Annotated in this window: 50 protein-coding genes and 1 other RNA gene (2 of these 51 only partly in view); 12 read left to right on the top strand and 39 right to left on the bottom strand. The window is 50.7% G+C overall.

What is annotated here, in order from left to right; translation table 11 throughout:
* The 6 genes from DBZ16_RS08510 to DBZ16_RS08480 form a co-directional block, all read right to left on the bottom strand.
* On the bottom strand, nt 1–1,162 hold the 5' portion of the coding sequence (locus tag DBZ16_RS08510; RefSeq protein WP_167390277.1) for a DUF3360 family protein. It extends 305 nt beyond the left edge of the window; the window shows 1,162 of its 1,467 coding nt (coding positions 1–1,162); the start codon lies at nt 1,160–1,162; the stop codon falls past the left edge of the window.
* A gap of 259 nt (nt 1,163–1,421) precedes the next feature.
* Entirely contained in the window at nt 1,422–2,756 is a 1,335-nt protein-coding gene (gene brnQ, locus DBZ16_RS08505; protein ID WP_107813666.1) for a branched-chain amino acid transport system II carrier protein, read from the bottom strand.
* A gap of 232 nt (nt 2,757–2,988) precedes the next feature.
* On the bottom strand, nt 2,989–3,879 hold the full coding sequence (locus DBZ16_RS08500; protein ID WP_107813665.1) for a segregation and condensation protein A: 891 nt from the start codon (nt 3,877–3,879) through the stop codon (nt 2,989–2,991).
* 260 nt (nt 3,880–4,139) lie between these two features.
* Complete coding sequence (locus DBZ16_RS08490; RefSeq protein ID WP_107813664.1) at nt 4,140–4,598, bottom strand: hypothetical protein; 459 nt, start codon at nt 4,596–4,598, stop codon at nt 4,140–4,142.
* A gap of 50 nt (nt 4,599–4,648) precedes the next feature.
* Nucleotides 4,649–5,119: a hypothetical protein gene (locus DBZ16_RS08485; protein ID WP_107813663.1), complete on the bottom strand. Its 471-nt coding sequence runs from the start codon at nt 5,117–5,119 to the stop codon at nt 4,649–4,651.
* Between the two features lies 1 nt (nt 5,120).
* Nucleotides 5,121–5,897: a tRNA threonylcarbamoyladenosine dehydratase gene (locus DBZ16_RS08480; protein WP_107813662.1), complete on the bottom strand. Its 777-nt coding sequence runs from the start codon at nt 5,895–5,897 to the stop codon at nt 5,121–5,123.
* 193 nt (nt 5,898–6,090) lie between these two features.
* On the opposite strand from DBZ16_RS08480, the gene DBZ16_RS08475 reads away from it, so the two are divergent.
* Nucleotides 6,091–6,555 (top strand): universal stress protein, encoded by a 465-nt coding sequence (locus tag DBZ16_RS08475; protein WP_107813661.1) that lies wholly within the window; start codon nt 6,091–6,093, stop codon nt 6,553–6,555.
* Between the two features lie 9 nt (nt 6,556–6,564).
* Here DBZ16_RS08475 and DBZ16_RS16520 read toward each other — a convergent pair whose 3' ends face one another.
* Entirely contained in the window at nt 6,565–6,690 is a 126-nt protein-coding gene (locus DBZ16_RS16520; protein ID WP_276308304.1) for a hypothetical protein, read from the bottom strand.
* Nucleotides 6,691–6,890: 200 nt separating this feature from the next.
* Nucleotides 6,891–10,724, bottom strand: a complete 3,834-nt coding sequence (locus DBZ16_RS08470; protein WP_107813660.1) for a DUF3683 domain-containing protein — start codon at nt 10,722–10,724, stop codon at nt 6,891–6,893.
* A 333-nt stretch (nt 10,725–11,057) separates the two neighbouring features.
* Between DBZ16_RS08470 and ffs the strand changes: the two genes are divergently transcribed.
* An RNA gene (gene ffs / locus DBZ16_RS08465) (signal recognition particle sRNA small type) lies at nt 11,058–11,154 on the top strand.
* 112 nt (nt 11,155–11,266) lie between these two features.
* Here ffs and DBZ16_RS08460 read toward each other — a convergent pair.
* From DBZ16_RS08460 to folB, 9 genes are all read right to left on the bottom strand, one after another.
* Nucleotides 11,267–12,592, bottom strand: coding sequence for a sugar porter family MFS transporter (locus DBZ16_RS08460; RefSeq protein ID WP_107813659.1), 1,326 nt, complete (start codon nt 12,590–12,592; stop codon nt 11,267–11,269).
* A gap of 401 nt (nt 12,593–12,993) precedes the next feature.
* Complete coding sequence (locus tag DBZ16_RS08455) at nt 12,994–13,875, bottom strand: DMT family transporter (RefSeq protein ID WP_107813658.1); 882 nt, start codon at nt 13,873–13,875, stop codon at nt 12,994–12,996.
* A gap of 361 nt (nt 13,876–14,236) precedes the next feature.
* Nucleotides 14,237–14,926, bottom strand: a complete 690-nt coding sequence (locus tag DBZ16_RS08450) for a M48 family metallopeptidase (RefSeq protein WP_107813657.1) — start codon at nt 14,924–14,926, stop codon at nt 14,237–14,239.
* Nucleotide 14,927: 1 nt separating this feature from the next.
* Complete coding sequence (locus DBZ16_RS08445) at nt 14,928–18,017, bottom strand: type I restriction endonuclease subunit R (RefSeq protein ID WP_107813656.1); 3,090 nt, start codon at nt 18,015–18,017, stop codon at nt 14,928–14,930.
* 17 nt (nt 18,018–18,034) lie between these two features.
* Nucleotides 18,035–19,333 carry a restriction endonuclease subunit S gene (locus DBZ16_RS08440; RefSeq protein ID WP_159070315.1) on the bottom strand — a complete coding sequence of 433 codons (1,299 nt, stop codon included), beginning with the start codon at nt 19,331–19,333 and terminating at the stop codon, nt 18,035–18,037.
* 1 nt (nt 19,334) lies between these two features.
* The gene (locus tag DBZ16_RS08435; RefSeq protein ID WP_107813654.1) at nt 19,335–21,551 is read right to left on the bottom strand and encodes an N-6 DNA methylase; all 2,217 of its coding nucleotides are present in this window, start codon (nt 21,549–21,551) and stop codon (nt 19,335–19,337) included.
* Nucleotides 21,552–21,578: 27 nt separating this feature from the next.
* On the bottom strand, nt 21,579–21,824 hold the full coding sequence (locus tag DBZ16_RS15855) for a type I restriction-modification system subunit M N-terminal domain-containing protein (protein ID WP_107813653.1): 246 nt from the start codon (nt 21,822–21,824) through the stop codon (nt 21,579–21,581).
* A gap of 306 nt (nt 21,825–22,130) precedes the next feature.
* Nucleotides 22,131–22,664, bottom strand: coding sequence for an NUDIX hydrolase (locus DBZ16_RS08425; protein ID WP_107813652.1), 534 nt, complete (start codon nt 22,662–22,664; stop codon nt 22,131–22,133).
* Nucleotides 22,665–22,844: 180 nt separating this feature from the next.
* Nucleotides 22,845–23,195, bottom strand: a complete 351-nt coding sequence (gene folB / locus DBZ16_RS08420; RefSeq protein ID WP_167390276.1) for a dihydroneopterin aldolase — start codon at nt 23,193–23,195, stop codon at nt 22,845–22,847.
* A gap of 56 nt (nt 23,196–23,251) precedes the next feature.
* Here folB and plsY point away from each other — a divergent pair, with 56 nt between their 5' ends.
* The 7 genes from plsY (at nt 23,252) to DBZ16_RS08380 (ending at nt 31,228) form a co-directional block, all read left to right on the top strand.
* Nucleotides 23,252–23,863, top strand: coding sequence for a glycerol-3-phosphate 1-O-acyltransferase PlsY (gene plsY / locus DBZ16_RS08415; RefSeq protein ID WP_107813650.1), 612 nt, complete (start codon nt 23,252–23,254; stop codon nt 23,861–23,863).
* A 162-nt stretch (nt 23,864–24,025) separates the two neighbouring features.
* Nucleotides 24,026–25,477: a patatin-like phospholipase family protein gene (locus DBZ16_RS08410; protein WP_107813649.1), complete on the top strand. Its 1,452-nt coding sequence runs from the start codon at nt 24,026–24,028 to the stop codon at nt 25,475–25,477.
* Nucleotides 25,478–25,551: 74 nt separating this feature from the next.
* On the top strand, nt 25,552–26,295 hold the full coding sequence (locus DBZ16_RS08405) for an epoxyqueuosine reductase QueH (protein ID WP_107813648.1): 744 nt from the start codon (nt 25,552–25,554) through the stop codon (nt 26,293–26,295).
* Nucleotides 26,296–26,441: 146 nt separating this feature from the next.
* Complete coding sequence (gene pncB / locus DBZ16_RS08400; protein ID WP_070514765.1) at nt 26,442–27,665, top strand: nicotinate phosphoribosyltransferase; 1,224 nt, start codon at nt 26,442–26,444, stop codon at nt 27,663–27,665.
* Between the two features lie 410 nt (nt 27,666–28,075).
* A complete protein-coding gene (locus DBZ16_RS08390) occupies nt 28,076–29,317 on the top strand; it encodes an NAD(P)/FAD-dependent oxidoreductase (protein WP_107813647.1) in 1,242 nt (413 codons plus the stop codon).
* Between the two features lie 166 nt (nt 29,318–29,483).
* The gene (locus DBZ16_RS08385; RefSeq protein ID WP_107813646.1) at nt 29,484–30,014 is read left to right on the top strand and encodes a hypothetical protein; all 531 of its coding nucleotides are present in this window, start codon (nt 29,484–29,486) and stop codon (nt 30,012–30,014) included.
* Nucleotides 30,014–31,228: a beta-ketoacyl-ACP synthase gene (locus DBZ16_RS08380; protein WP_107813645.1), complete on the top strand. Its 1,215-nt coding sequence runs from the start codon at nt 30,014–30,016 to the stop codon at nt 31,226–31,228. Before DBZ16_RS08385 ends, DBZ16_RS08380 begins: the two co-directional genes overlap by 1 nt.
* Nucleotides 31,229–31,445: 217 nt before the next feature.
* Here DBZ16_RS08380 and DBZ16_RS08375 read toward each other — a convergent pair whose 3' ends face one another.
* The 11 genes from DBZ16_RS08375 to rluD form a co-directional block, all read right to left on the bottom strand.
* Nucleotides 31,446–31,814, bottom strand: a complete 369-nt coding sequence (locus DBZ16_RS08375; protein WP_107813644.1) for a hypothetical protein — start codon at nt 31,812–31,814, stop codon at nt 31,446–31,448.
* 105 nt (nt 31,815–31,919) lie between these two features.
* A complete protein-coding gene (locus DBZ16_RS08370; protein ID WP_107813643.1) occupies nt 31,920–33,536 on the bottom strand; it encodes an FAD-dependent oxidoreductase in 1,617 nt (538 codons plus the stop codon).
* A gap of 85 nt (nt 33,537–33,621) precedes the next feature.
* Nucleotides 33,622–35,472, bottom strand: a complete 1,851-nt coding sequence (locus DBZ16_RS08365) for a hypothetical protein (protein WP_107813642.1) — start codon at nt 35,470–35,472, stop codon at nt 33,622–33,624.
* Nucleotides 35,473–35,729: 257 nt separating this feature from the next.
* The gene (speD, locus tag DBZ16_RS08355) at nt 35,730–36,110 is read right to left on the bottom strand and encodes an adenosylmethionine decarboxylase (protein ID WP_107813641.1); all 381 of its coding nucleotides are present in this window, start codon (nt 36,108–36,110) and stop codon (nt 35,730–35,732) included.
* Nucleotides 36,107–36,253, bottom strand: a complete 147-nt coding sequence (locus tag DBZ16_RS15415; protein ID WP_003742187.1) for a hypothetical protein — start codon at nt 36,251–36,253, stop codon at nt 36,107–36,109. Before DBZ16_RS15415 ends, speD begins: the two co-directional genes overlap by 4 nt.
* A 2-nt stretch (nt 36,254–36,255) precedes the next feature.
* On the bottom strand, nt 36,256–37,782 hold the full coding sequence (locus DBZ16_RS08350; RefSeq protein WP_107813640.1) for a DUF4178 domain-containing protein: 1,527 nt from the start codon (nt 37,780–37,782) through the stop codon (nt 36,256–36,258).
* A gap of 385 nt (nt 37,783–38,167) precedes the next feature.
* A complete protein-coding gene (gene pgeF / locus DBZ16_RS08340) occupies nt 38,168–38,938 on the bottom strand; it encodes a peptidoglycan editing factor PgeF (protein ID WP_107813639.1) in 771 nt (256 codons plus the stop codon).
* A gap of 52 nt (nt 38,939–38,990) precedes the next feature.
* Nucleotides 38,991–39,281 (bottom strand): hypothetical protein, encoded by a 291-nt coding sequence (locus tag DBZ16_RS08335; protein ID WP_107813638.1) that lies wholly within the window; start codon nt 39,279–39,281, stop codon nt 38,991–38,993.
* Between the two features lie 131 nt (nt 39,282–39,412).
* Complete coding sequence (locus tag DBZ16_RS08330; protein WP_240600306.1) at nt 39,413–39,751, bottom strand: hypothetical protein; 339 nt, start codon at nt 39,749–39,751, stop codon at nt 39,413–39,415.
* 73 nt (nt 39,752–39,824) lie between these two features.
* On the bottom strand, nt 39,825–40,406 hold the full coding sequence (locus DBZ16_RS08325; protein WP_107813637.1) for a hypothetical protein: 582 nt from the start codon (nt 40,404–40,406) through the stop codon (nt 39,825–39,827).
* Nucleotide 40,407: 1 nt separating this feature from the next.
* Entirely contained in the window at nt 40,408–41,532 is a 1,125-nt protein-coding gene (gene rluD / locus DBZ16_RS08320; RefSeq protein ID WP_107813636.1) for a 23S rRNA pseudouridine(1911/1915/1917) synthase RluD, read from the bottom strand.
* Between rluD and DBZ16_RS08315 the strand changes: the two genes are divergently transcribed.
* Nucleotides 41,531–42,337, top strand: coding sequence for an outer membrane protein assembly factor BamD (locus tag DBZ16_RS08315; protein ID WP_003742974.1), 807 nt, complete (start codon nt 41,531–41,533; stop codon nt 42,335–42,337). The genes rluD and DBZ16_RS08315 overlap by 2 nt on opposite strands.
* Before the next feature lie 208 nt (nt 42,338–42,545).
* Complete coding sequence (locus DBZ16_RS08310; RefSeq protein ID WP_107813635.1) at nt 42,546–42,848, top strand: hypothetical protein; 303 nt, start codon at nt 42,546–42,548, stop codon at nt 42,846–42,848.
* A 92-nt stretch (nt 42,849–42,940) separates the two neighbouring features.
* Here the strand turns inward: DBZ16_RS08310 and DBZ16_RS08305 are convergent, their stop codons facing one another.
* Entirely contained in the window at nt 42,941–45,178 is a 2,238-nt protein-coding gene (locus DBZ16_RS08305; RefSeq protein WP_430914361.1) for a TonB-dependent hemoglobin/transferrin/lactoferrin family receptor, read from the bottom strand.
* Nucleotides 45,179–45,411: 233 nt separating this feature from the next.
* The gene (locus DBZ16_RS08300) at nt 45,412–46,407 is read right to left on the bottom strand and encodes a Slam-dependent surface lipoprotein (protein ID WP_107813633.1); all 996 of its coding nucleotides are present in this window, start codon (nt 46,405–46,407) and stop codon (nt 45,412–45,414) included.
* Nucleotides 46,408–46,971: 564 nt separating this feature from the next.
* Between DBZ16_RS08300 and DBZ16_RS08295 the strand changes: the two genes are divergently transcribed.
* A complete protein-coding gene (locus DBZ16_RS08295; protein ID WP_107813632.1) occupies nt 46,972–48,513 on the top strand; it encodes a surface lipoprotein assembly modifier in 1,542 nt (513 codons plus the stop codon).
* A gap of 46 nt (nt 48,514–48,559) precedes the next feature.
* Here the strand turns inward: DBZ16_RS08295 and DBZ16_RS08290 are convergent, their stop codons facing one another.
* The 9 genes from DBZ16_RS08290 to DBZ16_RS08250 form a co-directional block, all read right to left on the bottom strand.
* Nucleotides 48,560–48,829 (bottom strand): hypothetical protein, encoded by a 270-nt coding sequence (locus DBZ16_RS08290; RefSeq protein ID WP_019270317.1) that lies wholly within the window; start codon nt 48,827–48,829, stop codon nt 48,560–48,562.
* A complete protein-coding gene (locus tag DBZ16_RS08285) occupies nt 48,822–49,220 on the bottom strand; it encodes a phage holin family protein (protein ID WP_107813631.1) in 399 nt (132 codons plus the stop codon). The genes DBZ16_RS08290 and DBZ16_RS08285 overlap by 8 nt, the downstream gene beginning before the upstream one ends.
* Before the next feature lie 139 nt (nt 49,221–49,359).
* The gene (locus DBZ16_RS08280) at nt 49,360–49,794 is read right to left on the bottom strand and encodes a DUF883 family protein (RefSeq protein WP_107813630.1); all 435 of its coding nucleotides are present in this window, start codon (nt 49,792–49,794) and stop codon (nt 49,360–49,362) included.
* A 234-nt stretch (nt 49,795–50,028) separates the two neighbouring features.
* The gene (locus tag DBZ16_RS08275; RefSeq protein ID WP_107813629.1) at nt 50,029–52,548 is read right to left on the bottom strand and encodes a TonB-dependent siderophore receptor; all 2,520 of its coding nucleotides are present in this window, start codon (nt 52,546–52,548) and stop codon (nt 50,029–50,031) included.
* Between the two features lie 464 nt (nt 52,549–53,012).
* Nucleotides 53,013–53,903: a succinate--CoA ligase subunit alpha gene (gene sucD / locus DBZ16_RS08270; RefSeq protein WP_107813628.1), complete on the bottom strand. Its 891-nt coding sequence runs from the start codon at nt 53,901–53,903 to the stop codon at nt 53,013–53,015.
* A gap of 10 nt (nt 53,904–53,913) precedes the next feature.
* Nucleotides 53,914–55,080 carry an ADP-forming succinate--CoA ligase subunit beta gene (gene sucC, locus DBZ16_RS08265; protein WP_107813627.1) on the bottom strand — a complete coding sequence of 389 codons (1,167 nt, stop codon included), beginning with the start codon at nt 55,078–55,080 and terminating at the stop codon, nt 53,914–53,916.
* 98 nt (nt 55,081–55,178) lie between these two features.
* Entirely contained in the window at nt 55,179–55,466 is a 288-nt protein-coding gene (locus DBZ16_RS08260; RefSeq protein WP_003755543.1) for a hypothetical protein, read from the bottom strand.
* A gap of 314 nt (nt 55,467–55,780) precedes the next feature.
* Nucleotides 55,781–57,214 carry a dihydrolipoyl dehydrogenase gene (gene lpdA, locus DBZ16_RS08255; protein WP_107813626.1) on the bottom strand — a complete coding sequence of 478 codons (1,434 nt, stop codon included), beginning with the start codon at nt 57,212–57,214 and terminating at the stop codon, nt 55,781–55,783.
* A 195-nt stretch (nt 57,215–57,409) separates the two neighbouring features.
* Nucleotides 57,410–57,671, bottom strand: the 3' portion of a protein-coding gene (locus DBZ16_RS08250) for a hypothetical protein (RefSeq protein ID WP_009312043.1). 8 nt of this gene lie beyond the right edge of the window; 262 of the gene's 270 nt are visible here — the last part of the coding sequence; the start codon falls outside the window, past its right edge; it ends in the stop codon at nt 57,410–57,412.

Raw genomic sequence — 57,671 nt, 5'->3', positions numbered from 1 at the left:
CAATCAGCGCAACGCTCAATACAGGCTGCCAAATCGCTAAATCCATGGGATAGCCCCAAACGGAGGCGATGATGCAGAACAAGGCAGTCAGTATCGCGCCTGCGGGAATCGGTCGTTTGGCAATGGAAGCGGGAACGATGTAAGTTCCCCATGAAGAGGTAAAGTTCGCGCCGCCTAATACTGAGCCTGCGACTTGGCGGACGGAACAGGTGAACATGGTATCGTCGATGTTCATCAAGGCTTTTTCGGATCGCTCGGGATAGCTGATTTTTTGGAATACTTGATGCCCTAAGAAATCAGGCGACCACATGGCGACGGCGAGTACGGCAAAGGGGAACACGACCAAAAAGCTGTCCATCGTCGGCAAACCCATCATCCAGCCGGTATTTTCACCCCACCAGTAGGCAGGACTCATGGGCGGCAGGCCGGGAGCGGTTTGGAAGGAAAACGGCGCACCCAAAAGATAGGCGGTAAAACCTGCCAGCACGCAACCCAATGGAACGGCAAGCCAACGCTTGCGCCAATGTTCCAGCAGCGCATAGAGCAGAATGGTGCCGATGATCACGATAAAGGCAATATAGCTTTTGTCGAAACTGCCCGCCCATTCAAAGAGCTTCTTGACCTGTCCGGTCGTGCCGACGAAGCCCAGATACAGCAGCAGTCCGCCGCATACGCCGTTGCTCGTCAGTTTCGCCATCAGGCTGCCGCCCTTGGTAATCCCCAGCAAGAATCCGAATACGCCAATCAACAAGCCGAAAGCCAGCGGATGTCCGCCCGCGGCAACGACGACGGGAATCAGCGGAATCAATGGCCCGTGCGTACCGGGTAAGTTGGAAGTGGGGAGAAAAAGACCGGAGAGCAGAATGATAAAGATTGAAGCAATCAGCAGCTCGTAACGGACGTTTTGAGGCAGAAAGGTGTCGGGCAGCCCCAACGGCACGGCAAACGCCGCCGCCACTGCGCTGACCATTACTACCTTACCAATCGTTCCCGCCACAGCAGGAATCAGGTCTTCAGGTTCGAAGCGGTAATCGCGAAACGGCAGATTGAGCCGCCAGCGTTTGGGCTGCATGATTTGCAGCTCGTGTTCCAAATACGCCTCACGGCTTTCAAAGTCCGACGACGGCTTGTGCATGCCGGAATATGATGTGTCGTGGTTCATAATTTCTCCTTTGGTTGACTTGTTTTTGGTTTTGTCGGCAATCGCCGTCCGACTTTTTATATCCGCTCCGAAAGCGGCTATACACGGCAAAGCCGGTAGTCGGGATCGGGCTGTATTGTCAACAATTTAGTGTTTGGATACTAACATACAAATTATCCGGCACAAGTAAAAATTTTCGTTTTGGTATGAATAAGTTGGAAAAACAACAAAAAAGAGGTCGTCTGAAATTTCAGACGACCTCTTTTTTGATTGATAAGCCTTATGCTTTTTTCTTGAGTGCTACGTTTAGGACGCATCCTAAAACAAAACCAACGGTTGCGGGCAGCAGCCAGCCCAGTCCGACGTCGTAGAGCGGCAGTGCGCCGTTGATGTCGGCGGCGACTTCTTCGCTGAAACCGAATGCGGCTTTATAGGCATCGAGCAAACCGACTGCCAGCGTTGCCATCATGGTGCAGAAATAGACGATGCGGCTGCCGCCGAACAGTTTGTGCAGGAAGACCAGCAGGATGATGACGATGGTCAGCGGGTACAGCAGCATCAGCATCGGGATGGAGAAAGTCAGGATGGAAGACAGTCCTTTGTTCGCCAACGCCATAGACACGAGGGTATTGATGACGACGAACATTTTGTAGGAAATGCCGGGACACAGACGGTTGAAATATTCGGAACATGATGTAATCAGTCCGACGGCGGTACTCAAGCAGGCGAGCAGGACGATGATGCCTAAGAGGATGTTGCCGGGTACGCCGAAGTAGAAATTCGCGGTTTTCGACAACACTTCCGCTCCGTTTTCCTGAAGTCCCAAGCCTGCCACGCTGGTCGCGCCCATATAGCCGATGAAGAGGTACAGCAATGCCAGACAAGATGCAGCGACGATGCCTGAAACGGCGGTCGTCCGCAGCAGCTCGGAGCGGTTGTCCACGCCCATCGCGCGCACGGCGTCAATGACGATAATGGAGAACACCAGCGAAGCGAGTGCGTCCATTGTGCTGTAGCCCTCCAAAATGCCTTTTATGAACGGACGAAGGGCAAAATCGCCTTGCGCCGCTGCGGGAACACCCATCGGATTCAGCGCGGCATAGCCGACCAAAACGGCAATCGTCAAAAGCAATACGGGCGTCAGAATTTTACCGATACGATCCACCAGTTTGCCCGGCGACATCGACAGCCAATACGCCACGCCGAAAAACGCCACGCTGAACGCCGCCAGCCCGACTGTTTTCTGGCTTTCATTTAAAAACGGCGCAACGGCAATCTCAAACGACACCGTCGCCGTACGCGGCATGGCAAACAAAGGCCCGATAGACAGATACAGCGCGACGGCAAACGCCACGCCGTACCAAGGCGCAACCCTTGAAGCCAGCGCCTGCACATCGCGCGAGCCTGAATAGCCGGTGGCAATCACACCCAACAGCGGCAAGCCCGCGCCGGTCAACAGGAAACCCGTCATCGCAGAGAACCAGCTTTCCCCCGCCTGTTGTCCGAGATAGGCGGGGAAAATCAGATTGCCCGCACCGAAAAACAAAGCGAACAACATCAAACCGACCGCCCACAGCGAGGCTTTACGGTTGAGTGGGGAAACATTACTGCTCATAAAACGTACCTATTGGGTTATAAAAGACTATTGATTCAAATTATAGTGGATTAACTTTAAACCAGTACGGCGTTACCTCGCCTTGCCGTACTATCTGTACTGTCTGCGGCTTCGTCGCCTTGTCCTGATTTAAATTTAATCCACTATAGTATGGGCTTGCCAAGCGTGATTCCTGTGCGGTCGATTGCCGCAGATGGGACATTCTGTTTTGCTTCACGTTCAAACTTGAAGCTTATAAAGCCGTTTCGCCTTCAAAGTCGTCGGAGGGGTCGTCTGAAACAGCCTCTTCCGCTTCCGGACGTTCTAAATTTTCCTGTTTCAGGCTGATTTCGATTTCGCCGTAGCTGTCCGGCTGGACGATGCGGACCAAACCTTCTTTGGCAAGCTCCAACAGCGCGATGAAATTGACGACCACATACGCCGCGCCCTGCTCCGGCTTGAACAAATCGCTGAATTTGCATATCCCGCTCTCGTTCAGACGACGTAAAACCGCCGTCATCTGCGCGCGCACGGAAATGGTTTCCTGAATCACTTCATGGCTGCGCGTATGTTTCGCCCGTGACAAAATGCCCAGCCACGCCTGCGTCAAATCGGCGACATACACCTCCGGCAGCTTCGCCTCAACTGCGATTTCCAACGGCAGATACGCCCAAGCAAAATCCCGTCCTGCGCGCGGCAACGCATCCAAACCCTGCGCCGCCAGCTTCATCTGTTCGTAAGCCAAAAGACGGCGCACCAGCTCGGCACGCGGATCCGCCTCCTCATCCTCGACCTCTTCGGGACGCGGCAGCAGCAGGCGCGATTTGATTTCAATCAGCATCGCCGCCATCAAGAGATATTCCGCCGCCAAATCAAACTGATACGCTTCCATTTGGGCGATATAGTGCAGATATTGCTCGGTAATCTTCACCATCGGAATATCGAGAACGTCGATATTCTGTTTGCGGATCAGGTAAAGCAGCAAATCCAACGGCCCTTGGAAACTGCTTAAGACAACCTTCAAAGCATCGGGCGGAATAAACAAATCCTGCGGCAAATCGGTAACGGGCTGACCGAATACCCACGCGACCGTGTGTTCAGACGACGTTGCCGCAGCGGGAGAGATAAGGTGTTCTGAAGGCATGATTAGAGGAGCTTTTTCTTATTAGGTTCGATGGGTGGTTAATCAATATAGTGAATTAACTTTAAACCAGTACGGCGTTGCCTCGCCTTAGCTCAAAGAGAACGATTCTCTAAGGTGCTGAAGCACCAAGTGAATCGGTTCCGTACTATCTGTACTGTCTGCGGCTTCGTCGCCTTGTCCTGATTTAAATTTAATCCGCTATAACGGGGTCGTCTGAAAACACAGCGGGGTTCGCCAAAACGAGTGCGGCAAAACAAAAATCAGCCTTTTTTGCGTTGGCTTTTCAAAGAAGCGATGGCGATAGCAAGCGTTTGCGCCAACGCCATGCCCAGCAGCGGCAAAACGGCGAAAAACGAACCGGTCAGCACCGTAACGGCATCGCGGGAAAACACAAAGCCATCGCGTGCCAGCATCGCGATTATCCAAGCCGACAATAGCAGCCATTCGCAGCCGACCAAAAACCAAATCATCCCGACTGAGCAGCGTTTGCGCCACTTCATGATGGCAGCGTGCAAAAGGCTGAATATCGGAACGGACAGGAAAGGATAAAGGAAATTGGTAAACGACCGCGGATAGCCGTCCTGAAAACACAAATAATCGCCTGACTGCATGTCGCATCCCATTGCGCCAAACATCGGATCGACGGCATACATCAACACGCCGAACCACACCGCATAAATCAGACTGGCAATAAAATAGGCTTTAAAAAATCGGTTCATAAGCAAAAAGGTCGTCTGAAAAAATAAATTTCAAAAGGCTTAAACCCACATCAAATTTTCTGATTGGCATTTGCAGAAAAGACCAACACACTCAGGGCTTGAACTGCTGCCATGCCATAAACAGGCAATCCGAAAAAAAGAAGTCCTCCTATTGACGTCCAACTATACAGACTACTCCACTCCCACAGTAAAAAAACAAACCAAACAATCAACCATTCGATAATAGGCAAGGCAAGAGTCGTCGAAGTTGTACAGCGTTTGGCCCACTTCATAATGCCGGCATTGAGTAGGGACAATAACATCACAGATAAAAACGGAAAGAAGAAAAACTTCAAAGACACTTTCTCAAAAGCCGACATTTCATGAGCTCTTGAACAATACTCTGCATACTGTTCATTGTCAGCGTCAATATCAAAACATTCGAATCCTGAAAACAGCAAACCGACACCGTACATCAGCAAACCGAAGGCAACCGCATAAATCAGGCTACTGATAAAATAGGCTTTAAAAAATCGGTTCATCTCACTTCCGTCCCGCAATATGTTCTACCGCCGCCTGTGCGCAATACAGACCGAACGAAGCCGTCACCAGCATACTCGCCCCATAGCCCGCGCAGGACAACCCTTGCGGCGCGGTATCGGTCGAACACGCTTCGCCCGATTGCGGCGGCGTAATGTTTTCAGTCGAGAACACGCACGGTACGCGCATTTTTTCTTTGGTATCGCGGCTGAAGCCGTAGCGTTTGCGCAAGGTGTAGCGCAGGTTGGCAAGCAGCGGGTCGTGAGTCACGCGGCTCAAATCGGCGGTCTGAATCAACGCCGGATTTTTCTGTCCGCCCGCGCCGCCGCTTAGGATAAACGGCTGTTTGTGTTGCACAAAATAAGCCGCCATCGCTGCCTTGACGCGTACTTGGTCTATCGCGTCAATCACAAAGTCGAAAGGTCGTCTGAAAAGCGTTTCCAGATTGTCTTCCGTCACAAAATCCTCGATTTCCTCCACTTCGCATTGCGGATTGATTTGGGCAATGCGTTCGCGCAACGCCGTTACCTTCGCCTTGCCGAAATCATCGGTCAAAGCGTGCAATTGGCGGTTGACATTGGACTCGGCGACGTTGTCCAAATCAATCAAGGTCAAACGACCGATGCCCGTCCGCGCCAAAGCCTCCACTGCCCAAGAGCCTACCCCGCCCACGCCGACCACGCAGACGTGCGCGCGCGAAAACCGCTCCAGTGCTTCATCTCCGTAGAGTCTGGCAATACCGCCGAAACGGCGCGAAGGAAGAAAAACGGTGTCGTTCATACCCAACCTTGTGATATGTCAATAAATGAATGAAAATCAACGGAAAACGCTGCGGAGGAATCCGGCGCATATTATACTGGAAAGCAGCCGGACTGTTGCAGCAGCCCGAAAGAGTCTATAATCGTTTCATATCGGACCCTTCCCAACCGCATCCAACAAAGTGCCGCCTGCGGCGCAAAAAGGAGAATGAACTATGTACAAACATCTGGTTGTAGCCGTTGACGGCAGCGAAACTTCCCTCAACGCCCTGAAACACGCCGCCGAGTTGGCAAGCGTCAACAAAGCCCGCCTGACTTTGGTACACGTCGCCAATCCCGCCGAATACATGGCGCTCGCCCCCGAATTCCTGCAACACGAAAGCTACGAAGCCGCCGCCGTCGCCCAAGGCAACGAGGTCTTGGACTTCGCCGAAAAAAGCGCCCGTGAAAACGGCGTGGAAAACATCGTCAAACACCTGCTAGTCGCCAACAAAGGTGCACGCGAAATGGCGCAGGATTTGGTCGATTATGCCGATGAAAACGGTGCCGACCTGCTGGTACTCGGCACACACGGCCGCACCGGTCTGATGCATCTCCTGATGGGCAGCTTCGCCGAAACCGTGATGCGCCAAAGCCACCTGCCGCTTCTGATTATCCGCAGCAAAGCGGAAGAAGCATAAGGGTCTGCCCTATTGAAAAAGGTCGTCTGAAACTGCTTCGACAAACGCGGTTTCGATAATGTCCTTATCCGTCAAATAAAAGGTCGTCTGAAAATCCTGATTTAAGGTTTTCAGACGACCTTTTTTCATAGTCAAAAAGTGTTGAAGAAGGGATAGGATTTTATCTGCTTAAAACGTAGAGGTCGTCTGAAAATCGGGAATGGATTGTTTCGAAACATGGATTGAAGGCAGAACCAAAACATGACCGCTTCCCCTATCCTTCCCAATCGTATCCGCCGATTTCTTGAATGATAGTTTCAGACGACCTTCGGGGTCGTCTGAAAACCATACAAACCTTACAGCAACACTTTCTCCACGCCGCCATTGTTGGCTTTTTTCACAAACTCGTCCAGCCAGTTTTCGCCGAGAATATGTTTCGCCATTTCGATGACGATATAGTCGGCGGGCATGTGGTTGTCGTCGGCGTAGCGGCTCAGACCTTGCAGGCAGGCGGGGCAGGAGGTGAGCATTTTGACGGGTTCGCCCTGCGGCAGCTCTTTGAGGTTTTTCTCGATTTCTTCCTGTTTGCGGAATTTGACTTGGGTGGCGATGTCGGGCCGTTTGACGGCAAACATGCCGGATTCGCCGCAGCAGCGGTCGCTTAAGACGACTTTCTGCCCCATGAGGCTGCTTGCCATTTGGGTGGCGTTCATGGTTTTGATGGGCGTGTGGCAGGGGTCGTGGTAGAGGTATTGCTGACCTTTCACGCCGTTCAGTTGCACGCCTTTTTCGAGCAGGTATTCGTGGATGTCGATGATGCGGCAGCTGGGGAAGATTTCTTCAAAGCGGTATTTTTCGAGCTGGTCGTAGCAGGTGCCGCAACTGACGACAACGGTTTTGATGTCGAGGTAGTTGAGGGTGTTCGCCATGCGGTGGAAGGCGACGCGGTTGTTGGTGCTCATTTGCTCGGCTTTTGCTTTGTTGCCGCCCGCGTCCTGCGGATAGCCGCAACACATATAACCTGGCGGCAGGACGGTTTGTACGCCGACGTGCCAGAGCATGGCTTGGACGGCGAGTCCGATTTGGCTGAACAGGCGCTCAGAACCGCAGCCGGGGAAGTAGAACACGGCTTCGGCATCTTCAGGCGCGGCGGGATTGCGGATGATGGGGATGCTTTTGTCGTCTTCGATGCCGAGCATGGAGCGTGGTGTTTTGGCGGGTACGCTTTTGGGCAAAGGACGGTTGATGAAGTGGATGATTTGTTCTTTGACCGGTGCGGTGCCGACGGTGGCTTTGGGTTCGGCTTTTTGTTTTTTGGTGCCGACGGGCAGCAGTTTGCCGATTTTGTAAGCGAAGTTCTGCGCGGGGAAACCGGTTTGTATCATGGCGGCGCGCAGGGCTTTGATGGTTTTCGGGCCGGTAGCGTTCAGGAATGCCATACCCATCGATGCGGCGGGGGCGAAGCGTTTGTGGCCGGAGTCGGCAAGGTAGTTGCGGATGGCTACGGTTACGTCGCCGAAGTCGATGTTGACGGGGCAGGGTTTGACGCAGCGGTGGCACACGGTGCAGTGGTCGCCGATGTCCATGAGTTCTTCGAAATGTTTGATGGAAACGCCGCGGCGGGTTTGTTCTTCGTATAAAAAGGCTTCGGTCAACAGCCCCACGCCGAGGATTTTGTTGCGCGGGCTGTACAGCAGGTTGGCACGCGGGACGTGGGTGGAGCAGACGGGTTTGCATTTGCCGCAGCGCAGGCAGTCTTTGACGGAATCGGCGATGGTGCCGAGGTCTGATTTTTCCATAATCAGCGATTCCGCGCCCAAAAGCTCGAAAGACGGCGTGTAGGCGTTGCGCAGGTCCGAGCCTTTCATCAGTTTGTGACGGTTGAAGGTATGCTTTGGATCGACTTGGTTTTTGTAGTCCCAAAACGGCTGCAAATCTTCATCGGTCAGAAATTCGAGCTTGGTGATGCCGATGCCGTGTTCGCCGGAAATCACACCGCCTAGCGAGCGGGCGATTTTCATGATGCGTTCGACCGAGCGGTAGGCGGTCTGAAGCATTTGGGCGTCGTCTGAATTGACGGGGATGTTGGTGTGGACGTTGCCGTCGCCGGCGTGCATGTGCAGGGCGACGAAGACGCGACCGCGTACGGTTTTGGCGTGGATTTTGCCCAAGCCTTCGATGATTTTGGTGTCGGTTTTGCCGCTGAAGATTTCGGCGAGTGGTTTCATTACGTCGTCTTTGACGGAAACGCGCAGGCGGAAGTCGCGGAATGCGGTGAAACAGCTCTCGTCGTCTTTGGCTTCGGGCGCGGCATGGACGGCTGCGCCGTAGCGGGCTTTGTAGTCGGCAAGCGGCGTGTCCAGATGGGCGAGCAACCAGTCCCAACGCTCTTTAACGGCGGAAACGTGGGCAAGGGCGTGTTTGCCGCGTTCGCCCAAAAGTTCGGCAGTCGGCAGGTCCGTGCCCATTTTGTCGATAGGGAGCTTGCCCGAAAGATATTGCTCCAATGCGGCGCACAGAGTGAGTTTGTTTTGGATGGAAAGCTCGATGTTGATGCGTTCGATACCGTCCGAATACTCGCCCAGCCGCTCCAGCGGAATCACTACGTCTTCGTTGATTTTAAAGGCGTTGGTGTGTTTGGCGATGGCGGCGGTGCGGCTGCGGTCGAGCCAGAAGGTTTTGCGCGCTTCGGGCGACACGGCGATAAAGCCTTCGCCGTCGCGGGCGCGGGCAAGTTCGCAGATGTGTTCGGCGGCTGCCTCTACGGCGGCTTCGTCGTCTGAAACCACGTCCGCCAGCAAGACCATTTTCGGTCGCCCCTTGCCTGCCGCTTTGGTGGCGTAGCCGACGGCGCGGACATAACGCCAGTCCAAATGTTCCAAACCCGCCAGCCGCACGCTGTCGTGGGCGAGCAGGAAATCGCGGATTTCGACGATGGACGGCGTAGCGGTGGCGACCGTACCGAAAAACTCCATACACACGGTGCGCGTGTGTTTCGGCATTATATGCAACACGAAGGCGACGCTGGTGATGATGCCGTCCGTGCCTTCTTTCTGCACGCCGGGCAGGCCGCTCAAGAATTTGTCGGTAACGTCTTTGCCCAAACCGACTTTGCGGAATTTGTGGCCGGGGATTTCCAAGCGTTCGGTTTTAACGATATTGCGGCCGTCTGAATCCAGCGTGTGAACGTCGAACACGGCAGTTTCTTCGTCGTGGATTTTGCCGAAATTGTGGCGCACGCGCTCGATGCGCAGCCATTCGCCCTGCGGGTTGACCATCTGCCAGTAGGCGAGGTTGTCCAACGCCGTCCCCCACAACACGGCTTTTTTGCCGCCCGCGTTCATCGCCACATTGCCGCCCACGCAGGACGCGTCGGCGGAAGTCGGATCGACGGCGAACACCAAACCCGCCTGATGCGCGGTTTCTTCCACCCGTCGCGTTACCACACCCGCGCCGCAATGGATAATCGGATGTTTGCCGTCCAAACCTGCCAGTTCGACAAATTCGACGCCGCGATGCTTGTCCAGCTTTTCCGTATTGATGACCGCGCTCATGGCATCCAAAGGCACGGCGCCGCCGGTATAACCCGTGCCGCCGCCGCGCGGGATAATGACCAAATCCAGCTCAATTAAGGCGCGCACCAAGGGCGCGATTTCCGCTTCCGTATCGGGATTGACGACGACAAACGGATATTCGACGCGCCAGTCGGTCGCATCGGTAACGTGCGTTACCCGCGCCAGCCCGTCGAACATGATATTGTGCGGCTTGGTGATTTTGCTCAAACGCTCCAAAATCTGCCGCCGCTTTTGGCGCGTTTCGTCAAAACTGCCGTCAAAACGCTCGACCGCCTTTTCCGCCGCCGCCACCAATACATCGACTTGCGGATTGTCGTCGCGGCGTTTGCGGATTTCGTTCAACCGGTGGCGCATTTCCCGCACCAGCGCGGCGCGGCGTTTCGGATGCTCCAGCAAATCATCGACCAGATACGGATTGCGCACGACCACCCAAATATCGCCCAACACTTCAAACAACATCCGCGCCGAACGCCCCGTCCTGCGCTGTCCGCGCAAGTCCTGCAGAATCTGCCACGCCTCATCGCCCAACAGGCGGATGACGATTTCGCGGTCGGTGTAGGAAGTATAGTTGTAGGGAATTTCCCGAATACGCTGCGGGGCGGTAGTCGTGGTCATGGTGGCGGTGTGTCCGTATGATTATTGGTACGGCGAAACTGCGGAAAGCTGCGGCATGATTTCGCCGTATTTTTATGAAAAGGTCGTCTGAAAGTGCATCTTCAACGAAATTAAAATGATTTTTAAAACAATCAGACAACTCGTGGGAAAAGCGATAATGTAGTTTAAATTCCGATGTTTTTCAACGGAAAAGGCGAAAAATGTTTCAATAGGAATAATTTTCAAAAAGGCAGATATTGTTGACAATTTTAGGGTAAAAAGACTTTTCAGACGACCTTTGACGCCGCCGCGCTTGAGTTTTCCTGTAAAACAGTTATAATGCCACTCTCTTACGGCGGGTCTCCCCGCATGGTAATTCGGAACACCGGGTCAGGGGCGGAAGCCAGCAGCCCACTCCGATGCGTCAGTGCCGGGGGTCTGGCTCGCCACCCTATTAAAAAACACCGAAGATGGATTGGTCTTCGGTGTTTTTGCTTTTGTAGAATCCGGGATGGGAAAAGGTCGTCTGAACATTTTCAGACGACCTTTTCGTTCATGTCGATTTAAACATCTTCTTTAATCAGCGATTTGGACAATTCCTCCAAAGGCACGCCTTTGGTTTCCGGCATCATCGTCATCACGAAGACGAGCTGCAACACCATCATCGCCGTAAAGCAGACGAATACCCAACCCGCCCCGATGCTGCCGAACAGGAACGGAATGGCGGCGGGAATAGCGGCGGCAAGCACCCAGTGGGTCGAGCTGCCCAACGCCTGACCTTGCGCACGCAGGTGGCTGGGGAAAATTTCGGAGATAAACACCCAAATCACCGTACCCTGACCGATGGCGTGTGCGGCGATAAAGAGGAAGAAAAAGAGCGGAACCGCCATGCCCTTCCAGCCGAGAAAGAAGGCAAGCGATACCAAACCGAGCGAAATGATGTAGCCGAACGAGCCGATATACATCAGTTGGCGGCGTCCGAATTTATCGATTAACGCCAAGCCGACAAACGTGAAAATCAGGTTGACCAAGCCCACGCCCACGCTGCCGCCCAATGCCGCGCTTTTTCCCAAACCGGCGATTTCAAAAATACGCGGTGCGTAGTAGAGGAAGGCGTTGATGCCCGACATTTGGTTGAAAAACGCAATCAGGAATGCCAGCAAAACAGGCAGGCGGTATTTTTTCAACCACAGACTCTCTTTTTTACCACTGTCTTCGCGGGTGGAGGCGACCAATTCCTCAATATCCGCATCAGGATTGACCAGGGCAAGCACTTTGCGCGCTTCGTCGATACGCCCTTTCATGACCAACCAACGCGGCGAAAGCGGAATGCTCAACACCATGACCGTATAAATCAAGGCAGGGACGACTTGCACGCCCAGTATCCAACGCCAAGTGTTCTCGCCCAAATTCAGACCGGAGAAAATATAGTTGGAAAGATAGGCAATCAGGATACCGAAGACGATGTTGAATTGATACATCGCCACCAAGCGTCCGCGTTTTTCGGCGGGTGCGATTTCGGTAACGTAGGCAGGCGCGGCAATGGTCGATGCGCCGATACCCAAGCCGCCGATGAAGCGGAAGAAGGCGAAGGAATAAGGGTCGTTGACCAAGGCAGAACCGAGCGCACCGACGACATACAATGCGCCGATGACGACCAGCGTTTTTTTACGTCCGAATTTGTCGGTCGGTATGCTGCCAAAGAGCGCACCAATGACCGTACCCCAAAGCGCGGATGACATAACGACCAAGCCGTGGAACCAATCCGGGCTTTTCCACAATTCCTGCAATGCCTGATCCGCGCCGGAAATCACGACGGTATCGAAGCCGAACAGGAAACCCGCCAGCGCGACCGTAATGGACCATCTGAGAAGTTTTGACTGATTCATGAAGCGTCCTCACTTGATTGACAGTTAAGAAAACCCTACCCGCCGCGCTCCGTACAAACGGAAAGCGGGGCGGCAAAACTTCTGTTTTCAGCCGGTTTTAGTAACGTGCTATCAGGCAAGACGCGCTTGAGATTTTGGTTGGAAGAATAGAAAGGCGCGGCTGATGTTATTGTTGTGAAGCATTTTTTTATTGATAAGAGGTCGGGTCATTATGTTTTAAAACATTTTCACTGACAAGCTGCGATCCGCGTCATATTTGATTCTCCACAAAGTTTGCGCTGAAAAGGCAAAAGGTCGTCTGAAAAGGCGGAACTTGGCTTCAATAGGCTTACGATGCGTGTTGTCCAGCCGGATTCCGTTTTCAGACGACCTTTCCGCCCAATGCTTAATGAAGATAATGCTTAAGCGGTTTTCTCGCTGGCACGCCCTAAGTAAATGGCAATCAGGGTCAACACGGCGCCGCTCCATTGGAGGGCGTTGATCGGTTTATCCAACCAAAAATAGTCTATCAGCAAGGCGGCGACAGGCTCGGAGAGCAGCAGCAGTCCGGTCAGCGAGAATGACAATAAGGGAATGGCGTAGGCTATCATACCCCATGCGAAACACTGCATCACCGCGCCGTAAATCAATACCAGCCCGATATCGCGCATGGTGGCGGGATAGAGGGCGTGGCTGTCAAACAATATGGACGGGATGATGAGGGATAACGCGCCGCCAAAGCTCAAAATCATCATCATCGGGAACAGGGAGGTTTTCTCGATTTGGTGGGTTTTGTGGATACACACCATAGACAATGCGAGCATCCCGCCCGAAGTGATGCCGCTGATAAAGCCCCAGACGGCGTTGCCGTTGTGTCCGAACTCAGGACTGCCGATAAGTGCGACGCCGCTGATGGCGAGAATGAGGCTGAACATTTGCGGTTTGCTCAAGCGTTCGCCGAAAAAGAAGAAACCGATGGCGGAGAGGAAAAATATCTGCAAGCTGTTGAGCAAGGTGGAAATACCGGGACCGACGGCGTGTATGCTTTCGTGCCACAGCGACAGGTCAAATGCCAGAAACACGCCGGAGAGCATGGCGGTGTAGATGGCTTTTCTGCTTTTGGGCAGCTTTTGCCCAAAGAGGCGCGACAGCAGCCAGAAAATCACCGCCGCTATCGCCAGCCGCCAAAATGCGATGGCGTAAGAGCCGACTTCGACAAACTTGACAATCAAGCTGCCTAATCCGAAAACGACGCAGCCGACGACCAGCAAAGGGGCGGCATGCGAATGATGCGGCTTATTCATAACGTTCTCTATTCTCTTTGTTTTATATGGCGGATTTGAAATCTGCCGATTAAGCGTTCAAATCGCTCATGTTCCACGACTTCTCCTATTAAAAATAGTATTGAACATAAAATTTTAGTAACTCATGTTATTTCAAAGGTCTCTAGTTCTGTCAAAAAGCTGAGCAAATGGTCGTCTGAATTTAAAGTTTCAGACGACCTTTGTTTTTAAGTTATTTACCTTTTATGTCAACCAACCCATAGGCTACCAAATAACTTTCCCGAAACGCTTTTGGTGTTACTTAGAAAATGTGGGCAAATTTTGCCGATAGTTAACAAATAAACGTAGGGGGGATTAATACGATCTTTTGGCATCTTTTGCATTACACCCCCAACTTCAAAGCTTTAAGCCGTTGTTTAATGTTTCGCCAGTTTGGGAGAAAGTTATCTATATGTGCCATAAAACGGGCGTTATGGTGGCGTTCAAGCAAGTGGGTCAGTTCGTGAACGACAACGTATTCTAAGCATTCGGGCGGTTTTTTTGCGAGTTCCAGATTCAACCAAATGCTAGCGGTGTCGGTATTACAACTACCCCAAAGGGTTTTCATTTTTTTCACGCCGAAACGTTTGGCGGTTACCCCCATTTTTGGCTGCCACTTTGCCAAAAGTTTGGCAATTTCCCGTTTTAACTCGTTGCGGTAAAAGGTTTCAATTACGGCAGTTTGGTTTTTAAAGTTAGTGTTGGGACGAACAAACAACTTGATTTTGCGATGCTCAACTTCAAGGCGGTGTCTACCTGTAGTTGGTAGCACTTCCAATAAATACCGCTTACCCCAAAGATAATGGCTTTCACCCGACACTATTTCACGCGTGGTTTCCCGGGCTTGGTTTTCAAATATACTCTGCTGTTTTTTAATCCACAGCAAACGGCTTGCTACCGCCATCTTCACCGCATCATCACTCATTTTAAGTGGTGCGGACACCCGAACTACACCGCTTGGTGGCAACACGCTAATATGCAGATTCTTAATTGCTTTTCTGCGTACTTCCACACTTAGATTGCCGATTTGCATATTAAGCTCCGTATTCCGCCTGTTTGATAATCAGTTCAAACACTTCATCAATATCCAGCCCTTTTTCATCGGTGAGCGGCTTGAGTTGAGCTTTCAGGCGTTTTTGCTTCATTTTGTTGGTGAGATAACCGTCCTGTTTGTTTGTTTGAATAGCGTGATCCAGGCTCAGCACCCAATCAGTATCCTGGCTAAAATTGTCAAAAATTGCCTGTTTGCCCGGTGTGTTGATTTCTTTCGGGTAATTGCTGCCCTGCGGTCGTTTTACCTGCTCGGCAAGGCGTGCCATTTCTTCTAGATACTTCTTATAGTCAACGACTTCCTGTTTACGCTGTTCGATCAATTCGTCCAGCAACACTGACATTTTCTCAAAATATTTAGGATTGGTCGGGTTTTCATCCACAATGGTTTTGCGGATATTATTCTCGATAGTTTCCGCCATACTTTTTTTATCTTTAAGTTCTTCGGGCAAATCTTCCACTATATCCGCGCCACGGCTGACCAGCAAATCCAACAACCCCACATTGTCAAAAGTATCCAGCCGTTCGCTGTCTTCGGCACGCACATATTGGTTGATTAAATAACGCATATCCGCATCAACTGTTTTAAAATCCACATAATCGCCGCTGGCAATTTTCAATTCGTCCCGCAAGTCAGTGATATTTTTTACCCGCTTGTGCCATTCTTCAGCTTGGATTTTATTGTAACCGGCTTCGACCAATTCATTAGCAATCGCCCCATAGGCGCGAATTAATTTTGCTGCTGCCCGATAAAACGCCAAACGTTTGCTTTGGTATTCAGTTTGCAGGTTGGTTTTATCGTCTGCGCCGCAAAAATAGGCTTTGTACTCGGGGAAGGTTTTCGGAGCTAGCACGTTTTCCGTCATCATCTGCACCGCTTCCCAAGCCGTTTCCAAATCTTCTTTTGCCGTACTTAAGCGATCTTTAATCAGCCCCTCCACATCAGATGGCTCATAGCCTTCAAAGGCTTCTTGGGTGAAATCTTTAAACGCCTTTTCTAAGGACTTGAACAAATCCCGATAATCCACCACATAGCCGTAAGTTTTCGATTCACCGTCCAAACGGTTCACCCGACAAATAGCTTGGAAAAGGTTATGGTCTGCCATTTTTTTGTCGATATAGAGATAAGTCGCCGAAGGCGCATCAAAACCTGTTAAAAGTTTGTCCACCACAATCAGCAGCTTCATTTGTGCAGGCTGCTCGATAAAGCGTTTTTTTACATCAGTTTCAAACTGTTCCACCAATGCTGCTGCTTTTTCTTCGCCCTCCCGATAATAATCGGCAATCATCTTGCGATAGATACTGTATTTAAACAGCTCTTCATTTTGCGCTTGAGCGGAAACCGCATTTTTGGCAGCCTGAGCATCGGGCTTGAAGCTGGTTACAATCGCTACCTTGTTTTTCAAACCGCTTTGGGCAAACAACTCATAACATTGGCACGCCTCATAGACGCTGGCGCAAACCAAAATCGCATTGCCGCTGCCGTCTGAAAGTCGTGGCTTGATTTCCATATCCAGCAAAATGTCATCCACGATTTTTTCCGAGCGGTTTTTAGACGACAACAATTTCTGCATTGTCCCCCAGCGTTGTTTGAGTTGGTTTTTGGCGATATCGGTCATACCGCGCGTTTTTACATCAAACCAATCATCGACCCGTTTGCGGGAAGATAGCGACTGCTCAATATCTCGCGCTTCGTAAAGCAGGTCTAACACCACACCGTCCTTAACCGCTTCGTTAAATTTATAGGTGTGGATAAAACCGCCGAATACTTCCACAGACTGTTTTTTGTCCGTTTTCAGAAGTGGCGTGCCTGTAAAGCCGACAAATATTGCATCGGGTAATAGGGATTTCATCGCTTCGTGCAATTTGCCCGATTGGGTACGGTGGCATTCATCCACGAACACTACAATCTTACCCTTCGGCGCAAAACCGCCTTTCGCCGTACGAATATTGTTTAAAAAATCGTTCAATTCCGCATCGTTTTCTACCTCTGTCTCTTCACGGCTGCCGAATTTATGCACTAGCGAACAAATCAACGAATGCTTATTTTCATTTAATACGTTGAGCAAATCCTTACCACTTTTGGTGCGGTAGATTTCATTTTGCGTGTTTTCAAATACCTTTTTAATCTGCTCGTCCAGCTCCGTACGATCGGTAATAATCAGCACCCGATGATTATCACCCCGTTCCAAAATCCACTGTGCCAACCACACCATTGTCAGGCTTTTGCCGCTGCCTTGCGTATGCCAAATAATACCGCCTTGCCGCTGATTTAATCTCGCCTGAGCCGCCTTAATGCCAAAATACTGATTCGGACGACAGGTTTTTTTTGCTCCATTATCAAACACCATAAAATCGTGCAATATTTCCAAAAAGCGGCTTTTTTCGCACACATGGCTCAAATCAGCGTCCAAATCGCCCAAATTGTCGGGCGCTCCGTCTTCTTTCCACTTCAGATAATACTTTTCGGGCGTTTCAATCACGCCGTAGCGCAAGCCTTCGCTGTCGTTCCCTGCAAACAAAAGCTGCACGGTAGTAAAAAATGTTTCGCAAAATTCCCGCTGCTGATTGGCGATATTTTGGCGTATCCCTTCAGAAACCGACACCGAAGAGCGTTTCAACTCCAACACCGCCACCGCAATACCATTAACATACAACACCACGTCCGGGCGTTTGTCATATTGTGAACCTGGGATGCTCACTTCTTCAGCAACTGAGAAATCATTATTCTGCGGATTTTCCCAATCCACCAACCACACCGTCTGCGTCTGTTCGCCCACGCCCATCTTTACCTTTGCCCCATAACGCAAAAGCTGATAAATATTACCGTTGGCATCATAAAGCCGTCTGCCGCCGCCCAGATGATTCAAATCTTGCAAAGATTTGACCGCACTTTGGGCGAGCGCGTCCGAAACGCCCCGCTTGGCAAGCCACGCCAACAAATCCGCCTCACGGATATTTTTATTCGCCAAGCCTTGCAGGTTGCCCAAATAGCGGTAGCCCAGTTTTTCACAAAACAACGCCACCACGCGGTTTTGAGTGGTGCGTTCCGATTGTCCGATGTCGATGGTCATAGTTTCTTCCTTAAATTTTATTCTAGCGGCAGGCGGATTTTGCCTGTGAGCAACGCCTGCATCATACCCTGTTTAAGCGACTGCGTTTTTTTCAGACGACCTTCTAACGCCTCAATTTCTGCATCCATATCGCTTAACAGTTGGGCGATGGCGGTTTGTTCGGTGGTAGATTTTGGGATAGCTATTTTAAACAACTTTAATCTTGAGCTACTCAATGCAGGTAAAGCAGTGATTTCCACCATGTCACCTAACTTTATTTGTAAAAAACAAAAATATAAAAACTCTGCTGATAAATTACTACATGGAATAAATGCCATCATATTGTTATCAATAAAACTTTTATATTTATTGATACGCTTCCTTTCTAAAAATATAGCTGCCCCTATTTTTGCAAAAATAATCGCATTCTCTGGAATGATTTTCCCTGCGATATTTTTTCTTTCATCTTCATCAATATAGTTGTTTGATAAAGACATAAATTTTTCATTCCCTATATTATTTAAATCGGAAACTTTAAAAACAGGATATTCTCCATCTTTTTTGCCTTGCAAATAGAGCGGGAATCCCACTCCCGACTGGAAATAACCAATTTCCCCCAATTCCACCACTTCCCAATCTTCAGGCAGCAAGCCCTGTTCGGTTTGGCGCGTGGTTTTGGGCGAACCGTCGGGGCGTTGGGCGAAGGCAGACAGGCGGATTTTGCCGCCGAGCAGGTTTTGCATCGCCGAGAGCTTGATTGCCTTCTTTTTGGCGATAAGCGTTTGCAGGCTGCTTATCAGCGCATCGGTATCGCTTAATGCGGTGGCAATTGCGGTTTGTTCGGAGAGTGGAGGCAAACATACGATTTTATTTTTTATCAAATCAGTATTTAAATTCATCTGTGAACCAGTTTGCCCTTGATTTCCCCATTTACTTTCGTATTCTTGTAAAACATAGAACATAAATTCAATATCAAATTGCGGATTTCTAAACACGACAAAACCATCGTGAATACAAATATCTTTTCTATTGATAATAGGTTTTCCAACTGTTGCACAAATACTCATGATTAAGTTATCTTTTGCAACATAACGGCTATTTTTAATTCCTTCTTCTGATAAGTTTTGAATCGTGTTGTATAGATATTTTTCTGATTTTGTAACATCAGAAATTCTTAACCAGCCGACATTAGAGCTTTGGGAAAACCAAATAGGTGAGTCGATTGGTCTTGGCGATGCTCCCCGTTGAATTTCCGCAACACTCCCCAATTCCACAACATCCCAATCCTGTGGAATCTCCCCCAACTCGCTCGCCTTATAGCCTGTTTGTGTTGCCATCTCAGACTCCAAAGCCCATATTTTTGAGGTGAGCATCCACTTTGCGTTGCCATATTTCTACTTCTTGGGCAAGCTCTGCCATCGGGCTGCGGTAGCGGTTTTCCAGTGTGTTCAGGCGGCTAATCAGCTGCTGAATGCTGTTTTCCAAGCGGTTTTCAATGTGGCTTTGTAGCGTAGCAAGCCATTTGTCGTGAACGACAAGCTGCTTGATTTCCTCTTCGGAAAGTTGGCCAAATTGTTTGAAAATAGCAAGGTTTAGGGCTTCGCTTAGAGTTTTGACTGCATCTTTGGCGGTTTTTTCCTGCGTCATCAGTGTTTGGGCTGTTTGTAAAATAGCCCGCTCGCCTTCTTCTATGTCATTTTCTTCCAATGCTGTTTTCAGCAGTTTGGCAGAAAGTTTGCCTTTCGCATCTAATACATCATTAAGTACGCTCTCTTCGCCGCTGTGTTCTTCCAAATGGTTTTCCAATTCTTGGCTTAGGCGTTCCAGCTCGCTTTGTTTTTCTTCCAACTTAGCCAGGTCGTCTGAAAAATAGCGATGGGCAATCAGCTCAGGGGCTATTACTTCACTGCGGTATTTTTTACTGATGCGTTTGGTTTTGGCTTTGCTTTTTTTGTCGGTTTCGGTTTCCTCAAAGACGACGGTCAAGTTGGCGGCTTCATCGCTTTCTTTGGTGATTTCTGCCAAATCTTTGACCGCTGGCCAACCGTCTTGGGCAATTAAATAAACATCGTCTTGCAGGGTTTCCGCCCAGTAGTCCATCAATATTTGGTAGAAATCATATTCTTCAATCAAGCTGCTTGGTTTGAACGCGCCCAGCAGGCTTTCACTCCATTGCTGGATAAGCTCGCTTGGTCTGCTGCTTGGTTGGATGGCAGCAAGGTCGTTTTGAGTGTGCCACGCGGCAAATTTTGCCAAGTGTTCGGCTTTGAAGGCGGCGTAATCGGGATGCGCCAAAATATGGGCTTTGATTTGGCTGCTTTCAATTTTGGCAATGAAGCGTCCGTCGTGTTCGGCAAACAACTCGTTTTTCAGACGACCTAAAACTTGCCAATAGGCTTCCAGCGCGTCCATATCGTGCGCAGGTATGCCGCCATAAAGATGGGCGGCGAGATCTTGCAGATCTTCGACTTCTCCGCTATCTATATAGCGAGGCAGGTTAAGGTTGTAATCTTGGGCAGCGATTTCGCTTAAATGCACCATACGGCTGTAATGGGCGATTTCTTCCTGTTTTGTGAAAGTGTCGATGATTTTATGAATGTCTTGTTCGCGTAGACGATTTTTGTTGCCGTCTTTGATAAAGCCGCGCGATGCGTCAATCATAAACACGCTGCCGCCACTAATGACTTGCCGCGAGCCATCTTCGGCAAACTGAGCAATTTGGGCGTGTTCTTTGTCGATCACGATAATGCAGGCAGGAATGCCTGTTCCGTAAAACAGGTTGGCAGGCAGCCCGATAATGCCCTTTATAAGGCCAAGATTGAGTAATTCCGTGCGGATACGCGCTTCGGCATTGCCGCGAAACAGCACGCCGTGCGGAAGAATAATCGCACCTTTGCCGCTTGGTTTCAGGCTTTTGAGTAGATGCAGCAAAAAGGCGTAATCGCCGTTTTTTTCAGGCGGGATACCGTAACTGAACCGCTCAAAAGGATCATCGGACGGCGTGATGCCGCTTGTCCAGTTTTTGCTGGAAAAAGGCGGATTGGCAACGGCAAAATCGAAGGCCTTAAGCCCACCTCTTTCATCACGGAAAGAAGGATCAGACAAGGTATTCCCGGTATTGATTTCGGCGGTTTCGTTGTTATGCAAAATCATATTCATACGGGCAAGGGATGCGGTCGCCACATCTTTTTCTTGACCGTATAGGCTGATTTGGTTGTTGGCTTGGGCGGCGGCTTTGAGCAGCAGCGAACCCGAGCCGCAGGTCGGGTCGTACACGCTGGTGCTGGACGGGCAATCTGCGCTGATTCCAATAATTTTCGCCATAATGCGCGAGACTTCGGCAGGCGTGTAAAACTGCCCTTTAGATTTACCCGATTCGGTCGCAAAATGGCGCATCAGGTATTCGTAGGCATCACCCAATAAATCGTCATCTTCGGCTTGGTTAGAGGAAAGGTTAAGCTTTTCAAAAATGCCGACCAGTTTGCTCAAACGGTCGATCATCTCCTTGCCTTTGCCCAGTTTGTCTTCGTCGTTGAAGTCGGCAACGTCGATCACGCCTTTTAAGTCGTTGGCTTCGGAAATTTAGGCGATGATCTTATTCAAGCGGTCGCCAATGTCAGCGGTATTTTTGAGATTAACGATGTCGTCAAAAGTCGCCCCGGCGGGTAGCTCAATCATGCCGCCGCCGTGTTTGTGTTTGTCGGAAACATATTTTAAAAACAATAGGGTAAGGACATAGTCTTTATAAAGACTCGCATCCATACCGCCGCGCAATTCGTCGCAGCCAGCCCAAAGTGATGCGTAAAGCTGATTTTTTTTGATTGCCATAAGATTTTGTTTGATAAATAAAAATTAATAGAATCTTAACATAAAAGAGGACTGATTTTTAAGTTTTCTAAATTGAGACCTTTGCCCCCTAAATTTCTACCAAGTCATTTAGGGGATTTTTTGGGGTGCAAAGGTCTCAGATTGAAGTCATTAACCTAAAACTTCTTAAAAACAATTCGTTATATTTTATTTTTTGGATTTGAAATCCGTCGGTTTTATGGGTATTGCTGTGCAGCCGGTTTGCAGAAAGGTCGTCTGAAAACGTGCAACCTGCTTTTCAGACGACCTTTTTACCTTCTGTTCACATCAATCCTGCATCAGCCAATATTGCAGCCCAATTAAGGTTTTGCCGTCTTTGATTTCGTTGTGTTCCAAAGCGGTGCGGACTTCTTCCTTGCTCATCAGGACGGTTTCGGTGATTTCGTCTTCGTCGTTGCTCAAGGTGCTGCCGAGGCGCACGCCTTCTGCTTGGTAGAGGTACATTTTTTCGTCGCAGAAGCCGATGGCGGTGTAGAAGCTGCTGATGAGTTTGACGCTGTCAGCGGTGTACGGGGTTTCTTCCGCCAATTCGCGTAAGGCGCATTCGGCTGGGTCTTCGCCTGCATCGAGTTTGCCGGCGGGCAGCTCGATCGTGGCGATGCCGGCGGCGTAACGCCATTGGCGCACGAGTACGACTTTACCCTCATCTGTAACCGCCAAAACGCAGGCGGCACCGGGATGGCGGATGACGATGCGCTGGCTTTCATTGCCGTTGGGCAGGCGGACTTTGTCGCGGTTGATGCTGACGAATGAACCTTGATAAATTGATTCGCTGCTGAGTTTGGTTTCTTTCAAATCCATTTGCGTGCTTTCTTTGTAAAGTGTGGTACGGGGTCGTCTGAAAATCGGGAATGGGTTTTAACTTCGTTGGAACCGCGTTTTCAGACGACCTTTTGAGTCATGAAAAGGCTCGTCTGAAAACGAGTGAAGCGAGTTTCGCTAAAACGTTCGAAGCGAGTTCCATTAAAATGATTTGTGTCTTTAAACCTTGCTGCGTTCGATTTCAATACCGACTTCTTTGACATCGGGCAGGATGCCGGGCTTGATGATTCTGACGCGTACACTCAACGCGCCGAAATTGTCGAGAATCAGCTTGGCGATGTGTTCTGCCAATGATTCGAGCAAGAGGAAGCTTTGTTCGGCAAGGCTTGCCCTGACGGCTTCGCAGACTTCGCCGTAGTGGACGGTATTGTCGATGTGGTCGTCTTGACCGCTTTGTTCGGGGATGCCGATGTCCAAGTCCAAAATCAGGGTTTGGGGGCGTTCGCGTTCCCAGTCGTACACGCCGATCAGGGTGTCCGCCTTCATGCCGCGTAAAAAGATTTTGTCCATTTGCCTGCCTGTTTTTTTGATAAAATGAGCGTCCCATTTTAAGTAAAGCATCTGAAATGTTCAATGTATCTGCCATTATCGCGGCTTATTTAATCGGTTCGCTGTCGTTTGCCGTCATTGTTTCCAAATATTACGGCATGGACGATCCGCGCACTTACGGCTCGGGCAACCCCGGCGCGACCAATGTTTTGCGCAGCGGCAAGAAAAAGGCAGCGGCGCTGACTTTGCTGGGCGATGCGCTCAAAGGTTTGGTGGCAGTGGTTTTGGCACGCTGTCTGCAAGATGCTTTGAATCTGTCGGACATCGCCATAGCGGCGGTTGCCGTTGCCGCGTTGGTCGGACATATGTGGCCGATATTTTTCGGCTTCAAAGGCGGCAAGGGCGTGGCGACTGCTTTGGGCGTACTGCTGGCGCTTTCTCCCGCAACGGCTTTGGTTTGCGCGGCGATTTGGCTGGTGATGGCGTTCGGCTTTAAAGTGTCCTCGCTTGCAGCACTCGTCGCCACCGTGGCCGCGCCGCTCGTTGCCTTCTGGCTGATGCCCTACTCTTCTTGGGCTTGGGCGACCGTCGTCATCGCCGTGCTGGTGTTGTACCGCCATAAAAGCAATATCCAAAACCTGCTTCAAGGCAAAGAAGGCAAAATCGGAGACAAGGCGGACAAGCCGTAAACCTGATTTTATTTTTCAGACGACCTGTCCGATTGCGGAATGAACCAAGGTCGTCTGAAAACCTTCCAATCTACGCTGCGGCATCGCCTTAACCTGCCGCGCGGTATCGAAAACCGATTTAATCCATTATAATCAAGCTCTTTGGTTTCTTATCCGACTTCCATGTTGAAACGCCCGTTCAAAACCATCCTGACTGCCTTTACCTTAGCCGCGCTGTCTGCCTGCTCGCTGGTCAAGTATCAGCCTGTCGCCACCATCAATAAAATTGATATGAACCAAGGCTATCGTTTTGAAACCAGCCAGTTTCGGCGCGAAGAAGACGACACTTTCATCATCCTAATGCTCTCCGGCGGCGGCACGCGCGCGGCGGCATTGGGCTACGGCGTGTTGGAGCAGCTTCAGCAGCAAAAAGTCACCATCGGCGGCAAAAGCAAATCGCTGATGTCCAATGTCGATTTGGTGGTCGGCGTATCCGGCGGCTCCGTCCTCGCCGCCTACTTCGCGCTCAAAGGCGAAGAAACCATCCCCATGTTTTACAAGCGTTTCCTTCACCAAAACTTCCAACGCCAAGTCGTCAAACAAGCTTTTTCCATGACCAACCTGCCCCGCCTCGCCTCGCCCGAATACGGACGCGGCGACCTCTTGCAGGAGCAGTTTGAAAACCACCTTTTCGGCAAAACCACCTTCCGCGATTTGGAAAGGTACGGCAAAGGCCCGTTCGCCGTCATTTCCGCCACCGACATGGGCGCTGGCGAACGCCTGAATTTCACGCAAGAATACTTCGACCCCATGTGTATCGACTTGGGCGGATTGCGCCTTGCCCGCGCCGTTGCCGCTTCCAGCTCCGTGCCTATGGTGTTCGCTCCGATTACCCTCAACAACAACGGCGGCAACTGCAGCTACACCCTGCCGCCGCAGCTGCAAATGACCGGTCTTGAGTCCCAAAAGCAGCAAAACGCCACCTATCAAGAATTTAAAAACAGGTTCAACAAATACAGCGACAGCAAAACCCGCCCTTACATCCACCTGATAGACGGCGGCCTGACCGACAACCTCGGCATGCGCAGCCTCTTGGACATGACCGAAATCTATCCCGACAAAGTGTTGGAACAACAAATCCGCAGCCGCAACCTGCGCCACATCGTCGTCATCAGCGTCAACGCCCAAAACCAAATCAGCAGCAATATGGACAAAACCGCAGCCGTACCCGGATTCCGCGACGTCGTTACCGCCATCATCAACATCCCCATCGACCAATACACCCAAGAATCCCTGCGCCGCTTCCGCGCCTTTGTCGATCAACGTAACGAAGCCAACCAACAAAGCGGCGACGGAATCAGCTTCTCCTTCGTCAGCCTCAACCTCAAAGACCTGCCTCCGTCCGCATTGCGCGACAAAGTGTTGAACATCCCCACCAGCTTCTACCTCCCGCCCGAAGACGTGGACAACCTGCGAACCGCCGCAGCCGAGCTGATGAAACAGTCACAAGACTACCAAAAACTGCTGCAAGAATTTGCCGCACACCCCAACCCCGAAACCATATTCGCCGAGCCGCCGCCACCCGACCCCAAAGACGGCAAAGCAGCCAAAAAACAAAACAAACCTATCCAATAACCACACCACCACCCTTTCAGACGACCCATAAAACCCAAAGGTCGTCTGAAACACCGAAACGGAACACCCCAATCATGAACGACAAAACCAGCCCCATCGTTACCGACATCAACCGCCCCGTCCTCGTCCCTCCCGGCGGCAACAAAAAAGTCCTCTTGCATTCCTGCTGCGCCCCGTGCAGCGGCGAAGTCATGGAAGCCATGCTCGCCAGCGGCATCGACTACACCATCTACTTCTACAACCCCAACATCCACCCGCTCAAAGAATACATGTTGCGCAAAGAAGAGAACATGCGCTTCGCCGACAAATTCGGCATCCCCTTCATCGACAAAGACGACGACTACGAAAACGACCGCAAAGAATGGTTCGCCAAAGCCAAAGGCATGGAATTCGAACCCGAACGCGGCATCCGCTGCACCATGTGTTTCGACATGCGTTTCGAAAAAGCCGCCCAATACGCCCACGAAAACGGCTTCCCCGTCTTCACCAGCTCGCTGGGCATTTCCCGCTGGAAAAACATGGCGCAAATCAACGACTGCGGTCACCGCGCCGCCGCACCCTACGACGACGTCGTGTATTGGGATTTCAACTGGCGCAAAGGCGGCGGCAGCGCGCGCATGATCGAAATCAGTAAACGCGAACACTTCTACCAACAAGAATACTGCGGCTGCGCCTACTCCCTACGCGACTCCAACGCCCACCGCAAATCGCAAGGCCGCATCCCCATCAAACTCGGCGTACTGTATTACGGCGACGAGTCCACACAATACGAACCCTCGCCTGACGGACAGGCAGCCAAAATCGTCGTGGATAAATAATTGATGTCGGTTTTATATGAAGGAAAAGGTCGTCTGAAAGATTTCAGACGACCTTTTCAACACTTCTCCAACCAAAAAAAGTAACACCCGGCCGTCTAACCGTGTTCTAATAATGCTTTACATTTACGCTGAACGAGAGAAAAGCCATGACCGCACCTCAAACGCCCGTTATCCGCTCCCTGCTCGACACCGACCTGTACAAGTTCACCATGCTTCAGGTGATACTGCACCAATTCCCCCAAACCCACAGCCTTTATGAGTTCCGCTGTCGCAACAAAGACATGGTTTACCCGCTTGCCGACATCCAAAGCGACTTGGAACGAGAACTCGACGCGCTCTGCCAACTGCGCTTTACCCACGACGAACTCGACTACCTGCGCAGCCTGCGCTTCATCAAAAGCGACTTTGTCGACTATCTCGAACTCTTCCAGCTTCAACGCCGCTTCGTCAAAGTCAGCCCCGACAATGAAGGTCGTCTGAATATCCGCATCGAAGGCCCCATGATTCAGGCGATGTTCTTTGAAATCTTCATCCTCGCCATCGTCAACGAACTCTACTTCCGCCGTCTCGAAACCCCCGCCGTCATCGAAGAAGGCGAACGCCGCCTCCAAGCCAAAGCGCAACGCCTCAAAGAAATCTCCGCCGCGCAAAACCCCGACGATCCGCCGTTCCTCATCTCCGACTTCGGCACCCGCCGCCGCTACACCCTCGACTGGCAGGAACACGTCATCCGCACCCTGCTTGAAGCCGCCCCCGACATCGTGCGAGGTACCAGCAACGTTTATCTCGCCAAAAAAATCGGCATCACCCCCATCGGCACGATGGCGCACGAGTTCCTCCAAGCCTTCCAAGCCCTCGACGTGCGCCTGCGCAACTTCCAAAAAGCCGCCCTCGAAAGCTGGGTACACGAATACCGCGGCGACCTCGGCATCGCACTGACCGACGTCGTCGGCATGGACGCATTCCTGCGCGACTTCGACCTCTACTTCGCCAAACTCTTCGACGGTCTGCGCCACGACAGCGGCGACCCCTATGTATGGGGCGACAAAGCGCATGCGCACTATAAAAAACTCAAAATCGACAGCCGCACCAAAATGCTGACCTTCTCCGACGGTCTGGATATCGAGCGCTCATGGGCGTTGCACCAATATTTCAAAGACCGTTTCAAAACCAGCTTCGGTATCGGCACCAACCTCACCAACGACATGGGGCATACCCCGCTGAACATCGTCCTGAAACTCGTCGAGTGCAACGGTCAGTCCGTCGCCAAACTCTCCGACTCTCCGGGCAAAACGATGACCACCAACAACACCTTCCTCGCCTACCTGCGTCAGGTGTTTGACGTTCCCGAGCCGAAGGCAGAGGAGTGATTAATTGAAAAACGGCAAGAGGTCGTCTGAAAACCTTGATTCGAGGTTTTCAGACGACCTTTTTTATAGTGGATTAACTTTAAATCAGGACAAGGCAACGAAGCCGCAGACAGTACAGATAGTACGGAACCGATTCACTTGGTGCTTCAGCACCTTAGAGAATCGTTCTCTTTGAGCTAAGGCGAGGCAACGCCGTACTGGTTTAAAGTTAATCCACTATATCAGACAAATTGACAACAAAACCATCCATCCCAAGCCGCAATCCGCCCTATCCCGATATAGGGCTGTTGTCGTTTATGCAACCATTTCATTTGAGTCATAATGTTGCATTTAAAATTCATTTCAGATATGTCTATTAAGGAGTAAAATAGCCACCGTTTTATTTTGTTATGTTTTGAAAGTATATTTAAATGTCCGCACCTCAATTCGACGTCGCCGTCATCGGCGCAGGTCCTGCAGGCTCGGTAGCATCCGCCCTGCTTCACAAAAAAGGTTATAAAGTCTGCGTGTTGGAAAAACAGCACTTCCCGCGCTTCGTCATCGGCGAAAGCCTGCTGCCGCACTGCATGGAAATGCTGGAAGAAGCCGGTTTTACCGACGCCGTACACGCCGAACCCAGCTTTCAGTTTAAAAACGGCGCGGCGTTTTCATGGGGCAGCCGTTATACCGAATTTGATTTCACTGAAAAATTTTCAGACGGCCCCGGCACGGTTTACCAAGTACGCCGCGGTATTTTCGACAAAATCCTGATCGACGAAGCCGCCAAACAAGGCGTAGAAGTGCGTTTCGGACACGGCGTGACCGCGTTCGACAACAGCGGCGATCTTGCCCGTTTGAGCGTGGAAGCCGACACGGGCGAAAGCTACGAGCTGACCGCGAAATTCGTATTGGACGCCAGCGGCTACGGCCGCGTGCTGCCGCGCCTGCTGGACTTGGAAACACCGTCGCACCTGCCGCCGCGCCAAGCGCATTTCACCCACATCGACGACAACATCACCAACCCGAAATTCGACCGCAGCAAAATCCTGATTATCACCCACCCGCAACACCGCGACGTGTGGATTTGGCTGATTCCCTTCGGCGACAACCGCTGCTCCATCGGCGTGGTCGGCACGCCAGACGTACTCGCGGGCGAATCGGAAACGGTGTTGAAAAAATTTGTCTATGAATGCCCGATGCTGAAAGAAATTCTGGACAAAGCCGTCTGGGAAAACGACTTTCCGTTCCGCTCCATCCAAGGCTATTCCGCCAACGTCAAATCGCTGCACGGCAAGCATTTCGCGCTGTTGGGCAATGCCGCCGAATTCCTCGACCCCGTGTTCTCATCAGGCGTAACCATTGCGCTGCACTCCGCCAAACTCGCCGCCGACCTGTTGGCAAAACAGCTTGAAGGCGGTGCGGTAGACTGGGATGCCGAATTTGCCAAACCGCTGATGATCGGTGTGAACGCGTTCCGCACTTACGTCGACGGCTGGTACGATTTCCGCTTCCAAAACGTCGTGTACGCACCCAACCGCAGCCCTGAAATCAGCCGCATGATTTCTTCCATTTTGGCAGGCTACGCATGGGATACTGAAAATCCGTTCGTAGCAAAATCCGAACAACGCCTGTCCACGCTGGCGGCTTTGGTCGGCGACCTGAAAATCGAATAAGGGGTCAACCGACGCCTTTTTACAACCGCTTCCGCCCCAGTGCGCCAATCGTTGTCCACTGGGGCAAGCTGTTTTACATTTTCAGACGACTCCTGAAAAGGTCGTCTGAAATACTGTCCGACATCGGTTACAATACTTCCTTCCTCCGCACCGACAAAGGAACCCCATGCGATTTCCAAGCCTAGCCCTTGCCGCTCTGACCCTCAGCGCCTGCGCCCTTTCCCCTTCCCTGCCCCATCCGCAAACCATGCCGACGCTTGAGCAATCGGGTTTGTGGTTCAAGCTTGAGCAGACCGACGCTTCGGGCAATGCCGCCCAAACCAGCCTGCTGGCGGTCGAGCAGTTGCCGGAGGGCATCCGCTTCGTGCAGACCGATGCGCTGGGCGCGCCCGTATCGCGGCAGTTTGTCGGCACGAAAGGCTGGAAAAACGACGGCTTCATCATGCCCAATTCCGCTTCGCGCCGCCTGTTTGCCGCGCTGCTGCCGCTGCTTGCCGCCGACCGCGCCGCCGAGCTGTATCCCGAAGTGGAACAAAAAACATCCGAACACAACACATTCTGCCCCGACGGCAACGGCGCGGTATTCCGTTATAAAGAACAAGATTTATGGTGCGTCGCACAAGATAACGGACGTTTCGTGATTGCCTTCCCCGACAAAACACGTTGGACCGTCAGCCCGATTAAAGAAGAAGAATGATGAAAACCCCCGTTTATCTCAGCCATCCCGCCGTCACCAGCGCGCTCGGCAGCGGCCTGCAAACCCATATCGACGCGCTGCTGGCGCCGTCTGAAACTTCGCCGCTGACGTTTTCCGACCAATGGGTCAAAGGCAAAAACTTCGCATTCGGCGCGGTAAGCGAAACGCTGCGCCCACTGCCCGACAACCTGCCCCCCGCATACCGCAGCCGCAACAACCAACTATTGTGGCACGCGTTGGAACAGATTGAAGATGACATCCATGCCGCCGTCCGCCGTTACGGCGCAGCGCGGACAGCCGTCATCATGGGTACGTCCACCAGCGGCGCAGATGAAAATATGCCCTTGTTCCAACACGTTGCCGACGGCGGCAGTTGGACGGACAAACCATTCAACCAGCTTCAACACGAAATGGCGTCGCCTTCGGAATTTGTTGCACACGTTTACGGCATTCACGGCCTGTGCTACGTCGTTTCCACTGCCTGCACATCGGGCGCGCGCGCCTTAATCAGCGCGGCTCGGCTGTTGCGTGCGGGTTTGTGCGACGCGGTTATTTGCGGCGGCGTCGATACCCTGTCGCCCTTGACCATCAACGGTTTCGCCTCGTTGGAAGTGCTTTCAGACGACCTCGCCAACCCGTTTTCCGCCAACCGCAACGGCATCAATATCGGCGAAGCCGCCGCCGCCTTCGTCATGACCCGCGACGCCGATTTCGGCGGCACGATGCAACTGTTGGGCTACGGTGCAAGCAGCGACGCTTATCATATGTCCTCGCCCCGCCCCGACGGTTTGGGCGCGGCGCAGTCTTTTGAAGCAGCATTGAAAAATGCCGGTTTGCAACCTCAAGACATCGGCTGGATCAATCTGCACGGCACCGGCACGAAACACAACGACAGCATGGAAAGCCGCGCCGTCGTCGACGTATTCGGCAGCCAAACCTTCTGCACTTCGACCAAGCCGCAGACCGGACACACGCTCGGTGCCGCCGGTGCCATCGAAGCCGCATTCGCTTGGGGTGTTGCCGACCGCGGCTGCAACCCTGAAGGCAAACTGCCGCCGCAACAGTGGGACGGCATCCCCGATCCCGAACTGCCCGCCATCGCCCTGACCGACATCAACAGCGCATGGTCGTCTGAAAAACGCATCGTCGCCAGCTCGTCTTTCGCCTTCGGCGGCAGCAACGCGGTATTGATTATCGGCGAATCAGCCGAATAAACCGCTTCCGGCTCTGCCTCAACGATATAGTGGATTAACTATAAACCAGTACGGCGTTGCCTCGCCTTGCCGTACTATCTGTACTGTCTGCGGCTTCGTCGCCTTGTCCTGATTTTTGTTAATCCACTATAAAAAGGTCGTCTGAAAACAGTTTCAGACGACCTTTTTCATTACCGCAAACAAACCCGCTCAAATATGGTGCGGCTTGATGTTTATCCTAATTGGCTGCGTTGACGCACAAAGAATCAATCTTGCCCGCGCGCGGGAAGCGGATGGTGTAGCGTCCTTTTTGGTCGATTTCGGCAAAGCTGAAGCGGTCTTCAGGCGTATCGCCGTCCACGCCCACTTCCAAAGCAACCCGTTTGCCTTTCGGGTCTTTCACGACCACATTAGGGCTGACGGGCGCGAATGAAAGGATCAAACCATTGTCTTCTGTGGCTTTAAAGCTGTACACCTCGCCGCGTTTGACCTTCAGCGGTTGGTCGATACAGCCGGTTTCATTCAGCGGCAAACTTTTTTCCGCATAAGCAAAGGCGGTGCTGCCCAAGCCCAAAGCAAGCATCAGGGAAAAACTCAGAGATTTCATACGGTTTCCTTTGAGATTTAAATATTCAAACGAAGCGGGATTATAGCACCGATTATTTGGCATCCGCGCTAGGCGAGACGAAAAATAATCCAATCAACATAAAAATCAACCATCCCTCCGTTCCAACACCTTCCTAGCCGCTTCCACGCCCCAATACAAAGCCTCCTCGAATACCGAATAGCCGCTCAAATCGCTGTGGGCAAACAGCAAGCCTGACGCGCGGTTTCTGATTTTTAACAAAGATGCATCGTTCAGATAACCGGCTTTCGGTACACTCATACCGTGTCCGCGCACCGTAACATCAACGTGGGAAACGTGTTGCCAGAAGCTCTCTCCGTAGGCGGCAATCAAGTCTTTGGCTGCCAAGTCGCGCAGTTCTTCGTCGGTGGCTTCGAGCAGTTGGCGGCGGACGGTTTGCGGGGTGTCGTGGTTGAGCGCGGCATAGGCGGTGAAGATGGTGCGTTCGGGGCGGGCGACACGGATGAGCTGGTTGGTAGCGATAACGTAGCCGAGTCCTTGGCTGCCGTAAATGACGTTATCCCACGCGGTTTCGCTGTTATTTTTTTCTTTCGGGAAGCTGTGCAATTCGAAATTGGCGACCAACCACGGGGCGTATTCGGGAATGTCCAAACCGTATTGCGCGGGATTTTCGATGATGCGGGCGGCGACCATCAGCGGCATGGCGGAAATAACGTGTTGCGCGGTCAGGGCGACGGTTTCGCCGCTTGAATTGTCGCGCAGCCAAACTTCGATACGGTCGTCTGAAAGCGGCTTGATTTTGACGGCGGATGCGTTGACGGAAGCGGGTTTGTCTAGGCGGATGGGGTTTTCAGACGACCATTGCCAACCTTCCTGCAAACCGGCATGGCGGCGCAGGTTTTCGGAAAGGTGCGCCAAACCTTCGGGCCAGGTCAGGACGGTTTCCGCGCTGTTGCGGGCGGCAAAGTAATGCAGTCCGGCAAAGGCGGATACTTGCACTATGCCCTGCCCGTAATCGTCGCGGCAGCAGTAATCGAGATACCACAAGAGTTCGGGCGAGGTGTAGCCCTCTTGCGCAAGCCATTGTTTGAACGTCAATTTATCAAGTTTGCGCCACATTTCGTCTGCCGATGACAGTGCTATCGGAATAGCGAAAATCTTTTTGCCGTCGCTGCCGTAAGCCTGTTTCAGACGACCGATTAAATCAAAAAAGCGTTTGGAATCCGCATCTTCTTTCGGCAACAGGTGTTCCTGCCATTTATCCTGATACAAAAGGCGCGACTCGGGCGCGTAAACCAAATCGGTTTCCCTGAAGCTGCCGTCCGATTGCAAGATACCAAAATCCGCCAGCATCTCGCGCACATACGCGCTCTCTTTCGACGGTAGGGCAAGATAATGCGCGCCGCTCGGCGCTTGCAGGCCGCCTGAAGCAGCGTAGGCGGCATTGTTGCCGTTGCGCTCGAACCCTTCCGCCAGCAATACATCACGATGACCGTGTTTCGCCAAATACCACAACGCCCCCAAACCCGCCGCGCCGCCTCCGAGTATCAACGTATTGCATTCATAACGGCGGCTCGGCGTACTGAGCAATTTCCCATCGCGCAACAAATGCCCCAACGGCAGCCCGACACGGTTGACGGAAACCGGCGGTTTGCGGTTGAGGCGTTGGTAAGTCAGCCAAGAGAAAGAGGACGCAGCGGCAAGCGCGGCGGTGTAACTGAAGAATTGACGGCGTGTCGGCATGGGGTTGAATGTTGGTTTAGGGTTCTGACTGGTCGTCTGAAAACGTAAAGACGGTTTCAGACGACCTTTTGATGAAATGTTTCCATCAATTTTGTTTGACTGCGGATGCTTGTTGGAAACGTTTTTTATTAAGCAGCGTTTCAGTAAAGTAGTCGAAACGTGACTCTTCAACTGGAAGACCAGAGCTAAACGCTAGACATCCCGGCGCCCGCCTAGCATACGAAGAACCATTATCCTCTTCTGAAACATATGATTTTTCGATGATTCCACTGATATTTTTGAGACATTGCCTATATGCCGCTTCTCGCTTGGTATTATCATTACTCAGTTCAAGGTATTGTTTTCTCTCTTTTTCATGCAATACCGAAGAGTAGGCTACGTAAACTAATAAAAACCCATCTTCATCTTTATTTTCATATTTATCTTTTGAAGCGGAAAGCTCTTCTAACGTCTGATTCTGAAATTTTTTTGAGAGAGCGCGGGAATATACTTTACATTGACTATCTGCTAACCAATCTATTTTTCCTTCATCGCGACAGCTGGCAGGAATTTCGGCAATCAGTTTATCAATGCTGTTTTTCGCCAATTCATCCACGAGAGGCTGGATTTTGTCAGTAAACACCTGGTTCAATGCTATGACCATTATCTGATGCTGCTTTTGTTTCTGCTTCTGTTCCTCTTTCGTACCCGAGAAAATGTCTGCCATATTCACCGGATAGTCTTTTTCTACGGTGCTTATGAAATTTTGCCAAGGTGTTTGGGCGTATTTCTGAGCCAAGATTGTTTTGGCTTGTGCGACCTCAGGCGTTTTTTCCAACTGCTTCCATTCTTTTTCGCTGTTTGCTTCCGTTTCCCGGGTTTGTTTGCCGAAATTTATCCAAACCGCGCTGTCAATAACCTTATTTAAATCAGTAGGCAGCTCCAACCTTTCCATGACTTGATTCGTAATGACGCATTCTGGATAAAGTTCTAAATAAAAGGAAGGTGTGAAATGTTCCGTGTTATTTATCTGGGACTCTGTTGCTGCTATTTTATCGCCGATTTTTTTAGTACATTGCATATATTCGGTATTGAGTTTGCGATAGTCCAGCATTAATGCTTTATCCATTTTTTCTAAACTCTCCTCCACCGCAGAACGGTAGGCAGCTGACTGAACAGTAGCAGGCAGATGCTTGGCGTCGTTATATTGTTTTTCCATACCCGCCAATTCGGATAATGTTTTTTCTGAGAATTTGTCCTTTAAAACATGATAATAGGCTTTACACGAAGGAATAAGGTCCCAAGCTCCCTTATGACAGCTTTGTGGAATTTCTTGGACCAATGTTTCAATGTTTTTTGTTTTCAATTCATTCAAGAACGGCTCTGCCTTATCAATAAAAATGCGGTCGATGGCTTCTCTTTTGACCCGATCTTCCAATCGGTTTTTTCTATTGCGTGCTTGAACGGATTCTTTACGCAAAGCCTCGGGGTAGAATGTGTTCCAATCTTCATTGGCGTATTTCTTTTCCCATTCGGTTTTGAGCCGGATGAGCTGCTTTTCAAATTTTTGATTCAGCTCTTCTTTTTTCTTATTTTCCTCCTGCCATTTGCGCAGCGGTTTTGCAGCATTGTTTGCCGTCCATGCGGCGAAACAGGGGGATAATTCGGTGTTGCCGGGATTGAGCATCAAAATATCGTCGGGATACTCCGCAATCATTTGTCGTTCATCGGCGTTTTCCATATCAACGCCCACTTTTTTAAACACGCCGTCTTTCAAACATTGTTCGTTTTTAGCTTTGGCTTCGTCGAGATGCTCGAAATAATAGATGTAGTCTTTGGCGAACGGGTTGATGGGTGTTGATGATGAAGAACTGGTGGATGCCGAACTTGGGTTGCTGATACACGCGCCTAAAGAGAGCGCGGATAAAGAGAGGATGATGGAAGTACGTAAGTGCATTTTGGTTCCTTGATGTTTTTAGTGAGAATATTTTTTGGGGTTTTAAAATGAGGTCGTCTGAAAACAGACTGAGCCTCTTTCAGACGACCTTTACAGGTTTTATAGTGGATTAACTTTAAACCAGTACGGCGTTGCCTCGCCTTAGCTCAAAGAGAACGATTCTCTAAGGTGCTGAAGCACCAAGTGAATCGGTTCCGTACTATTTGTACTGTCTGCGGCTTCGTCGCCTTGTCCTGATTTAAATTTAATCCACTATATTATTCTATTGGCGGTCGCGTATCGTCCAATATTCCTTCGCCACGTTGCGCAACTGTCCAAACGACCCGCTCTGCCGCCAATTCCCTGCACAACACTTCCTTCACTTTTTCCAACTTCATGCCGCCGCAGATAAATGCGTCTATGGCGGCGAAGTGGTGTTCCGGCCATGTGTGGATGCTGATGTGGGATTCGGCGAGGAGTAGGATGCCGGTAATGCCGCCAGCCCCGCCGAAGGTGTGGAAACGCTCGGCAAGGACGGTGGCTTCTGCGGCTTGGGCGGCGGCTTTAAGGGCGGTTTTCAGACGACCCTCGTCTTTCAAGACAGCTTCATCACAGCCATATAAATCTAAAAGACCATGGTTGCCGGGGATATGGGTCATTTATGACCTCCGGAGAAACCTCCGCCGCCGTAATAGCCGCCGGAGTGCATACGCGAGCCGTCGGAGTCGGAAGAACCGTAGCTGATGATCATGGAGATAATGATGATGATGGTGCTGAAAATGATGTAAGTAGCTCTCGACATGATTAATCCTCATCCTCGTCTTCTTTGCCCATGTTCCACAACAACCATGTTCCTATAAAGATGACGGTAAATGTGGCAGAGTTGCCGTTGGTCAGCAGCGCGGGAAGGTTGACGACGACCAAGATGGCGGTCATGACAAGCCTCAATTGGTTGTCGACACCGTCCGCGCTCATTTTCGCCGTGTATCTGGGCGCTTCAGCCTGCAAACTGAAGGCACTGGCAACTTTGCCGTAGGTCGTGCGCGTGCTTTTACTCCATGCCAACTCGTGTTCGGTCAGCTCGGCACAAAGTTTGCTGTTGCTGCCGACCTGGTAGTCGGTGTAATACGCCAAATCACCTGAACGGATATGCCAGTAAAACGCGCCGGCAGCGACTTCGACTTTGCCGCCGTAGGAATAAAGTTCATTACAACCTTGCGGCTTGCGGGCATTGTTTAAACGCGGCCAGTTGTTTTGCGTTTCGGATTGGCTCCACTCACCGTCGGACGATTCGACCAACCACGCAAAGCCTTTCTGCGGATTGTAAAGCAGGTATTCGACCCACCAACCGACCGGCGTCAGCATGCGCCGTTTGCCTTCAAACATATATTCGTAAGTCGCATCGGGATCCAGCTCGGAATACCTGACCGCACCCATCACAAAATAATCATTGTTATTCAGACGACCTTGTTTGCCGATAGGCAGGGTAAACAGTTTATTCTGCGACACACGCATGGCGTTGGCAGTAATCAGCCGCGCTTTTTGTTTGCCGACTTCCAATTCACTGCCGCAACTCGGGCAAATCAGAAAATCGGTGACACCGCTCAACCAATGGACGGATGATCCGCAATTCGGACAATTTTCCGAATGATGGCTGCCTTTCAGACGACCTGCGGTTTCACGGATTTGGTCGTCGGTACGGGTATTCTGCAGTTTCAGTTCATTTAGGCCGACCATACTGCCGTAATAGATTTCGGGAGGATCATCGCCGTAATCTATCGTCAGGAAAAGGCCGGCGTGTCGCCAGTCTATGACTTTACTTGTCGTGTCTTCAGTCAGCTTAAACGGCAATTCGCCCTGCGCCGCCGATTTTCTGAGGCTGATTTCACGTTTATCCGACGGAACAAAGTTTTTATTTTGGAAATTGAAATTGCAACCGCCCGGCACGACATCGTGAAACTCCGGCACAACTTCAGGCGATTCAACCAAGCGCGTCATGGAATACAGGTCGCCGGATTCAGACAGCCAACCGGTTTGCCCGTCGTCAAACAGCGCGTACCACTCGTTCCACACGCCGTCGTCGTATTGCACCTGAAGCCGTCCGACCAAAGTAAAGGGGCGGGTAACAAATGTACCCGTCGTACCGATTTGAAGCGGGCTGAAATCTTCCAGCAATGCGGAATCGCGTCCGGAATCGACGATACTGTCATCCTGCCGCACCAGCATACTATTGCAGTAGCCGCACACCAGCGTCACGGCTGAGGCGGAATGCGCTTCGACGGGTGCGCCGCAGCTTGGGCAGTCGGTTTTAAAGAATGGGGTGTTTGACATGAATTTTCTTTTTCGGAATTTCAGACGACCTAGGGCAAACTGATACGGGCTTCAGCCGGTTTAAAAAACACGGGCAAATAAACATCTTGCCGCATTTTCCAAAACGCAAACGGCGTCCGCGCTATCCGTATGCCGATGCAGACCGCAGCAAACAAGCAGTCGGCAGCAATATGATTGTATAGTAAAACAAAACGGCTTGGGTACGGAATCAGGCAAGCGCAGCCCTGTCCTACCGAATTTAACCCATCTATACGAAAAGGTCGTCTGAAAACCGTTCCTGAAATTGAGGAAACCGATATTTTCAGACGACCTTAACGATATTGGAACCGATACGCTTAACAACGACTTTTTTCAGTCAAATATCGGATACACGGCTTACCGCGCATTATTCCGCCAACCAAATCAGGCTGACCATACGGCCGGTTTGTCCGTCGCGGCGGTAAGAGAAGAAAGTGTCGCGTTCCAAGACGGTGCAGTGTGTACCGCCGTAAATCATGTCCACACCTTCGCAGCGCAGAACCAAACGCGCCAGCGCGTAGATGTCGGCAAGATATTTACCGCCGCCGATGTCTTCGAATGCGTCCGCCGCTTCGGGCATGGGCGCACAAAATGCGTCGAACACGTCTTGTCCGACTTCGAACGCGTCTGCGCCGATAGCCGGACCGAGATATGCCATGATTTCGACGGGCGCAACATTCATCGCGGCAATGGTGTTTTGCAATACGCCGCCCGCCAAACCGCGCCAGCCGGCGTGTGCGGCAGCGACGACCGTACCGGCTTTATCGCAGAACAAGACAGGCAGGCAGTCGGCAGTCATCGCGGCGCAGGCGGCTTTGCCCGTGTTGTCCACCGAAGCGTCTGCGTCGGGCGTGTTGCCCAATGCGTCGGCAGCGTTGACGACGATGGTGCTGTGGATTTGATTGAGGTAGGCGACGGGCAGCCCGACCTGTTCCTGCACAATTTCACGGTTGCGGCGCACGGCATCAGGATCATCGCCGACATGCGAACCGAGGTTCAAACTTTGATACACGCCTTGGCTCACGCCGCCGTTGCGGGTGGTAATCAGGGTTTTCACGTTGGCGGGTGCAGGCCAATCGGCAGTCAGGAAATTTTTGCCTTGCGGGGCAAGGTTTAGGGTTTCTGTGATGGTTTTCATGTTTTTATCTGAGTAAGGAAAGGTTTGAAAAAATGTGTCTATCGGCTTCGTATTAACGCATCTCTACGACTTCCAATAATTCTGTGTTTTCCAATCGGTAATAAAGGTCATAACCCCGACCATGCTTATCTTCTCCTTGATTAGGCAGGAAACTGATACAGGCAAATTCTTTATTCTCGGAAATATTGAACCAAATGGTATAGTTCCTCAAATCCCATTGATTCTGCAAATAACGATCAAATTCTTCTTTAGCCGCAGCCATTACCAATAACAAACTTCCATCTAATTCAAATAAATAATTAGATTTAAAAGCATCTCTCCAAACTTTTTCCTGATAACTCATGCCAGCACCCAAATCCTCTACCTTTAATTAACCATTCAATATAGCAAATAAGCTTTTTTAACCATATCGCCTGAATATTCCCATCTGCCTTAGAAAGTAATCAAGGTTATTAAAAATAATAAAGTTGCGTATTAACGCATCCCCACTACTTCCAATAATTCCGTATCTTCCAGTCGATAATAAAATTGATAACCCCGACCATATTTATACAGTCCTCCACAAGGAATTTCAAAAAATATCCCGCCTACCATTTCATCTATTTTGGGAATAAAACTGATACTGACAAATTCTCTATTTTCGGAAATTCTTAACCAAATAATATAGTTTTTCAGATCCCATTTACCTTGTGAATAACCATCAAATTCTTTTTTTGCAGCAGCAATTGCCAATAAAAAATTCCCGTCAATTTCAGATAAATCGTCTAATCCAAAAGCATCTCTCCAAATTGTTTCCTTATGATTCATCATCATCCCCTAAGCTACTCGTTTTAAATCGACTTCTCGATATATTAAATATGATATTCGTATGAGAAGTCTGATCAGACTAGTTGTGCAAACCGTTTTCATCCAAGGGCAGATTCATCTGCTTGGCAATATTTTGCGCAGCAGCCGCAAAATCTTTTTTGTCCGTCGGCTTGCTATAAATAAAAGTCAAAATTCGAACGTATGGTGCGGGATATGGACGGCGATATTCCAGCGTAAAAAATTCTCCATAGAGATCGCCTCTCCATCTGATTGCCGATAAGTGGTCATTTTCAGAAAGAAGATATTCCATAACGATTTCGCTGCCTTCCCAATGCGTCAGGACTCGTTTGACAGGGTCGTATCGCCAAAACTTATCCTGTAATTTTTCCAATGCTCTTTTTTTGGATGATAGAGACACATACGGGAAGGACAAAATCATTATCAAAAGAAATGACAGCATGAAGACACTGGAGCCTATGTTCAGAATCTCCATATCTTCCATGTTCCGCGTACCCAACCATACGGGCAGCGCAATCATGTAAACGATGGCAGCTTTAGTGGGAAGTCGATATGTTTTTTCAGATGTCAAATTGCCGTAACCCGCCAGCCACTGCATTTCGCCGTCCATTTGTGCAAGTGTGACCAAATCTGAAGAAGACATCTTAATCCCTCACATAAACCACTTCGACGTCGTAGTCGTCTTCGTTCCAATCATCGTCGTCATCCGTGCCGAGTTTGTCCTGCCATTCTTCTTCGTTGCTCAAAGACGAATCCAAGCCTGCTTCGAGGCGGAGAACGGAGAGCAAGTGATACATATCTTCGGGAATCGGGGCTTCAAAAGAGACGGTTTCACCGGTTTTCGGATGGACGAAACTTAAGCGGTAGGCATGCAACGCCTGACGCGCGCCCAGACTTTTGACGGCTTCTTTTACCGGTTCGCTGCACGGATGGCGCAGGTTGCCGTAAACAGGGTCGGCGGCAAGCGGATGGTTGGCTTCGCGCATATGGACGCGGATTTGGTGCGTCCTACCGGTTTCGAGCGAGCATTCGATGTAGCTGTGGGCAAGATAGCGTTCCAACACCTTGACGTGTGTCACGGCAGGTTTGCCGCCGAATTTGACGACCGCCATTTTCAGGCGGTTGTGTGGATCGCGTCCGATTTGGGTTTCGATTTTTCCGTCAAAGGGAACGATGCCGTTGGCGACGGCGCGGTAAATGCGTTTGACTGTGCGTTCTTGAAGCTGTTGCACGAGGGAATTTTGCGCAGGCAGGGTTTTGGCGACCACCATCAGCCCGCTGGTTTCCTTGTCGAGCCTGTGGACAATGCCCGCGCGCGGAATCTGGCCCAATTCGGGACAATGCGCCAGCAGGCCGTTGAGCAGCGTCCCCGTCCAGTTGCCTGCGGCGGGATGGACGACCAGTCCGGCAGGTTTGTTGACGACAATGACCGTATCGTCTTCGTACACAATATCCAAATCCATCGCTTCAGGTTTGAACGCGAGATTCTCTTCGCTCGGACGTACCGTTACGCTGATGGATTCCCCGCCTATCATTTTGTCTTTGGGTTGCGCAGGCTTATCGTTTACAATAACCGCGCCTTCTTTAATCCACGATGTCAGGCGGCTGCGCGAATAATCTGGCATGAGCTTTGCCAACACAGCATCCAGCCGCCCGCCCGCAAGCTCCAGCGGAACAGTCAAATTAACACAACTTTCTGCTTCGGGGGCTGACGTAAAGTCTAAATCGTCGCTATAATCGGCTTCATTATCAAAGGAAGTATTCTGCATGAAAAAAATTCTTTTAGTAGTTTCGTTAAGTCTGGCACTCGGTGCCTGTGCAAGCAATAAAGGTACGGTCGATAAAGACGCGCAAATCACACAAGATTGGAACGTGGAAAAACTCTATGCCGAAGCGCATGACGAGTTGAACAGCAGCAATTATACGCGAGCCATCAAGTTATACGAAATTTTAGAATCCCGCTTCCCCAACGGCCGCTACGCGCAACAGGCGCAGCTCGATACCGCATACGCCTATTACAAAGACGACGAGCCTGAAAAAGCCCTTGCCGCCATCGACCGCTTTCAGCGCCATCACCCGCAACATCCGAATATGGATTACGCGCTTTACCTCAAAGGCTTGGTTTTGTTCAACGAAGACCAATCCTTCCTCAACAAACTCGCCTCGCAAGACTGGTCCGACCGCGACCCTAAAGCCAACCGCAGCGCATACCAAGCATTTGCCGAATTGGTACAACGCTATCCGGAGAGCAAATACGCCGCCGACGCAACCGAGCGCATGGCAAAACTGGTGGACGCATTGGGCGGTAACGAAATCTCCGTTGCCCGCTACTACATGAAACGCGGCGCCTACCTCGCCGCCGTCAACCGTGCCCAAAAAATCGTCGAGCGTTACCAAAACACCCGCTACGTCGAAGAAGCCCTCGCCATGATGGAGCTGGCTTATAAGAAACTGGACAAACCCCAACTCGCCGCCGACACCCGCCGCGTCTTGGAAACCAACTTCCCGCAAAGCCCGTTCTTGCAACACCAATGGCAACCAAACGACATGCCTTGGTGGCGCTACTGGCGTTAAATTTTGAAGTCTAAAAGTATAGTGATACCGTATCACACTATGCTTTTCTGAAACCAAAGGTCGTCTGAAACTGGGAAATACAGTTTCAGACGACCTTTTTATGCTTCAAACAACCTTCTTCGCGGGAAAAACCTACACCACCCTTTCCATCTTACAAGGTGAACTGCAAAAGCAAAGATAGGGTCATTCTAAGTATTAGGAGGACAAGATGTTCAACGCTGACAATACTGTTAATGTTCAAATTTTTTGGAAGTCCCGAGAAGACGGAGGTTGCAAGATAATTCCTCCGATCGGTCTCTTTTATCCTGTAAGCAAATTTGAAGATGGGTTTTTTCAAGAAAATTTTCCTAGAAGTATCGTTTTAGATATTTACGAACATATAGCCAATAAAAACATCAGTTATGCGAAGGCTTGGTTTCTCATAAGGAAAAATGAAAAGATCCCGCAAGGAACGAAATTTAAAATTTTTGATGGAGCAAGATGCATTGCTGATGTTGTTTCAATTTCTTAAGAAAGAAATCGTAGATTAGACAAAAACCAACCAAATATTAAGGTCGTCTGAAAAACGTTTTCAGACGACCTTTCTTGTTACTTCAAACGCTTTTAGAACTTGGCTTCAAGCGTAAAGTTGTAGCTTCTGCCAGGGGAGGTGAAGCGTTCTATACCTGCATGGGTTTTGTTGTCGACGCGGTTGACCGTGCCGAATTCGCGGATGCTGCGCAGCGATTCCCAAGTGTAGTATTTTTTGTTGCCGATGTTGTACGCACCGGCGCGCAGGGTGAAGTATTTGCCCAAGTTGACGTAGCCTGTCAGGTCGAAAAGCGTATAGGCTTTGCTGTGCTTGGCAAACGGCCATGGGTTGTTCAAATCATCACTGCTGTGAACGGTGTCAGACGGTTTTTTAGCTGCGGTGTGGGTCAGGTACGCATTGACGCCCCAGCGTTTGGACGGCGCATCGTAGCCCAAATTGTAAACAGCAGACCACGGGGAAAGGGCGTTAATCGGGGTTTCCTGTCCGTTGGTCTGTTTGGCTTTGCCTTTGATGTAGCTGACGTTGACACCTGCGTGCGTGCCTTGCGGCAAACCGATGCTGTCAAGGTTCCATGTGCCGTTAAATTCCAAACCTTTCGCCCACGCTGAGGAGCGGTTTTGGTTTTGCCAAACGGGCGAGCTGACCAAGGCGGTACCATCGGAAATCGGCGCATAATTAGGGCTGTTGGGGTTGTCTGAGGACACGCCCATGTAGGTCAGTTCGATAAAGTTGCGGTAGCGGGTTTGGAAGCCGGAGAGTTTAAAGTTTCCTGCTTTGCCGCTGCCGGCAAGTCCCAGCTCGAAGTTTTTGGCGGTTTCTGCCTTAAGGTTAGGGTTTGCTTTAAGGTAGAAGTCAGGATGCGGGAACAATAGCCAGGTTTCGTCCGAAGTCGGGGCGCGGAAACCTGTACTGTATTTCGCCAGAAGATTCAGACGCGGCGTGAATTTCCAGTCTAATCCTAAGCCGTAGCTGAAACCGCTGTGTTTACGTTCGCTGCCGAGATAAGGAATTTGACCGCGGATGGCAGGAGTGTAGTTGGGATTGTCTTTGGCTTTGCTGCTGCTGTTGTCGTAGCGAAGCCCGGCATTGAGGCGGTATTGGCTGCTGTCGCCGAATTGGAATGTGTTGTTCCAGTAGGCAAAACGGTTTTTGGAGGAGCTTTCGACCAGCATAGTCAATTCTTGGTTGTTGGACGTTTGATATTTCGGGTCGTATAGGCGTACCCAATAGCTATGATCTCTATTGTCGTTGTCGTTTTGGGAACCACCCAATCCGTATTGCATTGCCCATACCAATTTGGAAAAGTCGATTTGTTTTTCAGCATCGGCACCAAATTGGGTATTTTTTTGACGGATGTTGCGAAACATATGGTACACGTCGCTGTTCACACCGCTGCGATTATAATCCGTCGGCAAATCCCAGCTCCAGGTGCTCATGTCGATGGTTTGACGGTCGTAACGCAGGTTAAGACTGTCCCATGGACCTTTGTTAAGTTGGTTTTTGTATTCAAAACCGATGCGTTTGCGGTAGGAGATGTCTTGACGGGAACGGGTGTCGCCCAGTGCGTCGCCTTTCCAGTCTGCCGCCCACATATTGGACAATTCGGTCGTTGTGCGGTCGGTACGAGAGTCTTCGTAAATCCAGCCTATACGGTTTTGATCATTGAAGTTATAGCCTAGCTTGAACAAGGTACTTTTATTCACCCAACTTTGAGGGTCAGGTTTGCTGCGCGCTATACCGCGGCTGCCGTAGTTGGTACTGCCGGCATTCGGGTTCCAGCTTTGTTTGTTGTCGGTGATGACGGTATCGGCAGCGTCGCTGTTGTTTTTGGTTTCTTTACCGAAACGACGAGTGTAGACCATCAATGCGTCCAGACCCAGCCAAGTTCCTGCAGCGGTAATGCTGCTGAATTTCTGGCTGTTGCGTCCGATATAGCCGCCTTTAATGCCTAAATGGTAGGGTTTTTCTTCGGAAACGTAGTCGCTTGCAGATTTGGTTTTATAGTTGACGGCACCGCCCAATGCGCCGCTGCCGGATTTAAGCGAGTCCGCGCCTTTGGTAAGGGTTACTTCCGAAAAGTTTTCGGGTTCGGAAGTGTTGCGGTTGGCATTGAAGTTGCCGTATGCACCGAACAACTCTTGGAATGCTTCAGACGACCTGCTTTCTGCTTGTGCCAGTCCGTCCACGTTGATGGCAACGCGGTCTTTATCGACACCGCGTATGGTAAAACCGTTAGAACCTGAGCGTCCGCCTTCGACGACGCTGATGCCCGGATCGTAGCGTACCAAGTCGCTTTCATCGGAGACCATTTGTTTATCCAATGCCTGACGGCGGACTTTCTCTTCGCCAAGTTTTTGGGCTTTACGACCACCAATGACTTTGACTTCATTCAAATCCTGACGGACCTGCGGTACGGGATCGGCTGCGAAAGCAGGGAAAGTTTGGCTGACAACAACTGCCAGCAGTACGGGTTTAAAGGGGAAGGACATTTTTTGCCTCTTGAATATATTGATTATCGGTTTATCGGGGGACTGATGTGCGGTTACTTGCTGACAGGTGTCAAACTCGTATCTGTTGTATTGCGGTCTGATGAATTTTCCACACCGCCGAATACGGTATCCAACGATTTGTCTGCATCGAAGGTTACTTTGCCGCCTATGCTGACTTCTGTTGGATGGCCGCCATTAAACTGACCGAAGAATTTTCCTTCGACTTTACCGTTTTTACCGTCGGATTCGGCAGTGCCTGAGAAATCAACGCCGTTGATGCCTACATCTTTCATCACAACGTCCGGACCGTAATCCGCATTGCCTAAAATCGTGCCGCCGAGTTTGTTGGTGTTGAAATTGGCTGTCAGCAGGGAAAGCTTGGGAGCGGTTTTTTCAGACGACCCGGAGGATTTGCCCGGATCGTAGGTTGAGGTAACGATATTGCCGTTGCGGACGCGGACTGCCCAAACTTCGTATGTGGTCTTGCCTTTTGCCACTGTACTGTCTGATGGTGTGTAATAAGACGGTTTCGCCGTTCCGACGGGTTTGCCGCCGACAAACAGGTCTGCCGTGCCGTCTGCATTTATCCATGCGCCGAATTTAAGGTGGTCCTGTTTGGTTGCGGGGGCATTGATGAATTGTCCAGAATTGCTGCAACAGACAAACAGTTTTCCACCCTCAGACAAAGGCTGGCCTTCGTGGCGGGTACGCAGGGCATAAGACGGGCTGGAGTAAGAGGGGACAATCGGGTCGGAATATGAGCTGATGTTGTAATAGTTGCCGGAAGGGGTTTGATAGACATATTGTTTATCGGTATAGCTGCCCCATGATGTTTTCACTTCGAGTTCCGCTTCATGCAGACTGCCGCCTTTACCGGAAAGGGTGTTGATGGTCTGTACCGCACTGCTTTCATCACTCAGCTTGATATTGGCGATAGGCTGAGCCGTAGGTATGGCAACGGGGACTTTAGGTTCGGATGCGCCTCCTCCAGCGCAGGCAGTCAGAATAAGGGTCGCTGCCGCAGAAATTGCGGGTACTTTGATTTTCATGATGAATCTCTCTTAATATTGATATTTTATAAATTAATGATAAGGATTACCAATTTTGTTGTAATATTTTGTAATAATTATGGTGTTTTGGCAATATCCGCGTAGATTTTTTATGATTTCTGAAGTAAATATTAAGAAATAAATCAATTAATGACATGGAGTTGGATATTTGTTCTAAATATCTGATTTGATACTGCTATCTATTACTGATGAAGAATATCGGGTGATAGTGTAATCAAACTATTACTTTGGATTCGCAAGATATATTGCAGGCGTGTTTAGTGGGTTGGCTTGATTAATCCCATGAATCTACTGATGAATAACATTTGAATAATTTATAAGACCATAAAAATAAATCAGTTATGTTTGTTTTGGAAATTTACCTCTATAATGCTGCATCTTAATGCGAATCTGTTGCTTTTACGCAAAAATAAGGTCGTCTGAAAAGTTTCAGACGACCTTTGATAGCCGTAAATCCATAACTGGGGATTGAATCAGTAGGGCATGGCGGTTTGCATTTGGCTACCCCTGCGATATACACACATATATTTCGGATGATTTTGAATGTTAAGAATAAAACAAAAAATGGTTTCGGCATCGTTATGTTGCCTGTTGCCTTCCGCAGTCTTGGCTCAATTGCCCGAAGGTGGTGTCCGGCAGGATGCGCCTTCTCAGGATGCTGCCGTACAAGTGCAGCAAAAACAATGGCTGGATATTTTGTCCGAAGAAGAAAGGTCGTCTGAAAAGAATGAGAATGTTGGCGAACCGACTGTAGTTGGCGATGATTTTTTAGCGGCAAACCCGCGTATTCTTGAAGATGCGCTGATTCAAGCACTTAACGGCAATAGCGTAGATTTGGTTTCTTCGCTTGCCGCACTTTACCGCAAACAGCCCAACCACAATCCCAAGCTGATTGCACGTGCCGATGCTTTGCTGGCAAAGTTGAAAGGGCGGACTTCCGAAGCGGTCGAACGTTATCGTACCCTTTATGAATCCGACGTTTCAGACGACCGCATATTGTTGGATTTAGCGGCGGCAGAGTTTCAGGATTATCGTTTGGGCGAGGCGGCGGCGCATTTCCGCCATGCCACGCAACGCGATATACCTGCCCCTGTTTTGGAAAACGTCAAACGCTTTCAAGAAGCCGTCAAGCGGCAGACAGAATGGAAATGGTCTGGTGGAATCAGTCCCGTGCATAGCGATAACGCCAACAACGCTGCCCCGCGTTATTGCATCGAAACAAGGGGGCAAACCGCATGCAGCGTTACTTTGCCCGTCAGTGCCAACGGCTTGAATTACGAATTGAACACCGAAAAACTCACCCCGCTGTACGGACATCACGCCGTCAAATTCCGCGCCAACCTCAGCGGAACGAGCTATTTTTTCGACCGCCAATCGGCTTACGACGATGCGTTCGGCAGGGCTTATTTGGGCTGGCAGCGCAAGGACGGCAAACAAACCGTCAGCGTTTTACCGTTTTATCAGGCACAGTTGGCGGGCAGCAGCGAATTTGACAGCAAAAAAGAAAACAACCGCCGCGCCGCGCCTTATATGCTGGCTCACGGGGTCGGCGTACAGCTTTCGCATATGGTCAATCTCGGCAACGCGACACAATTTTATTACTCGCTGGAACGCTATCGCCAAAACTATCGGGAAACCGATCGTGCGCTGCGCAACGACGGTTGGCACGACAGTACCTATCTCTCCCTGGCGCGCCGTTTCGGTAGAACGACCCTGTTCGGCGGTTGGCAATACAACCGCTTTGTTCCTGAAAACAGAAACATACGCAACGCCGTCAACAATGCCGCCTACCGCCGCAACGGGTTCAATATAGGCTGGATACAGCAATGGCCGTTTTTAGGCGGGCTGAACAGCCGCCTGACCGCTTCATTTGCCAACCGCCGCTATAAAGGCATTATGGCATTCGGCACGGAGCCGCAACGCAACCGCGAGCGCGCTCTCTCCGTCAGCCTCAGCCATGACAAATTGTCCTACAAAGGCATCACGCCGACCTTGAATTACGGATACAGCCGCATTCACAGCAATGCTCCATATGCACGGCACAGCAGCCACCAATGGTCGTTGGGAGCTGAATGGAATTTTTAAAAACAGCCGTAAATTCGGATGCGTGGACCTCCGCGTCTTAATCTAATTACTTCATCGCAGCTTTCAACGCAAACGCTGCCAGTAGCGCCCCTAAGCGGAATTTTCGGGGGATAGCGAGTCCTGCCGTTTTATACAGGAGGCGTGTGCGGTTCAGCTCGCTACCCAAGTCCAGCAGCGTCATCAGTTTATCTGACTTGCGATCGTCCTGTTCTTTCCATTTTTGCTGTTTCATATGCGATGCCTCGATTCTCAGGCGAACCAGCTTGGCTTCCAGTTGCAGCAGTTCGCGTGCTTCATCGCGTTCCGTTTTATTCATCGTCCTCTCCTTCCTGCATTTCTTGTCCGCGCAGGCAGGCAATGTCTGCCTTAATGTCCTGCAAGGTTGCGGCGATTTTGTTGTTTTGGCTGCGCCAGCCTTTCGACACTTTGCCGAACAGGACCGCAATGACGATTAGGCTGACGATGGTAATCCCGAAGAATACCCATATCGCCGCGGTATCCGACAACACGCGGTTTAGTCCGAAAAGCAGACTGATGAATGCAATCAGCAGCAAGATGCCCGATACGACCAACCATATGATGATGCGGAACACGTTTTCCGCCTGCTCCGCCAAATCCAGATTCAAAATCTGCAAACGCAGCAAAAACAAATCAACACCCTGATTCAGCAACGTTTTCGTATGTTCGATATTTTGTCTGATGCCCATATTCCGATTTCCCTGATTGCTCCGAAACGGACAATCCGAAGGGTTTGGGGTCGTCTGAAATGTACTGACCCACATAAGGAAACGCCGCCGGAACAAGATTTCGGGAAATCATGTCCGGACGGCATTCATGTTTTACCGATTAGCGGCGGTTCAGCAATACGCCGACTACCAAGCCTGCCAGTGCGGCAAAGCCCATCGCGTAATAAGGTTTGTCGTGTACGGCTGCATCGGCTTGGCGTGCGCCGCGTTTGATGCGGTCGCCCGCTTCTTCTCCAAACTCGGCAAAGCGTTTTTTACCTTCTTTGAAACGCTCTTCTGCCAATTCTTCAAATTCGTCGTATTTTTCGCGCGCGCGGTCAGCGTGGTATTTGATTCGGTCACCGGCTTCTTCTTGGAAGTCATGCAAACGATCCTTAGCAGCTTCAAGTTTCTCCTGCAATTTGGCTTTGGCTTTTTTGCCTTCTTCCGAGCCGACTTCTACGCCTTTGCTGTACAGCTCTTCAACATCGCTCATCACGTCTTGGATGTCTTTCAACAAAGCTTCTTTGCGGGATTCAAAATCATGTTTTTTCATTACCTTCTCCTTGATGTCCATATGGGTGAAATAACAGATTATTCATCTGTTAACTGATTATAACCCCTTTACACTTCTTCTCAAGTCAATTCGGCTAAAGGTGGTTTGAAAACATGTAAAGATTAACGCGGGAGATAAAAGGTCGTCTGAAAACTTTCAGACGACCTTTGGACCCCTTTAAAACTTTTCCGTCATGTAAACTGCTTCTTGGAGGAAGGGCTCCGTCCAAACAGCCTACCACTTTATTCTCAAGGCAACGGAGGCATTGCGCGGTTTGCCGTAAAAATTGCTGCGGGAGTTGGTGTAATAGCGTTTATTGGTCAGGTTACCGACGTTGACCGCCAGTGCGGCGTGTTTGTTGATTTTATAGCGCGCCATGACGTTCCATATCGAATAGGAAGGCTGCCACAGTGCTTTGGGTTTGTCGGAAACGTAATATTGCCCGTTGGAAAGACCATGTCCCCAAGGTTTGGGCTTGGTGCCGCTGACCCAGCGCATCCCCACCCCCATCGTCAGCTTGGGCGTAAAGTCGTAGCTGGTGAAGAATTTGAAGGTTTTATCCGGTGCGGTATAGGTGCCGCCGTACTCCAGATTCATGTCGTCCCCCAAGTCGTTGGAGGAGTTGGGCGCGTCGTAAGGTTTGTCTATCTTTAGTTTGACAAAGCCTGCCTGTATCCGCCATTTCGGGGTAATCTGTCCGGCAAGGTTGATGTCGAACCCCCTGCTGGTATAGCCTTTACCTGTACCGTATTCCCAATCGCCTTGGAAGCACCACGGTTCGTTGCCGTTTTCCCCGCCGTATTTCCATTCGTAACAACGCGAGCCTGTAGGTTCGAGCGTGGGGTAATTTTTCTGGGTCATGGTGAAGTAAGACAGGGCGAAATTCAGCTTGTCGTTCCACAAGCCGCCTTTGATGCCGACTTCTTTGGAATTGCCGGTAATCGGCGGCAGCCATCCGCCGCCCTCGCCATAGGCCGGCCTGTTCCTTAAGACATTGTTGGTTTTCAGGATGCCGGTATAGCTGGCGTAAGCATTGATGGTCGGTGTCAGTTCTACAATCACGCCGCCGTACGGAACGAATTTGCGTACCGTATCGTGATACATACTGCTTTTATTGTGATCGGGGGTGTACCCTTCGTCGGGCATTTCGACCGTATCGTCCGTTATCACGTTGTTTTTGTTTTTGTAAAACGACCATTTCCCACCACCTTTGTCCCGCCATGTCAGCCAACGCCCACCTACCACCGCCGTCAGCCACCTGGCCGGTTTGAGTTTCAGGGCAAAATAGGGACCATATTGCTCCGAAGCCAAATGATCGCGGGAAATCAACCCGTCCGGTCCCAATTTTTTCTCCCAAGCCCGGTTGTACCCCAACATGGGATAGCTGCCGTTATTCCAGTAATCAAGCGGAATCGCCTGCCATAAATAGAAGTTACGGTCTATCGGTTCTCCCGTCATGGCCGCAATACCTGTTGGTTTGGCATCATCGACATTCAATTCGCCGCTACTGCTGAAATTATAATCGTCCCTCGTCTGGGTATGGCGGACGCCGCTAAAACCGACAATAAACTGCTGGTCCTGGTCAAAAAGCTTGAAACGGCTGTCCAGATGGATATCGAACGCCTTGTCGTCGTATTTGTCGCGTTCGCGGCCGAAATCATAAGTTGCTGCGTTAAATTGCGGCGCGTAGCCGTTTACCCCCATATCGCCGTAACGCAGATCGCTTTTGGTGCGGCTGCTGGTATAGGCAGTTTGCAGCTTGATATGGTCGTTGAAATGATGTTTGTATTCGGCAAACATATTGTCGCTGGTGGCTTTGTTAAACGCCCATTCCGCCCCGTTGTTGAAGCTCGGCGGAACGTCGCGGGCATCTATCCAATGCGTCGGGGAATCCCCCAATTCGAAATCATAATCCTGGGTAACTTTCGAATAACGCATCAACCCCTTAGTCGGCGCACCGGTGATGTTGCGGTGCTGACGGCTGAAGCCAAACGTAAAGCTGTCTTTGTCGGTTGGCGTCCAATCGAATACGGTGTAGAAAGCATGGGATTTGCGTTTGATTCTGTCCATAAAGCTGTCGCCGTCCTCCCATGTTCCGACGACGCGGCCGCGCAGGGTTTGGGATTTGTTCAACGCACCGCCGTAATCGAATTCGACACGTTTGTTGTTCCAAGAACCGTATTTCAGGTTCAATTCCCCCGCACTTTTCGCCATCGGGCGTTTGCGCACGAAATTGACGCTGGCCGCCGGATCGCCCACTCCGGTGCTCAACCCGTTCGAACCACGGATGATTTCTACCCTGTCGTAAAGATAGCTGTCCTGCGCGGCAATGAAGCGCGGCCCGCCAAGCAGGTATTTATTGGCCAACACACCGTCAAGCTGGTAATTGTCGACGGGAAAGCCGCGCGAATAATACTGGGCTTCGCCCATGCCGGTAACGGAGTCCTGCAAGACGGTAATACCCGGCGTTTCTTCCAGCACCTGATCAAGGTTCTGCAAATTCTGATCCTGCATCTGCTGCTGGGTGAAAACGGTTACACTTTGCGGGGTTTCTTTGAGTTTCAAGTCAAGCTTGGTGGCCGAGGTGCTGCCTTTGACGGTGTAGTTGCTATTACTTTGGGCGGGTGTATTTCTTGCCCCCTTTACGGTAATTTCATTCAGATTAACTTTGTCGGGTACAGTTTGAGCATATGCGGATGAAAATGCAAAAGCAATGACGATACTCAAACGGCTGGGTTTCCATAGACTATTCATAGCTGCTCCTTGATGGGAAACGAATTCAGATATGAGTAAGGTCGTCTGAAAAAGCAAGATAGGAAGATATTGATATAATTGATTTGTTTTTGAGAATGATTATATATTGAATAAAAATTCAAGATAACGATATAAAGTATAGAATATCCGACAATTTATGTAGCTTATGCGACAATCTGTACGATATAGTGGATTAACTTTAAACCAGTACGGCGTTGCCTCGCCTTAGCTCAAAGAGAACGATTCTCTAAGGTGCTGAAGCACCAAGTGAATCGGTTCCGTACTATCTGTACTGTCTGCGGCTTCGTCGCCTTGTCCTGATTTGAATTTAATCCACTATAACGTTGGAAACAAACTCCTAACAAAATTCGCAGAATATGGCAAACCAAGTAAAAAGGTCGTCTGAAAACCTGTTTCCAAGTTTTCAGACGACCTTTCAGCTTTTCAGTCAAAACGACCAAGCGTTATGCCAAGCCTTTTGCTTCCAACACTTCCAGCATGGTGCTGCCCAATTCGGCAGGACTGCGGGTGTAGGCGATGCCGGCTTTTTCGAAAGCGGCGAATTTTTCTTCCGCCGTACCTTTGCCGCCGGAGATAATCGCACCGGCGTGACCCATACGTTTGCCTTTAGGAGCGGTCACACCAGCGATGTAACCGACAACGGGTTTGGTTACGTTGGATTGGATGTATTCGGCTGCTTCTTCTTCCGCAGTGCCGCCGATTTCACCGATCATGATGATGGCGTCGGTATCGGGGTCTTCTTGGAAGAGTTTCAGCGCGTCGATTTGGTTCATGCCCGGAATCGGGTCGCCGCCGATACCGATACAGGTTGATTGACCCAAGCCCAGTTTGGTGGTTTGTGCCACGGCTTCGTAAGTCAATGTACCGGAACGGGAAATGATACCGATGCGGCCGGGAGTGTGGATGTGGCCGGGCATAATGCCGATTTTGCACTCACCCGGAGTAATCACGCCCGGGCAGTTAGGGCCGACCAAACGTGTGCCGTTGCCGTTGGTTTCCAGATAGCGTTTGGCTTTGAGCATGTCCAGAGTCGGTACGCCTTCGGTAATCACAACCACCAAGCCTACGCCGGAATCAACAGCTTCAACGATAGAATCCAACACAAACGGAGCGGGAACGTAAATCACGGATGCGTCCGCGCCGGTTTCTTTAACGGCTTCTTTCATGGTGTTGAACACGGGCAGGTTCAGGTGGGTTTGACCGCCTTTACCCGGGGTCACGCCGCCGACGACTTTAGTGCCGTAAGCCAGAGCTTGTTCAGAGTGGAAAGTACCGTTTTTACCGGTGAAACCTTGAACCAATACTTTGGTGTCTTTATTAATCAATACGCTCATTCTTTTCTCCTTAGGCGTTTACGGCTGCGACAATTTTTTCGGCTGCGTCATTCAGGCCGTCGGCGGAAGTCAGTTTCAGACCTGATTCATTCAGGATTTTCGCGCCGAGTTCGGCGTTGTTGCCTTCCAAACGGACAACAACAGGCACGTCAACGTTGATTTCTTTAACGGCTGCCACGATGGCTTCCGCGATCATGTCGCAACGGACGATACCGCCGAAGATGTTGATCAATACGCCTTTGACGGATTTGTCTTCGAGAATCAGTTTGAACGCTTCAACCACGCGCTCTTTGGTCGCGCCGCCGCCTACGTCCAAGAAGTTGGCAGGTTGGCCGCCTTTGAGTTTGATGATGTCCATGGTTGCCATCGCCAAACCTGCGCCGTTCACCATACAGCCGATGTTGCCTTCCAGCGCAACGTAGTTCAGGTCGAATTCGGATGCTTTCAGCTCGCGTTCGTTTTCTTGGGATTTGTCGCGCAATTCGGCGATTTTCGGCAGGCGGTAGAGGGCGTTGCTGTCGATACCGATTTTGCCGTCCACACAGGCCAGCGCGCCGTTTTCGCGGACTGCCAGCGGGTTCACTTCAAACAGGGCAAAGTCGTTTTCGACAAACGCTTTGTACGCGCCGGTCATCAGTTTGACGAACTCGTTGATTTGTTTGTCTTTCAAGCCCAGTTGGAACGCCACTTCACGCGCTTGGCAAGGTTGCAGGCCGACCAGCGGGTCAACGGTTACTTTGAAGATTTTTTCAGGGGTTTCAGCGGCAACTTTTTCAATTTCCACACCGCCTTCGGTCGAAGCCATGAATGTGATGCGACGGGTAGAACGGTCAACCACCGCGCCCAAATACAGCTCGGTTTGCACGGGATACATGTCTTCGCAAACCAAAACGCTGTTGACCGGCTGACCGTTGGCATCGGTTTGATAAGTAACCAGATTGGTGCCAATCAGGCTTTCTGCCACTTCTTTGGCTTCTTCACGACTTTTGACGACTTTTACGCCGCCCGCTTTACCGCGTCCGCCTGCGTGGACTTGGGCTTTGACGACGGCAAATTTGCCGCCCAGTTTGTCGTAAGCGGCTGCGGCTTCTTCACCGTTGTGCGCCAAAATACCGCCTTGCACGGGCAAGCCGTAGCTTGCCAGCAGTTTTTTAGCCTGATACTCGTGTAGATTCATGGATTTCTCCTTTAGATTAGTGGAATGCCCTGAGACTGCCTCTGAATGGCAACCCCGTGCGTTTCAGACGACCTTTCGGCGGTCGGAAAATCGTCGTTTCACTTGCTGAACGGCAACCACATCCGCGCAAGCAGATACATGATTGCGCCGCCTCCCCCAAGGATAAAAAAGACGATGCCTTTTTTACGCGAATTCGGGCAGAGCAGGTAAACAGCAAGGCTGAAACTGATAAACAACAATGCCACGCGCCAAACCAATTCTTTGTCTTTGAAACGGTTGAGCGTATAAGTTTCGGTCATCATCACATACATCTGCCACAACGCGGCCATACACATGCTGATGATGCCCATCGGTATAAACAGGATACCGATTACTTCTTTATTCATAATCAAATGCTGTCTGTGAATGTGTCGCCGATTATATATAGTGGTTCAAGTTTAAACCAGTACTGCGTTGCCTCGCCTTGCCGTACTATCTGTACTGTCTGCGGCTTCTCCGCCTTGTCCTGAATTTAAACTTAACCCACTATCGCAGATTCAAATAGAAAATGCTTAAATCGTCATTCCGGTAAGGGAACAATGGCAACTCATATGCCCTATTTTCTCTCTATACCTATCGGAACATTGCTTCCGAACATTCATCTTTCCGAAAAGGTCGTCTGAAAAGTTTCAGACGACCTTTTATGCTCTACTTGACCTTATCAGCCATGCAAAGCGCGTTTGTCGGCGGCCAGTGCGGCTTCGTGAACCACTTCGGATAAGGTCGGGTGGGCATGGATGATGCGGGCGATGTCTTCGCTGCTGGCAAAGAATTCAAGCGCAGTTACGCCTTCGGTAACCAATTCGCTGACAACCGGGCCGATCATGTGTACGCCCAAGATGCGGTCGGTTTTGGCATCCGCCAACACTTTGACCGTACCTTTTGCCTTGCCCATTGCCAAAGCGCGACCGTTTGCACCGAAGCCGGAAGTGCCTTTTTTGTATTCCACGCCTTCGGCTTTGAGCTGCTCTTCGGTTTTGCCGACCCAAGCGATTTCGGGGTCGGTGTAAATCACGAATGGTACGCTGTTGAAGTCAATATGCGGTTTCTGACCGGCGATGCGCTCGGCAACTGCCACACCTTCGTCGCTGGCTTTGTGCGCCAGCATCGGACCGCGAACCACGTCGCCGATTGCCCAGACATTAGGCAGGTTGGTGCGGCATTCGCCGTCCACCTTGATAAAGCCGCGCTCGTCTCTTTCCAAACCGACGGCTTCGGCATTCAGACCTTTAGTATTCGGAATACGGCCGATGGCGACGATGAGTTTGTCGAATACTTCGGTTTTGGCTTCGCCTGCGGCGGTCTGGTAGGCAACGGATACGCCTTTGCCTTCAGATTTGATGTCGCCGATTTTCACGCCCAACTCGATGTTCAAGCCCTGCTCTTTGGTGAAATATTTGAAGGCTTCTTTGGCGATCTGCTGGTCGGCGGCGGCAAGGAAGGTCGGCATGGCTTCGAGGATGGTGACTTGAGAACCGACACGGTTCCACACAGAACCCATTTCCAAACCAATCACGCCCGAACCGATAACGCCCAGTTTGGCAGGCACTTCGGTCAGGTTCAATGCGCCTTCGTTGTCCAATACGTTTACATTGTCGATGGCAACCTGCGGCAGCGGACGCGGCACGGAGCCGGTCGCTACGATGACGTGTTTGGCTTCGATAACGGTTTTTTCGCCTTTGTTATCGACTTCGATTTGGTAGGCATCGCCGTTTTTGCCGGCAAATGAAGCCGTACCGAACAGGCTGGTTACTTTGTTTTTTTGGAACAGGAATTTCACGCCGCCGGTAAGCTTGGTTACGATGGCGTCTTTGCGCGCAATCATTTTCGCCGCGTCGAATTTGATGTCGCCGACGCTGATGCCGTGTTCGGCAAAATCATGCTGCGCGGCATGGAAATGTTCGCTGGATTGCAACAGGGCTTTGGAAGGAATGCAGCCGACGTTCAGGCAGGTACCGCCCAGCGCGGGCGCGTCGCCTGCTTTGTTGACGCCTGCATCGACACAGGCGGTTTTAAAACCCAGTTGGGCGGCGCGGATGGCGGCAACGTATCCGCCGGGACCTGCGCCGATGACTACTACATCGTATTGAGACATGTGAAAAATCCTTTGTTGTTTGATATTTTTGCCGCAGGAAAACCTTCAGCAAAAGTTTATCCACTATATTTTGCATGAGAGGTCGTCTGAAAACGCGGCTTCAACAAAATTAAAACTTATTCTGCCTTTTTCAGAGTGCGAAGCCTGCTCACAGGCACGACCTATTCAAATTTCAGCCCGATTGGTTCTGACGCATCAGCGGCGGCAGGAATGCGGACTGTATTCCCTGACTTCCTGTCCGGTAAAATTGTTGTAAACGCGCACGGTAGCGTGCGGATAACGTTTGCACAAAACGCTGCGGGCGACGGGAATGCCTGCTTTGTTGCTGTCCATTTCAAAACGCTTGTTCAACATTCTGCCGCGCGCATCATAAGCGTTGACGGAATATTCCTTGCCTTCGAATGCGGCACACGCGCCAAGCAGGGAAACGACAGCCAAAAGCGGAAACAGGGAGATG

The organism is Neisseria sicca (genome assembly GCF_003044565.1).
Classification (GTDB): Bacteria; Pseudomonadota; Gammaproteobacteria; order Burkholderiales; family Neisseriaceae; genus Neisseria; species Neisseria sicca_A.
Note: the sequence above shows the minus strand (reverse complement) of the source record. Positions and strands in the feature narration are given on the sequence as shown.

Coding starts and splice junctions, on each gene's coding strand:
- brnQ (WP_107813666.1), bottom strand. CDS start 2,756: ATGAGCAGTAATGTTTCCCCACTCAACCGTAAAGCCTCGCTGTGGGCG.
- DBZ16_RS08500 (WP_107813665.1), bottom strand. CDS start 3,879: ATGCCTTCAGAACACCTTATCTCTCCCGCTGCGGCAACGTCGTCTGAA.
- DBZ16_RS08490 (WP_107813664.1), bottom strand. CDS start 4,598: ATGAACCGATTTTTTAAAGCCTATTTTATTGCCAGTCTGATTTATGCG.
- DBZ16_RS08485 (WP_107813663.1), bottom strand. CDS start 5,119: ATGAACCGATTTTTTAAAGCCTATTTTATCAGTAGCCTGATTTATGCG.
- DBZ16_RS08480 (WP_107813662.1), bottom strand. CDS start 5,897: ATGAACGACACCGTTTTTCTTCCTTCGCGCCGTTTCGGCGGTATTGCC.
- DBZ16_RS08475 (WP_107813661.1), top strand. CDS start 6,091: ATGTACAAACATCTGGTTGTAGCCGTTGACGGCAGCGAAACTTCCCTC.
- DBZ16_RS08470 (WP_107813660.1), bottom strand. CDS start 10,724: ATGACCACGACTACCGCCCCGCAGCGTATTCGGGAAATTCCCTACAAC.
- DBZ16_RS08460 (WP_107813659.1), bottom strand. CDS start 12,592: ATGAATCAGTCAAAACTTCTCAGATGGTCCATTACGGTCGCGCTGGCG.
- DBZ16_RS08455 (WP_107813658.1), bottom strand. CDS start 13,875: ATGAATAAGCCGCATCATTCGCATGCCGCCCCTTTGCTGGTCGTCGGC.
- DBZ16_RS08450 (WP_107813657.1), bottom strand. CDS start 14,926: ATGCAAATCGGCAATCTAAGTGTGGAAGTACGCAGAAAAGCAATTAAG.
- DBZ16_RS08445 (WP_107813656.1), bottom strand. CDS start 18,017: ATGACCATCGACATCGGACAATCGGAACGCACCACTCAAAACCGCGTG.
- DBZ16_RS08440 (WP_159070315.1), bottom strand. CDS start 19,333: ATGGCAACACAAACAGGCTATAAGGCGAGCGAGTTGGGGGAGATTCCA.
- DBZ16_RS15855 (WP_107813653.1), bottom strand. CDS start 21,824: ATGGCAATCAAAAAAAATCAGCTTTACGCATCACTTTGGGCTGGCTGC.
- DBZ16_RS08425 (WP_107813652.1), bottom strand. CDS start 22,664: ATGGATTTGAAAGAAACCAAACTCAGCAGCGAATCAATTTATCAAGGT.
- folB (WP_167390276.1), bottom strand. CDS start 23,195: ATGGACAAAATCTTTTTACGCGGCATGAAGGCGGACACCCTGATCGGC.
- plsY (WP_107813650.1), top strand. CDS start 23,252: ATGTTCAATGTATCTGCCATTATCGCGGCTTATTTAATCGGTTCGCTG.
- DBZ16_RS08410 (WP_107813649.1), top strand. CDS start 24,026: ATGTTGAAACGCCCGTTCAAAACCATCCTGACTGCCTTTACCTTAGCC.
- DBZ16_RS08405 (WP_107813648.1), top strand. CDS start 25,552: ATGAACGACAAAACCAGCCCCATCGTTACCGACATCAACCGCCCCGTC.
- pncB (WP_070514765.1), top strand. CDS start 26,442: ATGACCGCACCTCAAACGCCCGTTATCCGCTCCCTGCTCGACACCGAC.
- DBZ16_RS08390 (WP_107813647.1), top strand. CDS start 28,076: ATGTCCGCACCTCAATTCGACGTCGCCGTCATCGGCGCAGGTCCTGCA.
- DBZ16_RS08385 (WP_107813646.1), top strand. CDS start 29,484: ATGCGATTTCCAAGCCTAGCCCTTGCCGCTCTGACCCTCAGCGCCTGC.
- DBZ16_RS08380 (WP_107813645.1), top strand. CDS start 30,014: ATGAAAACCCCCGTTTATCTCAGCCATCCCGCCGTCACCAGCGCGCTC.
- DBZ16_RS08375 (WP_107813644.1), bottom strand. CDS start 31,814: ATGAAATCTCTGAGTTTTTCCCTGATGCTTGCTTTGGGCTTGGGCAGC.
- DBZ16_RS08370 (WP_107813643.1), bottom strand. CDS start 33,536: ATGCCGACACGCCGTCAATTCTTCAGTTACACCGCCGCGCTTGCCGCT.
- DBZ16_RS08365 (WP_107813642.1), bottom strand. CDS start 35,472: ATGCACTTACGTACTTCCATCATCCTCTCTTTATCCGCGCTCTCTTTA.
- speD (WP_107813641.1), bottom strand. CDS start 36,110: ATGACCCATATCCCCGGCAACCATGGTCTTTTAGATTTATATGGCTGT.
- DBZ16_RS15415 (WP_003742187.1), bottom strand. CDS start 36,253: ATGTCGAGAGCTACTTACATCATTTTCAGCACCATCATCATCATTATC.
- DBZ16_RS08350 (WP_107813640.1), bottom strand. CDS start 37,782: ATGTCAAACACCCCATTCTTTAAAACCGACTGCCCAAGCTGCGGCGCA.
- pgeF (WP_107813639.1), bottom strand. CDS start 38,938: ATGAAAACCATCACAGAAACCCTAAACCTTGCCCCGCAAGGCAAAAAT.
- DBZ16_RS08335 (WP_107813638.1), bottom strand. CDS start 39,281: ATGAGTTATCAGGAAAAAGTTTGGAGAGATGCTTTTAAATCTAATTAT.
- DBZ16_RS08330 (WP_240600306.1), bottom strand. CDS start 39,751: ATGATGATGAATCATAAGGAAACAATTTGGAGAGATGCTTTTGGATTA.
- DBZ16_RS08325 (WP_107813637.1), bottom strand. CDS start 40,406: ATGTCTTCTTCAGATTTGGTCACACTTGCACAAATGGACGGCGAAATG.
- DBZ16_RS08315 (WP_003742974.1), top strand. CDS start 41,531: ATGAAAAAAATTCTTTTAGTAGTTTCGTTAAGTCTGGCACTCGGTGCC.
- rluD (WP_107813636.1), bottom strand. CDS start 41,532: ATGCAGAATACTTCCTTTGATAATGAAGCCGATTATAGCGACGATTTA.
- DBZ16_RS08310 (WP_107813635.1), top strand. CDS start 42,546: ATGTTCAACGCTGACAATACTGTTAATGTTCAAATTTTTTGGAAGTCC.
- DBZ16_RS08305 (WP_430914361.1), bottom strand. CDS start 45,178: ATGGTCTCCGATGAAAGCGACTTGGTACGCTACGATCCGGGCATCAGC.
- DBZ16_RS08300 (WP_107813633.1), bottom strand. CDS start 46,407: ATGAAAATCAAAGTACCCGCAATTTCTGCGGCAGCGACCCTTATTCTG.
- DBZ16_RS08295 (WP_107813632.1), top strand. CDS start 46,972: ATGTTAAGAATAAAACAAAAAATGGTTTCGGCATCGTTATGTTGCCTG.
- DBZ16_RS08290 (WP_019270317.1), bottom strand. CDS start 48,829: ATGAATAAAACGGAACGCGATGAAGCACGCGAACTGCTGCAACTGGAA.
- DBZ16_RS08285 (WP_107813631.1), bottom strand. CDS start 49,220: ATGGGCATCAGACAAAATATCGAACATACGAAAACGTTGCTGAATCAG.
- DBZ16_RS08280 (WP_107813630.1), bottom strand. CDS start 49,794: ATGAAAAAACATGATTTTGAATCCCGCAAAGAAGCTTTGTTGAAAGAC.
- DBZ16_RS08275 (WP_107813629.1), bottom strand. CDS start 52,548: ATGAATAGTCTATGGAAACCCAGCCGTTTGAGTATCGTCATTGCTTTT.
- sucD (WP_107813628.1), bottom strand. CDS start 53,903: ATGAGCGTATTGATTAATAAAGACACCAAAGTATTGGTTCAAGGTTTC.
- sucC (WP_107813627.1), bottom strand. CDS start 55,080: ATGAATCTACACGAGTATCAGGCTAAAAAACTGCTGGCAAGCTACGGC.
- DBZ16_RS08260 (WP_003755543.1), bottom strand. CDS start 55,466: ATGAATAAAGAAGTAATCGGTATCCTGTTTATACCGATGGGCATCATC.
- lpdA (WP_107813626.1), bottom strand. CDS start 57,214: ATGTCTCAATACGATGTAGTAGTCATCGGCGCAGGTCCCGGCGGATAC.